52 protein-coding genes and 4 pseudogenes (2 of these 56 only partly in view) are annotated in these 57,671 nt (G+C 67.3%); 31 read left to right on the top strand and 25 right to left on the bottom strand.

All coding sequences use genetic code 11. The annotated features are described in order from the left end of the window. The 3 genes in view from CFI00_RS09035 to CFI00_RS09025 are tightly spaced (at most 2 nt apart) and all read right to left on the bottom strand, a layout consistent with a single transcriptional unit that may run on beyond the window. Positions 1-552: the 5' portion of an NADH-quinone oxidoreductase subunit J gene (locus CFI00_RS09035; protein ID WP_207084839.1), read on the bottom strand. 12 nt of this gene lie to the left of the window's left edge; only the first 552 of its 564 coding nucleotides appear in the window; it begins with the start codon at positions 550-552; its stop codon lies off the left edge, out of view. Between the two features lie 2 nt (positions 553-554). Then, complete coding sequence (locus CFI00_RS09030) at positions 555-1,520, bottom strand: complex I subunit 1 family protein (protein WP_207084838.1); 966 nt, start codon at positions 1,518-1,520, stop codon at positions 555-557. Next, positions 1,513-2,238, bottom strand: coding sequence for a hypothetical protein (locus CFI00_RS09025; RefSeq protein ID WP_207084837.1), 726 nt, complete (start codon positions 2,236-2,238; stop codon positions 1,513-1,515). Before CFI00_RS09025 ends, CFI00_RS09030 begins: the two co-directional genes overlap by 8 nt. Between CFI00_RS09025 and CFI00_RS09020 the strand changes: the two genes are divergently transcribed. Next, the gene (locus tag CFI00_RS09020; protein WP_207084836.1) at positions 2,212-2,631 is read left to right on the top strand and encodes a hypothetical protein; all 420 of its coding nucleotides are present in this window, start codon (positions 2,212-2,214) and stop codon (positions 2,629-2,631) included. The two genes, CFI00_RS09025 and CFI00_RS09020, sit on opposite strands and share 27 nt — an antisense overlap. 125 nt (positions 2,632-2,756) lie before the next feature. Here the strand turns inward: CFI00_RS09020 and CFI00_RS09015 are convergent, their stop codons facing one another. The 4 genes from CFI00_RS09015 to CFI00_RS09000 form a co-directional block, all read right to left on the bottom strand. After that, entirely contained in the window at positions 2,757-3,080 is a 324-nt protein-coding gene (locus CFI00_RS09015) for an NADH-quinone oxidoreductase subunit A (protein ID WP_277988376.1), read from the bottom strand. A 92-nt stretch (positions 3,081-3,172) separates the two neighbouring features. After that, on the bottom strand, positions 3,173-3,748 hold the full coding sequence (locus tag CFI00_RS09010; RefSeq protein WP_242532755.1) for a DUF305 domain-containing protein: 576 nt from the start codon (positions 3,746-3,748) through the stop codon (positions 3,173-3,175). A 710-nt stretch (positions 3,749-4,458) separates the two neighbouring features. Next, complete coding sequence (ccsA, locus tag CFI00_RS09005; RefSeq protein WP_207084834.1) at positions 4,459-5,370, bottom strand: cytochrome c biogenesis protein CcsA; 912 nt, start codon at positions 5,368-5,370, stop codon at positions 4,459-4,461. Next, entirely contained in the window at positions 5,367-6,845 is a 1,479-nt protein-coding gene (locus tag CFI00_RS09000) for a cytochrome c biogenesis protein ResB (RefSeq protein WP_207084833.1), read from the bottom strand. Before CFI00_RS09000 ends, ccsA begins: the two co-directional genes overlap by 4 nt. A gap of 265 nt (positions 6,846-7,110) precedes the next feature. Between CFI00_RS09000 and CFI00_RS08995 the strand changes: the two genes are divergently transcribed. From CFI00_RS08995 to CFI00_RS08980, 4 genes are all read left to right on the top strand, one after another. After that, positions 7,111-7,644: a DUF3093 domain-containing protein gene (locus tag CFI00_RS08995; RefSeq protein WP_277988364.1), complete on the top strand. Its 534-nt coding sequence runs from the start codon at positions 7,111-7,113 to the stop codon at positions 7,642-7,644. 597 nt (positions 7,645-8,241) lie between these two features. Further along, a complete protein-coding gene (locus tag CFI00_RS08990; protein WP_207084832.1) occupies positions 8,242-8,709 on the top strand; it encodes a DUF6153 family protein in 468 nt (155 codons plus the stop codon). Positions 8,710-8,795: 86 nt separating this feature from the next. After that, the gene (locus tag CFI00_RS08985) at positions 8,796-9,362 is read left to right on the top strand and encodes a DUF305 domain-containing protein (RefSeq protein WP_191281073.1); all 567 of its coding nucleotides are present in this window, start codon (positions 8,796-8,798) and stop codon (positions 9,360-9,362) included. A gap of 73 nt (positions 9,363-9,435) precedes the next feature. Further along, the gene (locus tag CFI00_RS08980; RefSeq protein WP_207084831.1) at positions 9,436-10,275 is read left to right on the top strand and encodes a F510_1955 family glycosylhydrolase; all 840 of its coding nucleotides are present in this window, start codon (positions 9,436-9,438) and stop codon (positions 10,273-10,275) included. A 109-nt stretch (positions 10,276-10,384) separates the two neighbouring features. Here CFI00_RS08980 and CFI00_RS08975 read toward each other — a convergent pair whose 3' ends face one another. The 9 genes from CFI00_RS08975 to CFI00_RS08935 all read right to left on the bottom strand — a co-directional run bounded on the left by CFI00_RS08975 (position 10,385) and on the right by CFI00_RS08935 (position 24,937). Next, positions 10,385-10,921 (bottom strand): DUF2269 domain-containing protein, encoded by a 537-nt coding sequence (locus CFI00_RS08975; protein WP_242532754.1) that lies wholly within the window; start codon positions 10,919-10,921, stop codon positions 10,385-10,387. A 698-nt stretch (positions 10,922-11,619) separates the two neighbouring features. Further along, positions 11,620-12,648, bottom strand: coding sequence for an acetate/propionate family kinase (locus CFI00_RS08970; RefSeq protein ID WP_242532753.1), 1,029 nt, complete (start codon positions 12,646-12,648; stop codon positions 11,620-11,622). Between the two features lie 77 nt (positions 12,649-12,725). Beyond that, entirely contained in the window at positions 12,726-13,205 is a 480-nt protein-coding gene (locus tag CFI00_RS08965) for a hypothetical protein (protein WP_242532752.1), read from the bottom strand. A gap of 666 nt (positions 13,206-13,871) precedes the next feature. Further along, a complete protein-coding gene (locus CFI00_RS08960) occupies positions 13,872-16,655 on the bottom strand; it encodes a heavy metal translocating P-type ATPase (protein ID WP_242532751.1) in 2,784 nt (927 codons plus the stop codon). Positions 16,656-16,840: 185 nt separating this feature from the next. Beyond that, entirely contained in the window at positions 16,841-20,041 is a 3,201-nt protein-coding gene (locus tag CFI00_RS08955; RefSeq protein WP_242532859.1) for a beta-phosphoglucomutase family hydrolase, read from the bottom strand. Between the two features lie 13 nt (positions 20,042-20,054). Next, a complete protein-coding gene (locus CFI00_RS08950) occupies positions 20,055-20,909 on the bottom strand; it encodes a DMT family transporter (RefSeq protein WP_242532750.1) in 855 nt (284 codons plus the stop codon). Between the two features lie 72 nt (positions 20,910-20,981). After that, a complete protein-coding gene (locus tag CFI00_RS08945) occupies positions 20,982-23,432 on the bottom strand; it encodes a heavy metal translocating P-type ATPase (RefSeq protein WP_207084825.1) in 2,451 nt (816 codons plus the stop codon). A 72-nt stretch (positions 23,433-23,504) separates the two neighbouring features. Beyond that, positions 23,505-24,572: a type II glyceraldehyde-3-phosphate dehydrogenase gene (locus CFI00_RS08940; protein ID WP_207084824.1), complete on the bottom strand. Its 1,068-nt coding sequence runs from the start codon at positions 24,570-24,572 to the stop codon at positions 23,505-23,507. Positions 24,573-24,655: 83 nt separating this feature from the next. Beyond that, a complete protein-coding gene (locus CFI00_RS08935) occupies positions 24,656-24,937 on the bottom strand; it encodes a metal-sensitive transcriptional regulator (protein ID WP_191281067.1) in 282 nt (93 codons plus the stop codon). A gap of 745 nt (positions 24,938-25,682) precedes the next feature. Between CFI00_RS08935 and CFI00_RS08930 the strand changes: the two genes are divergently transcribed. Further along, on the top strand, positions 25,683-26,318 hold the full coding sequence (locus CFI00_RS08930) for an RNA polymerase sigma factor (protein ID WP_207084823.1): 636 nt from the start codon (positions 25,683-25,685) through the stop codon (positions 26,316-26,318). Positions 26,319-27,123: 805 nt separating this feature from the next. Beyond that, positions 27,124-28,313 (top strand): IS3 family transposase gene (locus CFI00_RS08925; RefSeq protein ID WP_242532749.1). Its coding sequence is split into 2 segments (ribosomal slippage): positions 27,124-27,402 and positions 27,405-28,313, totalling 1,188 coding nucleotides; the frame shifts between segments, so codons are not numbered across the junction. A 428-nt stretch (positions 28,314-28,741) separates the two neighbouring features. Here CFI00_RS08925 and CFI00_RS08920 read toward each other — a convergent pair. Beyond that, a complete protein-coding gene (locus tag CFI00_RS08920; RefSeq protein WP_207084822.1) occupies positions 28,742-31,165 on the bottom strand; it encodes a phosphoketolase family protein in 2,424 nt (807 codons plus the stop codon). A 159-nt stretch (positions 31,166-31,324) separates the two neighbouring features. Between CFI00_RS08920 and CFI00_RS08915 the strand changes: the two genes are divergently transcribed. Next, complete coding sequence (locus CFI00_RS08915) at positions 31,325-32,224, top strand: SGNH/GDSL hydrolase family protein (protein ID WP_207084821.1); 900 nt, start codon at positions 31,325-31,327, stop codon at positions 32,222-32,224. A 125-nt stretch (positions 32,225-32,349) separates the two neighbouring features. Continuing rightward, positions 32,350-34,377, top strand: coding sequence for an NUDIX domain-containing protein (locus CFI00_RS08910; RefSeq protein ID WP_207084820.1), 2,028 nt, complete (start codon positions 32,350-32,352; stop codon positions 34,375-34,377). A gap of 256 nt (positions 34,378-34,633) precedes the next feature. Here the strand turns inward: CFI00_RS08910 and CFI00_RS08905 are convergent, their stop codons facing one another. Next, entirely contained in the window at positions 34,634-34,861 is a 228-nt protein-coding gene (locus CFI00_RS08905; protein WP_207084819.1) for a hypothetical protein, read from the bottom strand. Positions 34,862-35,237: 376 nt separating this feature from the next. Between CFI00_RS08905 and CFI00_RS08900 the strand changes: the two genes are divergently transcribed. The 8 genes and pseudogenes from CFI00_RS08900 to CFI00_RS23970 all read left to right on the top strand — a co-directional run. Then, complete coding sequence (locus CFI00_RS08900; protein WP_207084818.1) at positions 35,238-35,435, top strand: hypothetical protein; 198 nt, start codon at positions 35,238-35,240, stop codon at positions 35,433-35,435. Positions 35,436-35,472: 37 nt separating this feature from the next. Then, a complete protein-coding gene (locus CFI00_RS08895; protein ID WP_207084817.1) occupies positions 35,473-35,967 on the top strand; it encodes a YHS domain-containing protein in 495 nt (164 codons plus the stop codon). Positions 35,968-36,089: 122 nt separating this feature from the next. After that, positions 36,090-36,560, top strand: coding sequence for a hypothetical protein (locus CFI00_RS08890; protein WP_207084816.1), 471 nt, complete (start codon positions 36,090-36,092; stop codon positions 36,558-36,560). A gap of 148 nt (positions 36,561-36,708) precedes the next feature. Then, on the top strand, positions 36,709-37,638 hold the full coding sequence (locus tag CFI00_RS08885) for a cytochrome b N-terminal domain-containing protein (protein WP_207084815.1): 930 nt from the start codon (positions 36,709-36,711) through the stop codon (positions 37,636-37,638). Positions 37,639-38,337: 699 nt separating this feature from the next. Next, positions 38,338-38,571 carry a DUF2933 domain-containing protein gene (locus CFI00_RS08880; RefSeq protein WP_207084814.1) on the top strand — a complete coding sequence of 78 codons (234 nt, stop codon included), beginning with the start codon at positions 38,338-38,340 and terminating at the stop codon, positions 38,569-38,571. Positions 38,572-38,597: 26 nt separating this feature from the next. Then, complete coding sequence (locus CFI00_RS08875; protein ID WP_207084813.1) at positions 38,598-39,107, top strand: MBL fold metallo-hydrolase; 510 nt, start codon at positions 38,598-38,600, stop codon at positions 39,105-39,107. A 119-nt stretch (positions 39,108-39,226) separates the two neighbouring features. Continuing rightward, entirely contained in the window at positions 39,227-39,688 is a 462-nt protein-coding gene (locus CFI00_RS08870) for a hypothetical protein (RefSeq protein ID WP_207084812.1), read from the top strand. Then, positions 39,664-39,795 (top strand): annotated as a pseudogene (locus tag CFI00_RS23970) (MBL fold metallo-hydrolase RNA specificity domain-containing protein); the annotation flags it as partial. The gene CFI00_RS08870 and the pseudogene CFI00_RS23970, both read left to right, overlap by 25 nt. 324 nt (positions 39,796-40,119) lie before the next feature. On the opposite strand, the gene CFI00_RS23555 reads toward CFI00_RS23970, so the two are convergent. Continuing rightward, complete coding sequence (locus CFI00_RS23555; protein ID WP_242532748.1) at positions 40,120-40,380, bottom strand: hypothetical protein; 261 nt, start codon at positions 40,378-40,380, stop codon at positions 40,120-40,122. A gap of 264 nt (positions 40,381-40,644) precedes the next feature. On the opposite strand from CFI00_RS23555, the pseudogene CFI00_RS08860 reads away from it, so the two are divergent. From CFI00_RS08860 to CFI00_RS08835, 6 genes and pseudogenes are all read left to right on the top strand, one after another. After that, positions 40,645-41,618 (top strand): annotated as a pseudogene (locus CFI00_RS08860) (IS3 family transposase); the annotation flags it as partial. Between the two features lie 290 nt (positions 41,619-41,908). Next, on the top strand, positions 41,909-43,108 hold the full coding sequence (locus CFI00_RS08855) for an IS30 family transposase (protein WP_207082267.1): 1,200 nt from the start codon (positions 41,909-41,911) through the stop codon (positions 43,106-43,108). Between the two features lie 7 nt (positions 43,109-43,115). Then, positions 43,116-43,406, top strand: a pseudogene (locus tag CFI00_RS08850) (integrase core domain-containing protein); the annotation flags it as partial. A 790-nt stretch (positions 43,407-44,196) separates the two neighbouring features. Then, positions 44,197-44,304: pseudogene (locus CFI00_RS23550) on the top strand (transposase); the annotation flags it as partial. Positions 44,305-44,839: 535 nt separating this feature from the next. Next, entirely contained in the window at positions 44,840-45,475 is a 636-nt protein-coding gene (locus CFI00_RS08840; protein ID WP_347401901.1) for a DUF6629 family protein, read from the top strand. Between the two features lie 90 nt (positions 45,476-45,565). After that, positions 45,566-47,245: a CHAP domain-containing protein gene (locus CFI00_RS08835; protein ID WP_207084808.1), complete on the top strand. Its 1,680-nt coding sequence runs from the start codon at positions 45,566-45,568 to the stop codon at positions 47,243-47,245. A 215-nt stretch (positions 47,246-47,460) separates the two neighbouring features. Here the strand turns inward: CFI00_RS08835 and CFI00_RS08830 are convergent, their stop codons facing one another. Both CFI00_RS08830 and CFI00_RS08825 read right to left on the bottom strand, forming a co-directional pair. Next, a complete protein-coding gene (locus CFI00_RS08830; RefSeq protein ID WP_191281061.1) occupies positions 47,461-48,429 on the bottom strand; it encodes a M56 family metallopeptidase in 969 nt (322 codons plus the stop codon). Then, positions 48,426-48,803, bottom strand: coding sequence for a BlaI/MecI/CopY family transcriptional regulator (locus tag CFI00_RS08825; protein ID WP_191281060.1), 378 nt, complete (start codon positions 48,801-48,803; stop codon positions 48,426-48,428). Before CFI00_RS08825 ends, CFI00_RS08830 begins: the two co-directional genes overlap by 4 nt. 115 nt (positions 48,804-48,918) lie before the next feature. Between CFI00_RS08825 and CFI00_RS08820 the strand changes: the two genes are divergently transcribed. The 3 genes from CFI00_RS08820 (at position 48,919) to CFI00_RS08810 (ending at position 51,431) form a co-directional block, all read left to right on the top strand. Beyond that, positions 48,919-49,584, top strand: coding sequence for a GNAT family N-acetyltransferase (locus CFI00_RS08820; RefSeq protein ID WP_207084807.1), 666 nt, complete (start codon positions 48,919-48,921; stop codon positions 49,582-49,584). Between the two features lie 8 nt (positions 49,585-49,592). Next, on the top strand, positions 49,593-50,345 hold the full coding sequence (locus tag CFI00_RS08815) for a M15 family metallopeptidase (protein WP_242532747.1): 753 nt from the start codon (positions 49,593-49,595) through the stop codon (positions 50,343-50,345). Positions 50,346-50,987: 642 nt separating this feature from the next. Continuing rightward, positions 50,988-51,431 carry a M23 family metallopeptidase gene (locus CFI00_RS08810; protein WP_207084805.1) on the top strand — a complete coding sequence of 148 codons (444 nt, stop codon included), beginning with the start codon at positions 50,988-50,990 and terminating at the stop codon, positions 51,429-51,431. Between the two features lie 124 nt (positions 51,432-51,555). Here CFI00_RS08810 and CFI00_RS08805 read toward each other — a convergent pair whose 3' ends face one another. The 4 genes from CFI00_RS08805 to CFI00_RS08790 form a co-directional block, all read right to left on the bottom strand. Further along, positions 51,556-52,128, bottom strand: coding sequence for a class I SAM-dependent methyltransferase (locus tag CFI00_RS08805; RefSeq protein ID WP_277988363.1), 573 nt, complete (start codon positions 52,126-52,128; stop codon positions 51,556-51,558). A gap of 8 nt (positions 52,129-52,136) precedes the next feature. Beyond that, positions 52,137-52,283 (bottom strand): DUF305 domain-containing protein, encoded by a 147-nt coding sequence (locus tag CFI00_RS23545; RefSeq protein WP_229856819.1) that lies wholly within the window; start codon positions 52,281-52,283, stop codon positions 52,137-52,139. Between the two features lie 119 nt (positions 52,284-52,402). After that, positions 52,403-53,173: a cytochrome c biogenesis protein CcdA gene (locus CFI00_RS08795; RefSeq protein ID WP_242532745.1), complete on the bottom strand. Its 771-nt coding sequence runs from the start codon at positions 53,171-53,173 to the stop codon at positions 52,403-52,405. Continuing rightward, the gene (locus tag CFI00_RS08790) at positions 53,170-53,730 is read right to left on the bottom strand and encodes a TlpA disulfide reductase family protein (protein WP_191281055.1); all 561 of its coding nucleotides are present in this window, start codon (positions 53,728-53,730) and stop codon (positions 53,170-53,172) included. Before CFI00_RS08790 ends, CFI00_RS08795 begins: the two co-directional genes overlap by 4 nt. Positions 53,731-53,851: 121 nt before the next feature. On the opposite strand from CFI00_RS08790, the gene CFI00_RS08785 reads away from it, so the two are divergent. The 5 genes from CFI00_RS08785 to lgt all read left to right on the top strand — a co-directional run. Continuing rightward, positions 53,852-54,709: a hypothetical protein gene (locus CFI00_RS08785; RefSeq protein WP_191281054.1), complete on the top strand. Its 858-nt coding sequence runs from the start codon at positions 53,852-53,854 to the stop codon at positions 54,707-54,709. A gap of 25 nt (positions 54,710-54,734) precedes the next feature. Beyond that, positions 54,735-55,082 (top strand): BlaI/MecI/CopY family transcriptional regulator, encoded by a 348-nt coding sequence (locus tag CFI00_RS08780; RefSeq protein WP_191281053.1) that lies wholly within the window; start codon positions 54,735-54,737, stop codon positions 55,080-55,082. 91 nt (positions 55,083-55,173) lie between these two features. Beyond that, positions 55,174-56,025 (top strand): M56 family metallopeptidase, encoded by an 852-nt coding sequence (locus CFI00_RS08775; RefSeq protein WP_207084803.1) that lies wholly within the window; start codon positions 55,174-55,176, stop codon positions 56,023-56,025. A 116-nt stretch (positions 56,026-56,141) separates the two neighbouring features. Further along, the gene (locus tag CFI00_RS08770; protein WP_207084802.1) at positions 56,142-57,140 is read left to right on the top strand and encodes an IS481 family transposase; all 999 of its coding nucleotides are present in this window, start codon (positions 56,142-56,144) and stop codon (positions 57,138-57,140) included. 384 nt (positions 57,141-57,524) lie between these two features. Next, positions 57,525-57,671, top strand: the beginning of a protein-coding gene (gene lgt / locus CFI00_RS08765) for a prolipoprotein diacylglyceryl transferase (protein WP_191281051.1). 690 nt of this gene lie beyond the right edge of the window; 147 of the gene's 837 nt are visible here — the first part of the coding sequence; it begins with the start codon at positions 57,525-57,527; its stop codon lies beyond the right edge, outside the window.

The following is a 57,671-nucleotide window of genomic DNA, read 5'->3' as shown; positions in this document are numbered from 1 at the left end:
ACCTCCCGGCTGAGGATCGTCTGCCGGACGCTGCTTCAGGTCATCGCCCAACCGGTCGTAGCGCGTGCGGTGCGCGGCCAGCACGACGCCAGCCACGATCGTGGCGACCATGACCGGACTGATCACCGCCATCACCAGCATCTTCGGACCCATCAACGACTCCCCCAACGCCATCGTGACGTCCGACGGTGGGCTGCCCCGGCGGGCAGGCCAGTCCACCATCAGGATGCCTATCGCGAGCGCCAGGAACGTGGTCACTGCGACGGCGACGGCGGTCCTGTTGCCGTGCACCATGCTCATCGGCATCAGTGCCGGGTTCATCCCCATGAACATGACCATGTAGACGGCCATGATGGCCATCTCCATGACCATCATCAGGATCGTCACCACGCCGACGTAGTTCTGCTGCAGGAAGAGCACCTGCAGGCCGACCGCGACGAACGACAGGGCGAGGGCGTACGTCGCGCGCGCCATCGAGTCGACGTAGAAGACCGCAGCGCCGCCGAGCACCGCGACGAGCCCGATCCCCCAAAAGGCGATGTCAGTGAGCACGTTCAAGACCTCCCGACAGCGATGACGGCGACGACCAGATCCTGCACCAGCACGGCCGGAAGCAGCACCACCCAGCCCACCTCCATGAACTTGTCCGGCCGGAAGACCGGCAGCCGCCGCCGCAGCCAGACCAGAACCGCGAGAAGGGCAACGGTCTTCACCAACACCCAGGCCCAGTCCGGCAGCAGCGGGCCCGCACCGCCCCCGAGGAACATCGGCACCGCGAACGCCGCGCCGGCAGCCAGCAACGCGTAACGCCCCACCTCGAACACCAGCCGGTCCACGCCCGACAGCTCCGCTCGTGCCCCGCCGGCGACGTCCGTGCCGATGGCCGGGGAGAACGGTCCCCACACCGCGAAGGCGGCGACCCCGAGCAGGTAGACGAGGAACGCCACCGGCATCCAGACGGCAAACCAGAGTCCGTCCTGTGCCGCCGCGACCCTGCCGACGTTCAGGCTCTCGGCAGCGATCGCCGGAGCGACCAGGGCGAACATCAACGGAAGCTCGTAGCCCAGCCCGTGTGCCAGGAACCGGTAGCCGCCGACGAGCGAGTGCGCCGAGTTCGCGCCCCACCCGGTCAGCCACACCAGCGCCCAGACCATCACGTCCATGGCGTTGAACCACATGACGCCTACGTCGAGATCGAAGATGGTCCACTCCCCCAGCGGCACGACCGTCACCATCAGCGCCGCCGTCACCAGCAGCCCGGCCCCCCCGATGCGCCACAACAGCCCGTCGGCCTCGACGGTGGTACGACGTCGCTGACGCATCAGCCGGGCCGCCTCACCGAACGGCCGGACCAGCCCGCCCATCGTCCCGCCCGGCCCGCCCCCCGCACGCGCGGCGAGGGCGCCGTCCAACATGGCAGCGGTTAGGGCCAACACACCGAGAATGGCCAAGCCGACGATCGCCCAGCCGGGTGCCACGGTGGTGATCGGCGAGTCCGTCATCGGCATCGGGTCAGCCATGGGACACCTCGTGCTCCGCCTGTCCGGCGAGCAGCTCGTGGATGTCGAGGCTGGCGAGGACCAGACGTGCCGTGGCCAGATCCAAACCCATGACCAGATGTGCCAGGTGGTCGGTCGAGAGTGTCCGGCCGGCGTCGTTCGTCCGAGTGCCGGTGTTGCCGGCGGCGGTCGCGGCAACACCGGCGACCGCCCGGTCCAGCATGCCGATCAGCCGGTCGTAGGTGTCACCGACCGCGTCGGCCGGCAACCCCCGGGCGTGCGCGTCCTCGTCGCTCAGCCGCCTGACGCCTCGGAGCGACCAGCGCAACGTCCACGAACGACGGACGCTCCGGCGCAGACGCTCGAGTTCCGACCCCGCCGCTCCGTCCCCGGGCTCCAGAGCGGTGTCGCGGATCCTTCGGGCCTCTGCCGCGGCGTCGTCCCACCCCGCCAACGCCAAGAGCGAGGCGATGTTGTCGATGCCGCGCGCTGACCCGATGACGTCGTCCTCTTGGCGGGGAGGCCCGTCGACGACCTCGGCCTGTGCCTCGACGATGACATCGCCCTGCAGCGAGCAGCGCAACACCAGACCGGCCGGCCAGTGCGGCAGAACAGGCCCGAAACGCACCTGCAAGACGTCCATCTCGAGGCCGTCGCGGTCCTCACCGCCCTCCGCGAGCGGAATCCCTCCCGGGGACATCTCCATGTCGCCATGGCCTTCGTGGCCGCCGTGGTCCATGCCTTCGTGGCCGCCGTGGTCCATGCCTTCGTGGCCGCCGTGGTCCATGCCTTCGTGGCCGCCGTGGTCCATGCCTTCGTGGCCGCCGTGGTCCATGCCTTCGTGGCCGCCGTGGTCCATGCCTTCGTGGCCGCCATGACTCTCGGCTCCAGGTCCGGCCTGCTCGGCGAGGAGTTCGGAGGCGGTGGGTCGCTGCTGCGCGTCGCGGCGGTGGTGGTCGGTGTCGATCAGGCCGGTGTGTGCTTCGTCCAGTCGAGCACCCACCTCGTCGCCCCCGTGAACGTCCACGCGGACCCGTGGTCCTGGCATCTGGTGCCAGACGACCTCGATCGCCTTCGCGAGCCCCGGCCCGGGTTCGCCGCACACGACGAGTATGTCGGCGTCCGCGGGTGAGACGGCGAGACGCCATCCTCGCGCGAACAGGCTGCGCTCCGCCGCCATTCGCGTGCGCCACGAGCCCGGCACCTCGACGACCAGAGCGTGAGCGTGCCGAGAAGCGCTCCGTGCGATCGCGTCACTCAGACCCAACGCAGTGCCCCCTCCCGCCATGCCCAGAGCACGGCGACGAACAAGGCAGCCAGGAAGAGGAACATCTCGACGACCGCGGTCACGCCGACCTGTGCGACGACGACCGCCCAGGGGTACATGAACAGCATCTCGACGTCGAAGGCGAGGAAGATCAGCGTGGCGAGGTACCACCGCACGTGGTACCGCGACAGTGCGTGCTGCGCGGGGGCCCAGCCCGACTCGAACGGAAGCACGTTCAGCGAGTCTGGCGCTACGGCGGTGAGCCTGTGCAGCGCGTACAGCCCGAGTACGAGCGCCCCAACGGCGCCCGCCATGACGACAACCCCTGCGTACATGACTCTCCTCTCGGGTTCAGATCCTCACCACGGGCTGGTCACCTGTCGAGCAGTGAACAATGCGCGGTACCTCAGGGGCTGGCTTCGAAGTCCGGGACGGCGCGCTGCTTGGCCTCTTCCTCGGTGGTGGCGGCACCGTTCTTCTCGATGTCCTCGATCAGCCACTTCATCTCGGCGATCTCGATGCGCTGAGCCTTGATGATCTCGTCGGCCAGCTCGCGCACACGCACGTCTTCGATCTCGGACCGCTCGCTGGTGAGGATCGCGATCGAGTGGTGCGGGATCATGCCCTTCATGTAGGACTCGTCCTGCACAAACGTTTGCGACCGGGACAGCCACAACGCGGAGCCTCCCACGACGAGCGCGGCCACGATGATGGCGACGTTGACCTTGACGTTCTTGTACATCATCCCCCACATGAAGCCGAGCATGATGATCGCCATCGCCGACCCCATGAGGATCGCCATGTAGACCCGCTCCTCGCTGAACGTCATGTGCGACCAGGTGAACGCGTTGGTATAGGTGAGCATGAACATCGTCACCGTCGACGTGGTGATCATAGCCGCGAAGATGAGGTACATCTTGCGCTCGTGCTTCTTGTGCTCCTCGTGCTCGAAGGACTGGTTCTGATCAGACTTCGTGGTCATGCTGGGACTCCTCTCATCGGGGACACGTACGTACCCCCACCGACGGTTGTTACACCCGTCCTTGTCGGCGGCAACCCGCGCAGTGGTTCCGCCCGCGCCTATCGGCCGGCGTTGCGTCCGGATTTCGGCGTCTGCCCGCTCGGTCTGCGCCATCTCGATCGCGCCCTCGTGGTGCTGCCGTACGTGGTGCTAGCGGGGCTGATCGCCCAACGCTTCTGGTCCTACTGGTCCACCCTGCTATGAGAGGCCGAACATGATGGGCGGCGCGCAGAACGCCATCCTCGACGGGTGGATGTTGATCGCACCGCTCATTGCGTTCGCTGCTGGCATGTAGTCCTTCTTTCACGCCGTGTTCCTTGCCGCTGGTCCCCGGTTACTGTCGTACGTCGCCGGGATGGCCGGCACTGAATCAGAGGTCACTCGCGAGCTCGGCGAAGGCGCGCGAGCGCCCCGCTCCAAGTTGCGTGCTCTCACCACACTTCACCTCTACCGCGACCGTGCTCGGCGCGGGCCCATGGAATCGAAGAGCTCCAGCCGTAGCTCGCGTAGACCTCATCCAGCCAGACATTCTGGCCCGCGATCACAAAGCTGAGCGGTTTCCAGATCGAGCTCACCACTTCGCCTTGGACACCACGTAGAGCGCAACGCCGGTGCCGATGGTAGCGATCAGTCCGAGGATGATGGTGGAGAGGCCTGTGCCGTCCATCTCGTCACACTCCCGCGTATGAGTGAAGGCCGGGGATCCACAAGTTGACCCCGAAGAAGTTGAACAGGAATGCCGAGAAACCGGCGATGGCCAGCCAGCCAGCGCGTCGCCGCCAACCGACGGTCGAGAGCGCGTGTAGGTGCGCGGCGTAGAACACCCAGGTGATGAACGCCCACGTCTCTTTGGGGTCCCATCCCCAGTAGCGACCCCAGGCGTTCTCGGCCCACACAGCACCGGCGATGACGGCGAAGGTCCAGATCGGGAATGCCACCAGGTGCACCGTGTAAGCAAGGTCGGAGTAGTGATCGTCCTCCTCTTTGCCCCTGCGCTGGCGCACCAGGTGGGCGATGGTGGCCAACGCTCCGACGGTGAACAGAGCCCCTGCGGCGATCGCCGCCACCACGTGGATGACGAGCCATCGCGAGTTCAGGACAGGCACCAGGTCGTCCACGGGGGTGTACAGCGAGGTGACAGACACGCCCAGCAGCAACAGGACCAGTGCAACCGTCCAGGGCGAGAGGCTTCCTACGGACCGTTGACGGCCGTAGGCCAGGAAGGCCACGGCCACAGCCGCCGACCCGGTCAGTCCAAACTCGTACATGTTTCCCCACGGTGCCCGCCCCGCCGCGACTCCTCGCGCGACGACGGCCAGACACAGGAGGATGGTGCCGATCACCATCACGGCACCTCCTGCACGGCCCAGCTGGGCAGCGCCCCGGCGGGGCGCGGGACGTGCGCTCGCGTCGTCTCCCGGCGGGGCGAGCACGAGCCCCGGCCTGGACAGCGTCACAAGCGTGACGGGCCTGCTGCGCGACACGGCCGCAGCAATCGCGAATACGACGAGGGCGAGCATGAAGACGCCGAGTGCGGATGTCACGAGACCATCCGACAGGCGCGCTGCGTCGAACCACGTCATTCTTCCTCCTTGTGCTGACCGGCACCTGCCGGCGGCAGGCCGATGGTTGCCGCGAGGTCTTGCAGCAGGCCGGGCGGTACGGGGCGGCGCGACAGGGACCGTCCGGCGAGTTCGATGGTGCCGTCGTCGTTGCGGCGCACCCAGATCCGCCTGCGGGGGATCCCGAGCGATGCCGTGAGCCCGACCATCAGGAGGATGGCGGCGACCAGCGAGACCTCCTTGCCAGGGTCCCGGGCGATCTGGAAGTTGGCGAAACGAGAGAGCCCGTCGAACGTCACGGATCCGAGGCCGTCCGGCAGTCGTACGCTCTCCCCAGGGGCAAGCGACACGCGCCACGGCTTGCCGTCCGCGTCGCGCACCTGCTCGAGGTCGGTGAAGTCGAGCTCGTAAACCGACTGGGCGTTTCCGTCATCGAGCCCCAGGTCGCCGGTGTAGGCCACGAACTGCACGATCGGGTTCACCATGTCCGGATAGGCGGAGACCCCCATGCCGTTGGGGCCCTCGACGGCCGTGGGAAGGAACAACCCCCGCAGCGCCAAGGACGTTGGGCGTGCATCTGGCGCCTTCACGACACCGTCGGAGGTGAATGCCTGGTCCACTGGCAAGAAGATGATCGGCCCGGAGACCGCGACATCGCCGTTGCCGTCCCGCACCGTCACTTCTGGCGCGTACCCGTGGCCGGTGAGGAAGAACTTGGTCCCATTGATGTCGAGAGGCCGGTTGGGGCGGATCGTGAACGAGCCGTCGCCTTCTTCGACGCTGTCATAGGAGACCGCTGCCTCGAAGTTCCGCGGCTCCCCGAAGCGGACCCCCTCGGTCTCGAACTCCGCCGCGAAGTCTTCGAGTGTCAGCTCCAGAGGTTCCAGGCCGGCAAGGTCGGCCCACGGTGCTGGCGCCAGGGCGTCGTAGGAGGAAGTGACGTTGGCGAACGTGGTTCCCTCCACCAGGGCAACGCGACCCTCGTAGCCGAACAGCTTGCCGCCGGCGATGCCGAAGAGAAGTACCAGCAGCGAGAGATGGAACGCAAGGTTGCCGAGCTCCCGCAGGCGGCCCTTCTCTGCGCGCACCTCGTTCTGCGTGCGCGTCACGCGGAACCGCCGGTCACGAAGGTGGGCGACTGCGCTATCAAGGGCATCGTCCGGCCGCGCGACTGGACCATCGTGATGGCCAGCCTCTCGCGCCAAGTGACGCGGGCTCGGCGGCGGAGCAGCCCTGTACTCACGCCACAGTTGGGCCGACCGCGGCACGACACAGCCGGTCATGGACACCAGAAGGAGCACGTAGACGGCAGCGAACCAGGGAGCGCTGAAGACGTTGAACAGGAAGAGGCGGTCCAGCCACGGCGCTAGATCGGGGTACGCACGGTAGAAATTCGCCACCGCAGCCGGGTCACTGGCGACTCCGCGCTGCGGCAACAAGGAGCCGGGGACGGCGGTGAGGGCGAGGAGTACGAGCAGCACGATGGCGGTGCGCATCGAGGTGAGACGGCGCCACGCCCAGCGTCCCCAAGCCGACACCTCCGAGGGGCGCGGTCGGTCTGGCTCATTAGGCTCCCTCGGACGGGACCGGTGGGCCTCTTCCGATCCGAGCTCGTACTTAGCCGGCGCGACATCCACCGTGGAATACTATCCTGTTTAGTAGATCGGGTTCTCAGGGCCCGGGTGGTCATGCTCGCACCCCACCCACCCGGTCACAACCCGTCATCCCTTGAGGCGCCCATGGGACGGGAACGTCGGCACCGTGGCGACCAAGAGCAACCGAGGAGCAGCGTTGCGTTCCCTAGACAAGCATTCTGACGGCGAGCGCGACCGACCCCCCTATTCGGAGCGGTTGCGCGTCCCGATCCGGTGGTGGGTTCAGTGGTCCGTGATGGTCGCAAGCTTCTGGTTGGCCATGATCGTCGTCGTTCCCGAGCGTCTCGCGTGGATCGTGACAGCCGTGCTCACAGCCACCATGGCCACCCTTCTCAGCTCCTATGGGTCCCCCAGGATCGTCGTGACCGCTCGGTGGCCCTATGCCGGGCAAGCTCGGATTGAACGACGTCACCTGGGCCGGATCACAGCGTTGGACGCGAGCGAGATGCGATCGTGGGCTGGCCCAAAGGCAAGTGCATGCGCATACCTTCTGTTGCGTCCCTACATCTCGACCGGCGTTCGGATCGACATCAACGATCCGCAGGATCCCACGCCGTACTGGCTCGTGAGCTCTCGCCGGGCCTCGGCTCTCGCAGCAGTACTCGGGAGCGATGGAGGTCGAGTTCAGCAGCATCCCTGAGGCCCCGACGCGACTCCCAGACCGCCTATTGGTCCCGATAGTCTGACGCAGACGGTCCCCCACCGGGTGACTCAACCGAGGGGCACGTGAGCAGCGGCAAACAGAGAAAAGGCACGCCAGAAACTGGAGCGCGAGGAGCGGGATCGCGCGCAGGTGGGGCTGCCGTCAAGTCGAGGTCTCCGCGTTTACCGACTTCCTCAAGGCTGAATGACGCAAGAGCTCTGGTCGATCGACCCGCTCGAGCGGGCCCATCGTTCGAGCGGGTCAATTGAGGAGATCAGGCGCCACCGCCCTGTGGTGGTGGTAGGTGGGGAGGGGGGGCGGTGGTGGTGGTCATGTCGTTCCGAACCCCGACGACTGATCAGGCTCGTCGGTGCGGTCCTCATCGACAGGCACGACGAAGGGGTTGCGGGCACCGGCCGCCACGTATCCGAGGGGTCCATGGCGATGCTCAGCGAAACCATGCATACCAGTGATCGCGCCGCCATCGAGAGGCGCAAGTAGGGCACCGAGGATCACCTCAAAGCCCGCAGGCACCGTCGCAACAACTGAAGTGCCTGGGAACTCGTGACCAGGTGGCTGCCTAAGATGGTGCCCATGCTGGAGCTTCGAAGACCGGCCTCGGTCCGCGGCCCGAGTTACGCGCTCGCCGCGGTGGCCATCGCGCTGTTCGGCCTTCTGTCCATGCACGGCTGGGGTTCCCATACCGGCACTCACTCCATGAGAGCGATGCCCGAGAGCGCGAACGTCATGATCGCCGCGAGCGACCCCATCTGGCATGACCACTCCGGACGGGACGCCAGTGCCCCGGATATCTCCGAACAGATCGTCGCTGGTCACGTAGCGGGATGGGATTCCGGGGAGCCCGTCAGCGAGAGCGGAGTTGGGGCTTTTGGCCTCTGCCTAGCCGTGCTGGCCGGCCTGCTGTGGGGAATCGCCCTTCTGCTCGAACGTAGGGGCGTCCGCATCCCTCGCACCCTGCAGCCCACGTGGCAGTTCCCACTGTTCATCGGGCGCGACCGCGACCCGCCCGACCTCGGCATGCTGTGTGTGATCCGCTGCTGACAGGCCTCCGCCACGAGGCGCCCATCCTTTGAGCGGCTCGAGTTTCGCCTACCCAGACACCCGATCACACAGATGGAGAAACACTCATGCGCAAGTCGCTGATTACCGCCGTCCTGGCGGCGTCGTTGTTCATCCTCGCTGCCTGTGGCAACGAGGATGAGGCTGATACCGCCGGCGGGTACAACGACGCCGACGTCACATTCGCCCAGGAGATGATCCCCCACCACCAGCAGGCCATCGAGATGGCAGGACTCGCCGAGTCACGCGCGGAAAGCGAGGAGGTCAGGGAGCTCGCCGCCGACATCGAGGCAGCGCAGGGTCCTGAGATCGAGACACTGACCGGGTGGCTGGAGTCATGGGGCGAGGACGTCCCCGACGAGGGCATGTCGGGCATGGATCACGGCGACATGTCGTCCGACGACATGACTGGGATGATGACCGACGACGAGATGGCCGACCTTGAGGCGACATCCGGCGCCGAGTTCGACCAGATGTTCCTGACCATGATGATCGAGCACCACGAGGGTGCGATCGAGATGGCCCAGACCGAGCAGTCTGAGGGTGAGTTCCCCGAGGCGGTCGCCATGGCCGAGGAGATTGAAGCGACGCAGGCAGAAGAGATCCAGACAATGCAGGACCTGCTGAACTCCTGATCTCGTTCCTGGAGCCGGGCAGGGCGGAGCCAATCCGCCCGCCCGGCACCACATCTCCCCCGGAGCCGCCGTCATGAAACGACCCAACGCCGCCCTCACTGCCGTCCTCCTCGGCGCCGCTCTTCTAACGGGCGCCTGCGCTAAGGGCACCACAACGACAGCGCCCACCGCCGATGAGGACACGAGCGTCGGCCACATCCATGGTCTCGGCGTCGACCCGGCCGACGACAGCCTCTACGTCGCCACCCACTTCGGCCTCTTCCACATTGACGAGAGCGGTCGGCCGAGCCGCGTCGCCGACCGGTACCAGGACACGATGGCGTTTACCGTCGTCGGCCCCGGCCACTTCCTCGGAAGCGGGCACCCGGACCTCACTGAGGACCTGCCCGCTCATCTGGGCCTGATCGAGTCCACCGATGCCGGAGAGACCTGGACGCCGCTCGCCCTCCAAGGCGAGGCGGACTTCCACATCCTCGAGCCCGCCGGTGATGCCCTCTACGCATACGACGCCACCTCAGGCCGCCTGCTGCGAACGGAGGATCGGAAGAGCTTTGACGAGGTGTTCCAGGGCCCCCTGATCAGCGTCGCGGCCGTCGACGAGAGCGTCCCGCTGACCGCGACCAACGGCAACGGCCGACTCGTCAGCATCGACGCCGGGTCCGGCGAGACCCGTGAGCTCGGCGGACCGCCCATGATGTACCTCGACACCACTGCGGACGGGACCCTGGCCGGTATCGACCCCAACGGCGTCGTCCAGGTCAGCACCGACACCGGTCGAACCTGGCGAGAGGTCGGCTCGATCGATGGTCAACCGGCCGCGTTCACCATCAGCGACCAGGGCTGGTACGCCGCAACCGAGACGGCCGTCTACCAGTCAACTGATGACGGAGACGCCTGGTCCCGCGTGCTGTGAAAGGGTCGCGGGAGGACGAGGAAGCGCCAGGCGTCGCACCGTCGCGGTGCTCCCACCGCACGTCGCGGGTGCACCACGCGTGAAAGAGCTGCGGCGAAAGCCGCTCCGATCAGATGCTGGCCGCGGTCTGACGTCCCGGCGCGTGCGCCCGCTCCTTCCGCCAGCCGTAGCGGGTCAAACCCTTGGGTTTGTAGATGTTCAGCACCAAGATGCCGAGCAACAGCACCAGCCCAATGACGGCATGAGCGATGTCGCTGCTCATCATCAGCAGGTCCTCGTCGTCCGCGACGCGGGCGATGTCAGCTCGGGCGCTGACGTCGGGCATGTGAGAGACCAGCACCGCGGTCAACAAAGCCGTGCCGACCAGCGAGATCACCACCCAGTAGTGCCGAAGCAAGCCCCACTTCGTCACCGCTCCCATCACCACTCCGGTGAGCAGCGCGCCTGCCGCGAGCGGCACTACCGCGTACCAACCCACCAGGTCCATCGCGATCCACGCCGCACGGACTACCTCGGGGTCTTCTGTCGCGGGTACTGCGAACGCCAGCGCGAGGTACGCGCAGACGGCGCCAATCCAGCCGACCGAGCACCCCAGGTGCACCGCTAGCAGCAGGCGCCGGCAGGGCCGTGGGACGGTCACTGCCACGCCTGCAACCCAGCTATCCCAGCGGGTGCGGAATGCGACGCACCATGGCGGCCGGGCCCGTGCTCCCCACCCACCACGAGCATGGTCAGCACGGCAACGACGACCGCAGCGAGCAGTCCCAGAAGGAGGTACTTGACCCAGGACGGCATCTTCGGAGGTACGTCGTCGTCGTGAACCGTCCTCCCGCTTGGCCGCTTGTCGTCATCGGCGGCCATCAAGAACTCGTCCCTTGTTCACTCGAGATGGGGTCTTGGTCACATCCACATAATGTCAGTTGTTGCGACGAGGCGTATGGCCGAGCGGGGTCGGGCTGACACGATTTCAGCCCGCGACACTCACCAAGCACGCAGCGGAGTCGTGGGTTTTGATGCGGTAACTGGCGCCGACCTGCACGAATGCTGGCGGGCGATATTGCTCGGTCTTGCTCGCTGTCGGCCGCTCGGGCCCAAGGTGCGGAGTTGACGACTGAAGAGCGACCGCAGCTGGGTCACCGACCCAAGCCTGGGGACAAGCCAGTCTGCGTGGTCACCATGGCCTGTCCTCGTGTCGACGTTCACGTGGACACATCGGCCCGTCGCGGGGCGGGACAATGGGGGTTCATCGTTCTCCGGTTCTATGTTCTCGACCCCGGCATAAAGGCTGCCGTCCAGAACCGCACGAATGAAGTTCGCGGCAACACGCTTGGTGCGGTGCTCGGCTCAGACGCCTGCACCCAGAACTTCACGCACAAGCCGGGCGATCTCTACGTCCTCGGCGGCGGTCACGACTACCGTTGAGGCTGTTGAAGTCTCACCCCCAATGATCGCGTCTGCCCGCGCTGCGTCGTTCGCACCGGCGTCGAGCGCCACGCCGAGATGGCTGAGTCGCTCGGCAGCCGCGGCGCGGACCTGAGCGGAGTGCTCGCCCACACCGCCAGTGAAGACCAGGACGTCGAGCCCGCCGGCGCTCGCGGCCATCGCGCCGATCTCGCGCACCAGCGTGTGCACGTAGACGTCGAAGGCGAGGGCACAATCGGGATCGCCGCGAGCCCGGCCGCTGAGCACCTCACGCAGGTCGCCGGAGGTGCCGGACAGACCCCGCAGGCCCGACTCCTGCTCGAGCGCCGCGGTGAGCGTGTTCACGTCGAGGCTGCCACGCTCGAGGAGCCACGTCACCAAGCCGGGGTCGATCGAACCCGAACGGGTGGCCATCACCAGGCCGGCGAGCGGTGTGAAGCCCATCGTGGTGTCGACCGAGCGGCCGGCCCTCACCGCTGCCAGCGAGGCGCCGGCGCCCAGATGGCAGCTCACGATCCGCAGCTCGTCGAGGGGACGACCGACGAGGTTCGCGGCCCGACGGACCGCCCACGCGTGGGACAGCCCGTGGAAGCCGTAGCGTCGCAGATGCCACCGATGGTTCCACTCCCGGGGCAGAGCGTAGGTGCGCGCAGCGGGGCTTAGCGTGGCATGAAAGGCGGTGTCGAACGCGGCGACCTCTGGTACGTCGAGGAGCCGGGACACCTCGCGGATGCCGGCGACCGCTCGCGGCTGGTGAAGCGGGGCCAGGTCGGTGATCGAGGCCAGGTACTCAACCACTTCCGGATCGAGGACCACCGGCCCAGCGAACCGGGGACCACCGTGGACCACTCGATGGCCGACCGCGGAGATCTCCTCGCAACCCTCGAGGAAGTCGGCGATCGGCTCGACGTGGCCGGCGCCTTGCCAGCGTTCGACGGTCGTGCCTGCCACGCGATGATTGTGCCCGTCCAGCACGGCGAGCTTCAGGCTCGACGAGCCAGCGTTGACCACCAACACCCGGTCGGAGATCACCGTCCCTCAACCCTCGAAAACTTCGGTCTCGGCCTCGGTGTCACCATGACCGGGTGCTCCTCTGATAGCCACTGCCACTCGCGCATCCTTGGCAGGTCCTCGCCTTGCTCGCGGACGTGGCGCTTGTGCTCCATCAGCTTGTGGGGGTGCGCAGAGACGACACTCAGCCGCGGGACGCTGTCGGTCACGCGCTCGGGGCGGTAGCCGTGCGGTGACCGCAGCACAATCGTCGCCCACCGGGCACGCGCGGACGCCAACTCCGTGATTTCGCCGGGGTGAACTGCCCCCGGGACGTCACGGATCCCGCCCGGGCAGAGTTCGAGCGTCGCCGCTAACACCTGGTGCGCTTCGGCTGGGTTGTCGACGGACACAACGCGCGGGGTGTGCCAGCAGCCCCGCAGTAGCGCGTCGACGTCGTTGGGAAGTCGCTTAAGAATTGTGGGGTTGGCGATCTTGCAGCCGTTGAGGTGCAGCATCGGTAGCACCGCCTCAAAGCTGATGCGGGCACGGACCTCACTGTAGGTGTCCTGCAACCCGGCGCACGCCACCTGGCCCGCATTGCCGTGTCCGGCCCGATGACCTGCACCACTTCCATGTCCCGAGCTATGTCCGCCACATTGAGGTGAGCGTAGACAGCGTTCGTGCCCGGCGTCGTGCCGCAGTGGTTGAGCAGTCGTCGTTTGCCGTGCCCGGCGACGATCGGCTCGCAACTCGTCTCCCAGGGGTAGATCTGTCCGACGCTGAGGTCGTCGGCTGCCCGCCACCACGTGTCGATATGGCGCAGCTCGTCGCCGTCGAGCGGTCCGGTCCCGGTTTCAATAGTGGCGGTGGTGTGCGCCATTCGGTGCTCCTCTCGCTCCCCGCGGCGTCGCGTACCGCGCCTCAGCGAGGCTAGTCGCTACCACTGTGCCGCCGACAGGCACCAAGTCACTCGAAGAGAGGCATTAGCCCGCGGCGCCCTCGGCCGGCCTCGTTCAGCCGAGGATGGGCGGCGACGGCAGTCGGGACTCGGCTCCGGATCCCATGCTTCGACCGCGAGCAGGAATGGAGCAGGTTCGGTGGGAGACCGTCGGCTGCTCAGAGAAACGCTCCGTCGTGTTGCAGGCCCCACCCGGCCAAAGGTGGCGGGTCCGACTGCTTCCCTAGTTGGCGGCGGTGGCGTACGTGTCGGGCTCAGCGCGGAATTGGTCCGCGCAGTGGGTGGAGCAGAAGTAGAACGTGCGGCCGCCGTGCTCGGCGGACGCTGCCGCGGACGTCGGATCGATGCTCATCCCACAGACGGGGTCGGTGGCGCTCTCGGACATGGTGATCTCCTTTTCTTCGTCGCCTCCCACCTCCACCACCGGGTCGGTGGCTCGAATGTCGGCGACGTCGTGGACTGGTTGTGGGGTGAATCCGCGCAGCCGGTTGGCGTTGGCCACGACGGACAGCGAAGACAGCGCCATGGCCCCAGCCGCGATCATCGGGCTCAGTGTCCAGCCGAAGGTCGGGTACAGAGCCCCCGCGGCGATCGGGATCCCCAAGCCGTTGTAGAGGAATGCGAACACCAGGTTCTGCCGGATGTTGCGCATGGTGGCGCGCGAGAGGTCCACTGCCGTGACGAGCCCAGACAGGGCCCCGGAGATCAAGGTGATGTCGGAGGACTCGATCGCCACGTCGGTACCGGTGCCGATGGCGGAGCCGACGTCTGCCTGCGCCAATGCCGGGGCGTCGTTGATCCCGTCGCCGACCATGCCGACAATGCGGCCTTCTCCTTGGAGGCGCTTGACCTCCCGAGCCTTGTGCTCGGGCATGACCTCGGCCACCACCCGGTTGATTCCCACCTGACGGGCGATCGCGGCGGCTGTCGCGCGGTTGTCGCCGGTCATCATGACGACCTCGATGCCGCGCTGCACGAGCGCCGCCACCGCCGCTGCTGAGCCGTCCTTGAGCGTGTCCGCGACCCCGATTACACCCGCCGCGTCACCATCCACGGCCGCCAACATCGGGGTCTTGCCGTCGGCGGCGAGGAGCTGGACGTCGCGCTGGAGGGCTTGGATGTCGATGCCGGCCCCCGTGAGCAGGCGGTGGTTGCCGACCAGCACCTCGCGGCCCTCGACGAGCGCGCGCACGCCTTGCCCTGTCACCGAGTCGAAGGCTATGACTTCGGGAAGGTCCAGGTCCCGGGCGTGGGCGCCCGCGACGATGGCTGCGGCCAGTGGGTGCTCTGAGGAGCGCTCAACTGCAGCGACGAGAGCGAGGAGCTGGTCCTTCGTGTACCCACCTGTGGGGCGAACGTCGGTCAGCGCGGGTGTGCCCTTGGTGATCGTTCCGGTCTTGTCGAGCACGACCGTGTCGAGCTTGTGGGCGGTTTCCAAGGCCTCCGCGGATCGGATCAGGATCCCTGCGGTGGCCCCCTTGCCAGTGCCCACGGTGATCGACAGCGGTGTGGCCAGTCCGAGTGCGCACGGGCAGGCGATGATCAGGACGGAGACGGCGGCGACGAGGGCGAAGACGAAGGCGGGCGGCGGCCCAACGAGCGCCCAGATGACGAAGGTCCAGATCGCGATGCCGATGACGGCAGGGACGAAGTAGCTGGACACCCTGTCCACCAGACGCTGGATGGGCGCCTTGGACCCCTGGGCCTGGCGCACCAGGTTGATGATCTGAGCCAGCATGGTGTCGGCCCCGACCTTGGTGGCGTTGTACCGGAAGGTTCCGGTCTGATTGATCGTGGCCCCGATGACGGCGTCGCCGGGCTTCTTGGTGACCGGGATCGGTTCTCCGGTGACCATCGACTCGTCGACCGACGAGCTGCCCTCGAGGACCTCCCCGTCCACGGGCAGCTTCTCGCCCGGTCGAACCACCACGACGTCGGCGAGCCTGACGTCGTCGATGGCCACCTCCAGCTCCACGCCATCTCGGACGATCCGCGCGGTCCGCGGTTGCAGGCCGATCAGGGTCCTGATCGCCTCGCCGGTGCCGGCCTTGGCCTTGGTCTCCAGGAGCCTGCCGAGCAGGATCAGGGTGATGATGACCCCGACGGCCTCGTAGTAGACCTCGCGGACGTCCTGAGGCAGGACGCCGGGGACGAACGTCACCACGAGGCTGTATCCGAAGGCCGCGATGGTGCCCAGCGTGATCAGGGAGTTCATGTCGGCGCTGCGGTGCGCCAGTGCCAGCCAGCCTGTCTTGTGGATCGGCCAGCCGGTGTAACCCATCACCGGGCTGATGAGTGCCAGCTGGAGCCATGGGTTCATCAGCAGGTCCGGCACCCAGGTGACGTCGAAGAACTCGGTGAGCATGACCGCCAGCAGCACTGGAACAGTGAGAACCGCACCGAAGACCACCCGGCGACGCAGATCCGTGATCTCGGCTGCGCGCTCCCGCTCCTCAGCGTCCCCCTCCGACTCCGGCTGCGTCGACGACCCATGCATGGAGCCGACCGACCCGTCACCAGCTCGCGGAACTCCGGTCGCCGAAGTTGCCGGACCAACGGTGCTGACGGCTGGCTCGACACTATCGGCCGTTGGATCCGACCGGACCAGGACAGCCGTGACGCCCAAGGGGTCGGCGCTGGGAGAGGTGGCGCTCGACGCTGCCGCGACGCGGAGGCGGCCGTGCAGCATGTTCATGCCGCAGGCGAACTCGAAGTCACCAGGTTCGGTCGGCGTGAACTCCACTGCAGTGGTGGCGTAGGCGGGCAAGGTCTGGTTGATCTTGAAGTCCGCAAACACCACGCGGGAGGAGCAGTCGCCGCTCTCCTGCCGGTCGAAGAGTAGCCGCACCGGCGTTCCGGCCTGCACCTCGACCAAGCTGGGGCTGTAGCCGCCCTTCACGGTGACGGTGGCGACTTGTACGCCATCGCTGAGGTCTGCCCGTCGGCTGCTCTTCGGGCCGAAAAAGTACCAGCCGAGAAGGGCAGTCAACGCGGCTGCTGCCCCCACGACGAGCCAATCTTGCACGCTCATGACTTGTTCACACCTCCCGGCTGCCGCGGCAACCGCTCTCATACCCCGTGCGGGTAACTGGTATCCACTCAACAAGCGAGAGGTATAAACCCACTGGACGTTGGGTGAAGATCCCGTGAAGGTCGGCACGATCAGGTCGTGTTCGGACCCGACCATCGTGATCAGCGCATCCGGCCCGGCCGCGCACCTGTTCGCGGCGTCCACCGAAGCACCACGCGCTCCCCTGGGGCCACGGCCAGGTTCTCACCTCCAACCCGGATCCGGACCTCCGTTCTGGTGGCGCAGAGCTGGGCGTGCACCTCCAGCACGTCTGGGGTGACCACCACCCGCAGTCGTTGGCCCCGGTGCACGATGGTGAACCGAGCCGACCGCAATCCTTCTGGCAGGCGCGGCTCGAACACCACCACATCGTCCTCGCTGCGGATCCCGGCGAAGGCGCGGGTGATGATGTCGATGGTCCCGGCCATCGCCCCCAGGTGGATGCCTTCGCGGGTGGTTCCGCCCTGAGTGTCGTCCAGATCGGCGGCCAGCGCCTCCCGGAAGGTGCGCCACCCGCGCGCAGGGTCCATACGCGCGAGCACCGAGGCGTGCACGACGCGGCTCAGCGTCGAGCCGTGCGCGGTCCGTCCCAAGTAGTACTCCACGGTGTCCTCGACGAGGCCTGGGCGGTCGGGGTAGCCGAGGCGGCGCAGCATTTCGGCGAGTCCGTCGGGGCCGAGGAGGTAGATGAGCATGAGGACGTCGGCTTGCTTGGCGAGCTTGTACCGGTTGGTGGTGTCTCCCTCGGTCTCCAGGATCAGGTCGAGCCGCCCGATGTTGCCGTAGGTGGCCCGGTAGTGGTCCCAGTCCAGCTCGGCCAGGGACTCGTAGCCGGCGAACTGGCTGATCATCCCGTCGTGGAAGGGCACCGTGAGGCGGCGGCTCAGGTGCTCCCAGCGGGCCGGCTCGTCGGGCCCGATGTTGAGGCGCGAGTGCAGTGTGTCGCAGTCGTGTCCGGCCGTCAGGCCCAAGATGTCTACGGCGCGTTGGCAGACCCAGGCGGTGAGGACGTTGGTGTAGGCGTTGTCCCGCAGCCCCTCGCCGGAGGCCCCGGGGTAGCCGTCGTGGTACTCGTCGGGCCCCATCACCCCGACGATGTGGAACCGGTCCTCGCCGCCGTCGTAGGTGGCCAGGCTGGTGAACAGCCGGGCCACCTCGATGATCAGGTCGGCGCCACGGTGGGACAGCCAGTCGCCGTCACCGGTGGCCTGATAGTACTGCCAGGCGTTGTAGGCGACCGCGAGCCCGACGTGGCGTTGGCGCCGGGAGTTGTCGGCCACCCACCGACCCGACAGCAGGTTGTACAGCTGGCCGGGGGTCTCCTCGCGGCCGTCGCTGCCGCTCTGCCACGGGAACATTGCGCCGGCCAGACCTGCGGCGGTGGCAGCGCGGCGGGCTGCGTCGAGACGGAGGTGCCGGTAGTCGAGCAGCGCGCGGGTCACCGAGGGCAGGTGCGAGCTGAGCACCGGCAGCACGAACAGCTCGTCCCAGAACACGTGCCCCCGGTAGCCCTCCCCGTGCAGGCCTCGGGCCGGCACTCCGGCATCCAGGCCGGCTGTGTGCGGGGAGAGCGACTGCAGCAGGTGGAACAGGTGCAGGTTGAGCGTCAGCTGGGTCTGCCGGTCAGCATCCAGCTCGATGGCGAACCGGTCCCACAGCCGTTGCCATGCCGCCTCATGGGCGGGCAGCAGGTCACCGAGTCCGTTCGGTGCCCAGGCCAGCTCCGCGAGCGCCGCGAGCCGCGGCGAGGCGATCGCCCGGTCGCGAGAAGTGAACACCGCGACGGTCTTGTCCACCGTCACCGGTACCCCGTCTCTCAACGTCAGCTCGAAGCCGTGCCCCGCCCGCGACTCGTTCGTGGTGGTTGAGCCGACGGCACCGGTACGGGTCACTCCCGTCGTGGTCACGGTGGTGCGGGTTGCGGTGGCGATGCCGATCCGGCTCTGGATCGTCTCGACCTCCACCAGCAGGGTGCCCGGATCGACCTCCTCGTCGGAGACCGTGCGCAGGTGCTGATCGGCCAGAGGCCGGTACTCCGCTACGTTGCCGTTGCGTACCCCGCCGTCGATGCCACAGACGATGCTCACCGTGCCGCTCCAACCGTCGGCGACCAGGGTGGTCTCGAGGGCGGCCAGGTGGGGCCGGGCCATTGAGACCAACCGCCGCTGGGTCAACCGCAGTCGCCGACCGGCAGGGTCGGTGAGCACCGCGTGCCGGGTCAGCACCGCCCTTCGCAGGTCGAGCTCCCGGCGCTCGTCCGACACCGACAGGCCGCCCTGCGACCACCACGATCCTTCACCGGGACGAATGTCCAGGCACAGCCAGTTCGGGGCGTTGACCAGGTGCTCGTCCTCCACCTCCCGGCCGTGCACGGTGGAGGTGAGCCGGTTGTAGACCCCGGCCAGGTAGGTACCGGGGTAGTGCACGCCGTCCGCGGACCGCTCCGGGGCCGCACCCCGGGTTCCCATGTAGCCGTTGCCGAGCGTGGTCAGCGCTTCTCGGTGCCCCTCATGAGCCGGGTCGAACCCCTGGTAGACCAGCAGCCACGGGTCGACCCGTAGCGCGCCGAGGTCCAGCTGGGAGACGTCCTCCACCACCAGGTCCGCACCGGCGGCTTCCAGCGCCTCCCGATGCCCGGACCGGTCCACACCCACCACCAGCCCGAAACCGCCGAGGCGGGCCGCCTGCACCCCCGCCACGGCATCCTCGACCACCGCGGCCCTGTCTGGAGCCACGCCCAGGCGGCGCGCGGCCTCCAAGAAAGTGGCCGGGTCCGGTTTGCCCGGCAGCCCGGCCTCGATGGCCACCTCGCCGTCCACCACGACATCGAAGACCCCACCGAGGTCGGCCGCAGCGAGCAACGCCTCCGCGTTGCGGCTCGCGGTGACCAGGGCGACCGGCACACCCCCGGCCCGCAGCCGCTCCAGCAGCTCCACAGTGCCGGCGAACACCCTCACCCCGTGTTCGGCGAGGAGCTCGCGGTAGATCTCGTTCTTCGACGCGGCAAGCCCGTGCACGGTCCAGCCACCGGGCGGGTCCAGCGGTGACCCGGTCGGGATGTCGATACCGCGGGCGGCCAGGAAGGCCGCGACCCCGTCCTCCCGCGACCGTCCGTCCACGTAGCGGCGATAGTCGGCGTCGGCGTCGAAGGGCCGCGGCGTACCTCCGGCGCCTGCCTGCGCCCGGTCGTCGTTCAGCACCGCGTCGAACAGCCTCTTCCACGCCTGCGCGTGGACCGAAGCGGTGTCGGTGACCACCCCGTCCATGTCGAAGATCACCGCATCCTGGGGCGGCACGGCACCGGTGGGCGTCAGGTCCTTCATCACTTCTCCATCCTCACAGCGCCTCGTCGGCGTCGGCGGAACCGGCCGATTGCGGCCGCAGGATGATCCAGAGCGCGACCAGCACCGTGAACAGCCCGATCGCGGTCCAGCCGTCCGGCCTCTCCCCCAGCACCAGCGCAGCGAGGGCGATGCCGAACACGGGGGTCAGGAAGGTCCAGGCGCTCAGCTGGTCCAGCCTGGAACGCTGGACCTCGGTGAACCACACCACGAACGCGGCGGCTGTGCCGATCAGGGACAGGAATCCGAGCACCGCGACGAACCGCGGCGTCCACGCGATCAGCGGTGCACCCTCCACCGCGGCCGCGAGCGCCGCGCCGGCCACTCCCCCGATCACGAAGTGCCAACCGGTCGTCACGATCACGTCCAGCCCACCCAGTCGGCGGGACAGCAGCGTTCCGGCTGTGATCGCCGTCGCCGCAGTCAGTGACAACACCGCCCCTTCCCCACCCCCGCCGGGCACCGCGACCAGCACCAGGCCGGCGAACCCGAACACCATCGCCATCACGGTCCGCCGCGACAGCGCCTCCCCGTACAGCCACCACGCCGGGAGAAGGATGAGCAACGGCTGGGCGTTCGCCAGCACCGCGGCGGTGCCCGTGGCCAGTCCTGCGACACCGGCGAACATCGCGGCGAAGGCGATCGTGACGTTGACCAGGCCCAGCAGCGTGATCTGTCCCCAGACCCGGAGCCCCGGCGGCGCTGGGCGCCGCTGGGCGCCGGCGAGCAGCAACAGTGCCACGCCCGCCACGAGTCCGCGGAGTGCGGCGAACCAGAGCACCGGTGCGTCCCGCAGCCCCCACTCGATGGCCACGAAGCAGGCGCCCCATGCCGCGGTGACGAACAGCATCCGTCCCGGGCGGGGCCGCCCCGCACTGGGTAGCAAGGCGGGAAGATCCGTGGCACTCGAGGATGACATGCGTCAGGACGTGCCAGCCGGTGCCGGCACCCGCCGGCCCGGGGCGCCGGTCGCCGCGGCCGGCGGCGCCGAAGGCAGGTGAAGCCGCTTGAGATGCAGGGCGTTGACCGCGACGATGAACGAGGACCCCGACATCGACAGGGCCGCGAGCTCGGGGCTCAACGAGATCCCGAGGGAGGGCTCGAAGACTCCGGCCGCGATCGGCAGCGCGATCACGTTGTAGCCGATCGCCCAACCCAGATTCTGTCGCATCTTGCGAAGCGTGCCCTTGCCGATCCGCAGCGCGATCGGCACGTCGAGGGGATCCGAGCGCATCAACACCACGTCCGCGGTCTCGATCGCCACGTCCGTGCCCGCACCGATCGCGATCCCGATGTCTGCGGTGGCCAACGCCGGCGCGTCGTTGACGCCGTCGCCCACCATGGCCACCTTCTTGCCGGCCCTCTGGAGTTCGGCGACCTTGTCCGCCTTGTCCCCAGGCAGCACGTCGGCGATCACGGTGTCGATGCCGAGCTGGCCGGCGATCCGCTTGGCGGTGGCCTCGTTGTCGCCAGTGAGCATCACCACCTCAATGCCGGCCTCGTGCAGCGCCGCCACCGCCGGCGCTGCAGTGTCCCGGGCGGCATCGGCCAGGGCGATCACCGCGGCCGCGGTGCCGTCCACCGCCACCATCACCGCGGTCCGGCCGGTCGCCGCCAGCTCGTCACGGCGGGCCACCAGTGCGGCTATGTCGATGCCCTCGTCGACCATCAGCTTGCGGTTGCCCACCAGCACCCGGCGGCCCGCCACCTGCGCGCCGGCGCCGTGTCCGGGCACGTTGCGGAAACCAGCAACCTCCAGGCGCGGGACCTGTCGGGCCTCGGCGTACCTGACCACCGCAGCCGCCAGCGGGTGCTCCGACTCGCGCTCCACCGCGGCCGTCAGCGCGAGGACGTCGTCCTCGCTCAGCCCGTGGACCACCACGTCGGTGACCTCCGGCTCGCCCTTGGTCAGGGTGCCGGTCTTGTCCATCACGACCGTGTCGATCCGGGCCGAGGTCTCCAGGGCGGTCGCATTCTTGAAGAGAACACCGCGCTTGGCACCCAGCCCGGTGCCGACCATGATCGCGGTCGGGGTGGCCAGCCCGAGGGCGTCCGGGCAGGTGATCACCACCACGGTGATGGCATACAACACTGCGGTCGGCACGCTGGCCCCTGCCAGCCACCACACCAGAAACGTGCCGGTGCCGCCGATGAGGGCCACGAACACCAACCAGAACGCGGCCTTGTCGGCGAGCCGTTGGCCCGGCGCCTTGGAGTTCTGTGCCTCTTGGACCATGGCGACGATCTGGGCCAGCGCGGTGTCCGAACCGACCTTCGTCGCCCGGGCCCGCAGCGTGCCGGTGGTGTTGATCGACGCGCCGATGATCTCGTCGCCCGGCGCCTTGCTCACCGGCAGGCTCTCACCGGTGACCATCGACTCATCGACCTCGGACTCGCCGTCCTCGACGACGGCGTCCACGGGGATCTTCGAGCCCGGTCGCACCAGCAGCAGGTCGCCAACGACGACCTCGGCGGTGGGCACCTCCACCTCGGTCCCGTCGCGGAGCACCACCGCCATGGGCGGTGCCAGCTCCAACAGTGTGCGCACCGCCTCGTTCGCCCCGCCGCGGGCCCGCATCTCGAACCAGTGGCCGAGCAGCACGAAGCTGGTCAGGACCGTGGCTGCCTCGTAGAAGACCTCCCCACCGCCGGTCAACGTCACCGCCAGGCTGTACAACCAGCCGGTGCCGACCGCGACGGCGACCAGCACCATCATGTCCAGGGTCTTCGCCCGCAGCGCCCGGTAGGCGCCGTCGAAGAAGATCCACGCCGAGTAGAAGATCACCGGCAACGACAAGGTCAGCGTGAACACATCGTCGCGCAGCCCGAACGGGGCCGCCGCGGTGAACCCGAGGAGGTCCCGGCCGATCGGTGACCACATCGTGATCGGAATCGACAGCAGCGCAGCCAAGACGAAACGGTTGCGCATGTCCCTGGTCATGCCCTCCATCGACATGGCGCCGTGGTGCCCGCCGTGGCCCATGACCTCCTGCGCCGACCGTCCCTCGTGACCTTCATGCCCTGGCTGGTCGCCTACCTGCGGTTCGTCCACCAGTTGCGTCTCGTGGCCGGCGGGGTGGTGCTCGCGGGTCGGGTGGTGCGTGGGGTGGCTCCCGTCCGGTTCGTCCATGGGGTCGCACACGTGCTCCGGCACCGCACGGCCCGCGCAGTGGTAGCCGCAGTCGCGGACCCAGCCCGTGAGCTCGGCGAGCGAGGTTCGGGTCGGGTCGTAGGTGACGGTCGCGGTCTGACTGACCGCGTTCGCCTCCACTCCAAGCACGCCGGGGCGGCGCGCGAGCGCCTTCTCGACCACCGATTGTGAGGTGGCCCAGTGCAGTCCGCCGACTTCGAGGACGGTGGTCTGGCTGTTCATGTCGTCTCCTTCTGCGGCTCAGCCGCTGTGCCTGTCCCGGGGCGACCGATGGTCGCGCCGCCGTGCTGGTGATCAGCCGTCGGTGAGTGCCCGCACCGGCTGCGGGAGGAACTCTCTGCGCATGCCCAGGGCCTGGTCGGTCATCGCGATCGACGTCGCTCCGTCGGGCACGCTGCCGGTCAAGGCTCGGATCGCGTCGATCGTCTCTGGGATCACGATTGCCTCGTTGTAGACCTGGTAGGTCAAGAACGCCTCGTCATCCTGCACCGCCAGCACGTCCTCCCAGATCGCGACCTCCCACATGTCGCCGCGGGGACGGCCGAGGTCCCGCATGAGCTCGACGGTGGTGTTCAACCCGGTCAGTCCGTCCGCCATCTTGATGAAGGCGATCCGCGGGGCGGCTCGCAACGCCTCCAGCACCTCTTCCCGACTGGCGCGACGCGTCAGCTGCAGGGTCCAGTAGTGGTTGTGGGTCTGGGTATGCGCCGCCTTTGCGGCCATGGTCACCACGTCCAGGTCTGGTCGTACCGTGAGTGCGTCCGGGCCTTGGTGGGAAGGAATGGACGCCTCAGGCACGACGGTGTTCATCACCCCGCCCAGGTGGGACTCCCCCGGGTCGGTGGCACGCCGGATCAGCACGCCCCGGGCGCGTGCCAGCAGGCTGGCGTCCTGCAACGCGCCCAGCACCCGGACCACACTGGTGGTGTTGCACGACACGACCCGGGTCATGTCCCGCCCGACCGCGGTGGCGTAGTTGGCCTGCGCAACGAAGGAGTGCCCAGTGGTGGCATGAGCCTCACCACCCTGGAACACCGCCTTCACCCCAGCCGCCCGGTAGGCAGGCACGTTGGCCGTCGCGATCTTCTTCGGGGTGGTGTCCACCACCACATCGACCGTGGCAAGCAGGTCCTCCAGGCTCCCCGCCACCGGCACGCCGGCGGCACGCATCGCGGCGTCGGCCTGACCGGTCGCGGCGAAGACCGCGATGTTCTGCCCGACCGCGGCGCGAATGCGCCAGTCCCCGACTACATCGGCGACGCCGACCAGCTCCATGTCCGGCATGGCGCAGACCGCGTCCACGACCCGTTTGCCGATCACCCCGTAGCCGTTGACCGCCACGCGAATCACGTCCTGAGTCACGAGAGCTCTCCTTCGTTCTGATCGGTTGGTGTGCGTGGGCTGTTGGGCTTGGTGGAGCGGATCGTGCTCACGCCGGCGGTCCGCTAACTGCGAACGAGCCGGCCGATCGCTGCCGAGGCCTCCTTGAGCTTGTCGTCGCGCTCCGGGCCGCCTGCCCGTGCCGCGTCGATCAGGCAATGCTGCATGTGGTCCTCCAACAGCTGCAGGGCCACACACTGCAGGGCACGAGACGCCGCCGACACCTGGGTGAGGATGTCGATGCAGTACTTGTCCTCATCCACCATCCGCGAGATGCCCCGCACCTGACCCTCGATGCGGCTCAGCCGATTGATCAGCTCTCGCTGCACGCTGCTGCCGCTCGCCATGGCGGTTCTCCTCCCATCGGTGGGGGCAACCCGCATCCCGTCGGATACGTGGACCGTACCGGGGTGTGGTATGCCTTGGTGTCTTTCAGGTAACCGCGGCCCGATGAGGGTTCTGCATGGCACCGGTGAAGGTTCTATGAAGTTCCGTCGGGACTGTCCGTGAGGCCTGCCGGACGGTCCGGGTCAGCCCGCCGAGCTGACTGATCTCGTGCCTGGTCCAGTCCGGCCATCTGGTCCAGCCAGCTGCTGATCAGCGCCACGGAGAGATCGATGTTGCCGACGTGGCAGTGGGCCTGGGCGTTGTCGGCTCGGGTGAGGACATGACCGGTCACTGACCGGGCACCGGTCAGGGTGGCGAACTGCTGATGGAACTGGGTCAGGGGGGACATAGTGGTCCTCCGCCGCTGCCAACAGGAGGCAGTCGGCGGCTACGCGGGGAGAGTACGACGCGGTCTGGAAGCGTGTCGCCATCTTCAGGAACGCCGCTGGGTGAGTTTGTCAACCGCAACTGGCCCCGGTGTGACGGTCTGACTTGGCACCAGGGAGTTATCCCAAGGCCCCTTCAGTTGCGGCATTCCTGTGGGGTGGACCAGTGGCGCCGCCATGGAGGCCAGATTCGTCCAGCTCAAGATTGGAGGTGGGCCCCGCTACCGATGCGAGCATGAGCGCCTGCTTGACTGCCTGATCGCTTCAAGATCTGCGGCCGGTTTCTGGAACCCTTGCCGAGGCGCGGACACTAACTGATGTGACCGAGCGACAGATCGACGGGTGCGAACTGTGGTCCGGCGTGCGTGCTGGCGACGCGATTGCTTTCGAGACGCTCTACGCCGAGCTGTCTGATCCCGTGTTCGGGTTCTGTTTGAGACGCACCGGCGAGTGGGAAACGGCGCAAGACTGCACCTCGCTGGTGTTTCTTGAGGCTTGGCGGCTGCGCGCGACGCTGCGCGCCGAGTCCGCGGGTCTTGCATGGGTGTTCGGCATTGCGCACAACGTTGTTCGCAACACGACTAGGGCCAAGCGACGCCACCGCAGCCTGTTGCAACGTCTCCCGCTCGGCGTGCTCACCGACGATGTTGAGGGCGACGTGGCGGCAAGGGTCGACGCGAAGGCCGAGGCTGCCCGTGTGCTGGTTGCGGTGGATCGATTGCCCGAGAACGAGCGCGACGTCATCGCCCTGAGTTTGTCCTCTGAGCTGACCTACGAGCAGATCTCCATGGCCCTCAACGTCCCAGTCGGCACTGTGAAGTCGCGGCTGTCTCGGGCTCGCATGCGGCTCCGCGACGCCCTTCAAACCGAGCTCCCCGCTCCTGCGACTCCGCCCGGCGCCCCGGCCACGACACGGAAGCCGGCCACCAACCTCGGACCAGGAGAAGCACCATGAGACACGACATCCCCGGGCGGCTCCCGCCCCTACCCGCCGATCGCAAGCGCGCGGACATCGCCCGTCTTCGCCTCGCAATGGCACTGGAATCCAGTGCTTCCTCATCTGGCCACCAGCGTTGGTCCCGACGCACGGCTGTCGTTGCTGGAGCGGCTGTCCTGACCATTGGAGGTGGCGCCGCAGCCGCCACGACGATCATCGAGTATCTCAAGCCCGCAACTGTCACTACTTCCGGCCGCTGCTATTGGGAGGTCAGCCGGAACTTCGACAACGACTTCCCTGGCTCCACGGCAGCGAACGCGACCCGCAGTAGCGATGGATGGACACCCGATGTCGTGTCCAACTTGGTCGAGATGTGCGCAGCAGAGTGGCGTGCTGGCGCTCTTTGGCAGGACCGAGGCGATCCCACGCCCGAGCCCTCACCAACAGGCGAGTACCCCATCCCCGAGCTGGTTCCCTGCGTTCTGCCCAATGGGCAGGCAGCAGTCTTTCCAGGCGACTCCGCGACCTGCAACCAACTCGGGTTGCCCGGCCTCTTGGTGCTGGACTGAACCTCGACATCTCGTCACGGCCCGTCCGGGAGGCGGCATCTTTCGCGAAGCCACCTCCCGGCCAGGCGCAGACGAGGGACGTTCCGGGTCGGTCTGGCCCCCGCCCGGCTCGCAGCCCCGGGCTCAGTAGAAGCGCGCTGAACTCGCCTTGTCATTCATTGCACCAACATCGTTGCTGCTGGCATAGGGTCTGCCCCGAGTTCGGTTGACACCTGACCTCTGAGGTTTCGGCCTCAGGCGGAAGGATGTCCCCCGTGGCAAAGCCCTACCCCAAAGAGTTCCGCGACGACGTCGTGGCCGTGGCCCGCAAGGGCCAGGCGCCCCTGTCCCAGATCGCGAAGGACTTCGGCATCTCTGAAGGCTCGCTGGCGAACTGGATGAAGCGCGCCGATATCGAGGACGGCAAGCGTCCCGGTGTGAGCGACGACGACCGCAAGGAACTGCGCGAAGCGAACAAGCGGATCCGGCTCCTGGAGCAGGAGAATGAGGTCCTCCGCAGGGCGGCCGCCTACCTGTCGCAGGCGAACCTGCCGGGAAAATAGTCTTCCCGCTCGTCCATGAGATGGCCTCGGCCGGTGCCCTGATCAGGGTGCCGGTCGCGGTGGCGTGCAGGGTGCTGGGTCTGACGACTGCGGGGTACTACAAGTGGCTCAAAGATCCCGTGTGCCAGCGGGACTGGAACGACGCCCACGTTATCGACGTCCTCTACGACCTTCATGAGGACGACGCGACCCTGGGCTACAGGTTCCTCACCGACGAGCTCGAACTCGAGCACGGCATCAAGACCGGCGAGAACCGCGTGCACCGGCTCTGCCGCATCGCCGGGATCACCGCCAGCCACCACAAGAAGCGGTCCAAGGCCGGATCGACCGGGCCGGCGCCGCACGACGACCTCCTCGCAGTCGTCGACGAGCACGGCGTGGTCCGGCACGAGTTCGTCGCCGACGCGCCAAACAAGGTCTGGCTCTGGGACATCTCCGAGCACCCCACGCGGGAAGGGAAGCTCTACATCTGCGCGATCAAGGACGTGTTCAGCAACAAGATCGTCGGCTACTCCATCGACTCACGGATGAAGTCGAGTCTGGCTCGGGCAGCGATGCGTAACGCGATCGCGCTGCGCTCGCCGGATGGCACGATCTGCCACTCCGACAGGGGCGGTCAATTTCGAGCGAAGAAGACCCAGCGGCTGCTGGCGAACAACGACCTGGTCGGTTCGATGGGCCGCTCTTACGGCGCCGGGGACAACGCCAGCATGGAGAGCTTCTTCTCCCTGTTGCAGAAGAACGTGCTCGACACCCGCCGCTGGGACTCCCGCGAGGAGCTGCGGCTCGCGATCGTCACCTGGATCGAAACCAAGTACAACCGCCGCCGTCGCCAACGAGCCCTCGGCAAGCTCACCCCAGTCGAGTTTGAGATGATCTACGCGACCGCAGCAGCGGCCTGACTACTACAAACCGCGAGTGTCAACCAGATCCGGGGCAGACCCAAGAACTCGGCCGCCCGCACGTGAATGCGGCCCGGAGCAGGTCACCCTCGCCGTATGCAGTGTGGGCCAGCTCCAGGGACAGGCGCCGATTCGTCTCGTAGTCCGTGAGCTGCGGAGCGATCCTGCGGATGTCGCCCAGCGCGCGTCCCCCGGTCCAAGCAATCCACCGGTCGAGCTGGAAGTTGATCGAAGGGTCCGGGTGAAGCCGGTGGGTGCCCGTCGCCAGCTCACTGGGAGGGCGCGGTGAGATGGGCACGGAAGTATCTCCTCAGGTCAACCATCGGGGTGCTTTGGTCCTCAGCATGGCGCAACCCACCGTGTCCGCAGCAGAGTCGGACGACCCCACCACGCACGATGCGCGCACTTGGACGCTTCCGGCGCGCGCCTCAGCCTTGGTCTGCCCAGTCGCCCAGGACCCACTCGCGGATGTCGGGCATGTCCTCGAGGTGCTCTATGACGTAGGTCTCGTGCTCTGCCAGTCTCTGCTGGCACCATGCCTTGAGGTCGCTGGCTCCCGGAGGTGTGCGTCGGGCGTTGTTGAGGGCGTCCATCACGAGGTGGTAGCGCGATGCCCTGTTGCGCACGACCATGTCGAACGGTGTCGTGGTGGTGCCCTCCTCGATGAAGCCGCGGACGCGGAACCGGTCGGCATCCGGACGGCCGTGGACGAGCTGGTGCACGGCCCCGGGATATCCGTGGAAGGCGAAGACCACGTCCACGTGGTCGGTGAACAGCTCCTTGAAACGGGTCTCGTCCATCCCGTGTGGGTGGTCCTTTCGACGTGTCAGCGTCATGAGGTCGACCACGTTGACGACGCGGGTGCGGAAGTGCGGGAGGTGTTCTCGCAAGATCGCGGCGGCGGCGACGGTCTCCATGGTGACGACGTCGCCCGCGCAGGCCAGGACGATGTCGGGGTCGGCGCTCCCGTCGTCGGTGCCGGCCCACGACCAGACGCCGGCACCGCGGGCACAGTGGTCGATGGCCTGCTCGATCGGCAGCCATTGCAGCTGCGGTTGTTTGTCGATCACGACCAGGTTCAGGTACGAGCGGGACCGCAGGCAGTGGTCGGCCACGGACAGCAGACAGTTGGCGTCGGGTGGGAAGTAGACACGCCCCACGGTGCCGCGTTGGGTGATGACGTTCTGGATCAGTCCCGGGCCCTGGTGGCTGAAGCCGTTGTGGTCGTTGCGCCAGGCCGTGGAGGTCAGCAGGATGTTGAGGCTGGGTACCTTGGCACGCCACGGTATCTTCTCGGCCTCTTCCAGCCACTTGGCGTGCTGAACTGTCTGTGAGGCGCTGACCATGGCGAAGGCTTCGTAGGTGGCGAACCAGCCATGCCGCCCGGTTAGCGTGTACCCCTCGAGCCAGCCGTGGCAGTTGTGCTCCGAGAGCACTTCCATGACCCGTCCGTCACGAGAGATGCCGACATCGTCGGGATCGGTTCGCTCAGCGAAGCCGCGGTCGGAGGCCTCGAAGACCGCACCGAGCCGGTTGCTGTTGGTCTCGTCCGGACAGAACAGTCGGAACCGGTCGGGATTGGCCCGGTACAGGTCGCGCATCAGCTCGCCGAGCCTCCTGGTGGACTCGGCACGGCCAGCACCCGGGTGCGAGACGTCAACGGCGTAGTCGCGGAAATCGGGGACGTCGAGTTCCCGGGTCAACAGTCCCCCATTGGCGTGCAGGTTTGCGCTCATCCGCAGCGCACCGTCGGGGTTGGCGCTCCGTACGATCTCGGTCAAGGCGCCGTGGTCGTCGAACAGCTCCTCGGGGCGGTAGGACCGCAGCCAAGTCTCGAGCACCCGCAGATGCTCCTCGTTCTCCTTCACACCCGACAACGGAACCTGGTGAGAACGCCAGGTCCCGGTCACCCGTACCCCGTCCACGCTCTCCGGGCCGGTCCATCCCTTCGGGGTCCGCAGGACGATGAGTGGCCACCGCGGCCGCGATCCGTCCCACTCCCCGCCGCGCGCCGCTGCTTGGATCGTGCGGATCTTGCCCCATGCATGGGCGAGGGCCGCGGCGAACCGGTGGTGCATCCCCGGCAGATCATCACCCTCGACCTCGATCACCTCGTACCCGTGCCCAGTGAGCAACGCGCGAACCTCGCCCGGGTCCTTGCGCGCAAGCACCGTCGGCCCGGAAATCTTCGCGCCGTTGAGGTGCAGGATCGGGAGTACGGCGCCGTCACGCTCGGGGTTGAGGAACGAGATCCCCTTCCACGACCCCTCGAGCGGGGCGGTCTCCGCCTCACCGTCACCGACCACAGCCAGAGCGATCAAGTCCGGGTTGTCCATCACCGCCCCGAAGGCGTGGACGAGCACGTAACCGAGCTCACCGCCCTCGTGGATCGAACCTGGCGTCGTCACCGACACGTGGCTGGGGATCCCACCCGGGGCCGAGAACTGCCGGAACAGGTGACGTAGGCCCCGTTCGTCCTGACCGACCCGGGGATACACCTCGGAGTAGGTGCCCTCGAGATAACCAGCTGCGACCAGGGCGGGGCCTCCGTGCCCGGGCCCCGCAAGGTAGACCATCTCCTGGCCCGTGTGCTGGATCAGACGGCTAGCGTGGGTGTAGATGAACGACAGACCGGGGCTGGTGCCCCAATGGCCCAGCAAGCGGGGCTTGATGTGGTCAGAGGTCAGCGGTTCTCGCAGCAGCGGATTGTCCAGGAGGTAGATCTGTCCGATGGTCAGGTAGTTGTTGGCACGCCACCAGGCGTCCATCGACGCCACCTCACTGGGGACGGGACGGGCCAGCCGCTCCACCAGGTCAGCTGCAGGTCGCGCGCGGTCGAGGTCGGATGTCATCGACGCTCACCTTCTCGATCGATAGATTTCCCGGATCCGCTTCGACCCTAGACCCTGATCCATGGGCCTACAGGCGCCCAGGACGGCGGACCAACGATCTTCATGCGAACTTGACCTGAGCACACCAGAACCGCCATCTGCCAGCGCGACCGTGGACACATGAGCGACCAGCACCTCCATGCGTACGCACCCCATGAACACAGCGGTGCACGCCGGCCTGGTCCTCGTCCGGTGCTCGTCAGCGGTTCCGTGCTCCCCCTCGCAGGCATGGCCGCAGCAGCGGCCGCGGTGAGTGCGCTGCAGCTGCACGAGGCGCGCCGGCGCTACGGCAGTCAAGCAAGCCATCCGGGGACCATCGACCTCACTATTGCGCCGCCAGACCCCACCCTGGCCGACAGCAAGCCCCTCGAGCTGCTGGCACTCGGCGACTCCGGCATGGCCGGGGTCGGAGTCACACAGCCAGCCGCAGCCTTGCCGGCCCAGATCGCGCAACGGGTGGCGGCGCGCACGGGTCGACCCGTGCACGTGGTCAGCCACGCTCAACCCGGCGCGCGCACCTACGACGTGCTCGCCAAGCAACTGACGCCGGAACTCGGACTGCCCGATGTAGTCGTCCTCCTTGTCGGCGCGAACGATGTGACGCACCTGACGCGGACCCGTCAGCTCGCCGAGGACACGGCCAATCTGCTGGCACGACTGCACCGCCTCGGCGCGCCGGTGGTGATGAGCAGCCTGCCCGAGTTCGAGGCCATGCGATCAGTGCCGGCTGTTCTGCGGGCAGTCCTGCGGCTCCGAGCTGGCGTGGTCCGGAGAGTTCACGTGCGTGCGGTCCTCGACGCGGGAAGCGGTGTTGATCTCGTGGACGTGAGGGGGCTGGTGGGCCACGAGTTCCTGACCAATTCCGATCTGATGAGCCCCGACCGCTTCCACCCGTCCGAAGCCGGTTACTCCCGGATCGCCGAGGCGCTGGCACCAGCGGTCCTCGACGCCATCACACGGCGCACCGAATCTCCCACTATCAGCGATATGGGTCTGGTCAGCATCGGAGGCGTGGCGTGAACGCAGACGCGACACTGGGGCGGACGTCGAACCAGGAGGGAAACAAGGAGGGACAAGTCGGGGGCGACCTCCTTGGATTGTCGGACGCGCCATGTGCACCTGAAGGTGAAGCCTGTGCGCCATGCGTGGCGCAGCTGGCGGTACCGGCCGACCGGATGGCTGCGATGCTGGCCGCGGTCGCACACGAAACCGAGCCGGTCGTCACCCTGACCCACCTTCTACACCTGTGTCGCGACGAGCACCGGGTCCTGTGGGAGCGATCGGGCAATCCCCACAGCGCGGGCAGGGTCATGGCGCTGGTGAGCAAGGTGGCCGACAAGCTACCGCCCCCAGGGACGACCACAGTCCTCGAGCCGCCGGTCCGGGAAGTGCTGGTCGCTGCGCTGGAGCAGGCCGACGGCATCCCGCCGGTCCTCATCGCGCGAGCCCTCGCCGGGCTCATCGACGAACGCTACAGCCACACCTTCGCCCCCTGGTTTCGTCGCCGCAGCCCCTACCAACCCGCCGTCGGCGACCCCGTGCCACTCGACACCCCCGACCTGCGCCAGGTGACGGCGATGCGCTCCACCTCACCGCCCTGGCGGCTGGCCCACCGACTCGATGAGACCCGCCATGTCCGTCTCGCCGGTGAATGGGTCGTCCAGTTCCGGGTGGTATTCGACTACAGCCTCTTCGACACCCTGTCCGGGGCCATCAATGCGGACACCGTGATCGCCACCTGCCACCCCAACCGCGACCTCAGGGAGTTCAACCTGACCGGTGGCACCTCGGATCGCACCTTCCCAGTTCACCCGCGCGAGACGGGTCGGCAACGCACCGAGATCGACCACCTGATCGAGCAGGCGACGACCGCCGGGGCCTCGATCGTGGTACTTCCCGAGCTGAGCGTCACCGAGGAGCTGGCCGAGGGACTGCACGAGTGGGTACGACGACCCGACGGTCCCCGGGTCCTGGTCGCCGGCAGCTACCACCAAGAGACACGTGTCGACGACGCGTCCAGCCGGCGGCGCAACACCGCGATCGCGTGGGTCCGCGGCCACGACTACCCGCTGACCCACGACAAGTACTCGCCGGCCGATCGGCCAGTGGTCGAGGACATCCAACCCGACGGCTGGCCCGAGCTGCGCGTCTACGTCACCGCCGACGGCTGGCACCTGACCCTCGCGATCTGCCGCGACCTGCTCAACCCTCAGGCAGTCAACGCGCTCTCCGAAGCAGGCGCGAATCTTGTTCTCGTCCCCGCCATGAGTGAGACCCTGATGCCCTTCGGCGGCCCGGTCGCCCACCTGGTCGGGACCCGCCAGGCACTGGTCGCCGTCGCGAACAACCCCGGCGAATGGGCCGACGAGGCTCATGGCGTTTCCGGACGACCGGCGCGGGCGCTGTTCGGGCATCCCGGGCTGGGCCAGCAGAGCCGACTGGTGCAAACCCCCGACCCCGGCCCCGGCGTTGCACTTCTGACAGTGCGTTCCGCGGCGATCACGTGGCTACCCCGGACTCGTCCCACACGAATGCCGCCGGCCGCAGCTCCGCGTAGCAGTTCACCCACACCGGGCTCGCGACCCCCTTGGCTGGCCGCACTCGAGCGACGGACCCACATCCCGGGCGCACATCCCTCTGGATCCGGAGAGACCGTCCAACTCCGGCCCGCCGCGGTCCTTGTCCTGCTCACCGGCGGACCCAGCGGACCGGGTGTGCTCCTCACCGAGCGCGCAGCCGACCTGACCGACTACCCCAGCCAGCTCGTGTTTCCGGGCGGCGCAGTGGACGCCTGTGACAGCGGCCCGGTGGCTGCCGCCCTCCGCGAGGCCCACGAAGAGATCGGCCTCGACCCCCACAGCGTGGAGCTGATCGGACTCATGGAGCCCATGGCGCTGCCCCGCAGCGGCTTCCTCGTGTATCCCGTCCTGGCCTGGTCCACCGATCCCGTCCTGACCGGCTCGGTCAACCACGCCGAAGTAACCGCGCTCCACCACGTTCCGTTACTGAACTTCGCCGACTGGGGCGCCCTCGGCGACGTCTCGCGCTTCCACGGCTCGACACCCGCGGTCGATGGCGCAGAGCCGGCCTCGCTCGGCCGGATGACGGCGGCCGTGATGGACCAGCTGCGCGGCATCCTCTCTCACACGAAATCGACGGGTGGGAGGTCGTGACGACATCGTGGCGGTCAAGCACGTCGCCGATCAGCACCGCGCTAACTCCGATCGTGCAGTGGAGGCGACTCCAAGAGATCGCCACCGTGCTGTGGTCCTCCGGGTTCGGCCGGTGGGTCGACGCCCCGGGACTGCGTGGCTGCGTGTCGCTTCGGTGCCGCCTGATCTGCACCCTGGGAGTGCACGACTGTCCCCACCACGTCGCGATAGATCAACCACTCCCCGGAACGGCTCGTCGCGTCGGGCGCAGGTCAGATCACCGCGACGACGAGTCGTCCGTCCGGTGCTCGTGAGGTTGCCCGGGCGTCTGATCGGCCGGGGCCTGGTCGTGGTCACCCGAGTGCTGGTGACCCCCGCAACCGCCGTGGCCGGTGTGACCGGACTGTCCGCCGCCTCCGCCGTGGCCACCGTGGCCCAGATGCATGAACAGCATGCCTCCGATGAGCAGGATCCAGAGCCAGTTGTTGCTGAGGAACTCCAACATCGTCTTCCTCCTCCTGAATGTGGGGCATCTGGCGTGCCGCCTGTGCTCCCTCACGTTCAACACTGCGACGCCTCGGTGGAGAGCTGATGCGGTCCCGGTCAACGTTCCATGAAGGTTCGGACGACAGACCGCGGGCGGGAGAGTGTCGACTGGCAACGTCCCCCGTCGCTGCGATGGGCACGCCCCAGGGACCAGTCCGAGGGGGGCACAAGCGCGGCCACACGCCTGCTTATCCGATCCACAGGCGGGCGTCAGCGACGCCAGCCGCCCATACCGGTCTTCACAGGATCGAAGGGCGAGCTTCACGCGATCTACATCCCGTCCGGCCATCCTCGAAGTCACACCAATATCGACCAGAGCAACCGAGGAGAAGCCCATGTGCACCCCCCACACGAACGCCGACACCCGCACCAGCGAGCGTGGCGAAACACCCGCGAGCGCACACTGCGGACACTGCAATCATGACGACCTCACGATCGAGGAGCTCAAAGGTCGCCGCGCCCAGCTCGACCGGGACATTGCAGCCCGCGAGCTCGGCACCGCGGATAGCCCCGGCGCCCGCCACAACGCCTGAACGCCAGCCAGCCATCCTGCGGAAAGAGCCGTGCCCCATGCGTCTCTACGACGTGCACTCCCGGTTCGCGCGGATGCATCTGCGCACCCCCACGGAACGAGCCGTGTACTTCACGTTGGTGGCACAGCTCGCGGAGTCCTGGTCGGCAGCGGAGATCGCCACACTGAAGGACGTTGACGTCCGGACGGTCGAAGCGGTGCTGGATGGGTACGCGGACGCCGGGGTGGTCGACGGTGTCGATTCCAATGGCGGGTTGCGCTACCGGTGGCGCTCGGACATGAGTTACCTCTTCAATGCCGGCTCGAGCGGAATCACGATGATCGATCCAGTGTGCGGAATGACGACGGACGGTGCGACACCGCACCGGGTCAGTGACGGATCCGGAACTCTCCGACTGTTCTGCTCCTCCCTCTGCTTGGCGGCGTTCCGGGCCGATCCCCCGAGCTATGGGCGGCGCCGAAGACGCGGTGACACGAAGACGCGGCGGCAGCAAAGCGGCAGCGGCAGCGGGGCTCACCGTCACCCGCGCTGATCGAAGCGCACGGCGGATCGACGCGCTGGCCAGGACCCCGACGACGTCATTGCTGACCTCGAGGACGGGATGGCCGGCATGAGCTACTGGCAAACTTCGTAGTAGCCCGTCAAGATGGATCCATGGTGACCTTCCTGGGTCGGCTCCTGGCCGGCCTGGCACTGCTCGTCGGCGCGGCGCTCGTGACCGGCTCCCCCGCTTCGGCCGACGAACCGGGCGAGACCGACGTGGGCTACCTGCTGGTGCAGCAGGCACTCGGCCATCTCGCCCACGACACCAGCGCCGAGGGTCTCGAGGTGGCCATGGAGAAGATCTCCGACGCGCTGGAGACCGACGACCAAGAAGGGGTCGACGTACCCACGCTCGAGCAAGCCATGGCCGCGCTCGAGGCAGAAGACGTCGAAGGCGCTCGGCCACTCCTGCTGGACTCCATCGCCGAGGCACTGCACAACGGCCACCCGCCACGGGGATGGAGTCGGGCACCACCAGCGTTCGACCCGAGCTCGAGGGCAGGTCCGGACTGGCCGGCGAGGACTGGGGCTTCCTCGCCGCGGCACTCGTGGCGCTGCTCCTCGGCGCCTGGCTCGCACTGAGGTTCCGCCCCCACGACTCCATCCGTGACCTACGCACCCAGCTGGCCAGCGGTACAGGCGGCACGCCACAGGAGTCCGGCGGGAAGGACGTCCGGGCATGACCAGCGCTGATACACACGGTCGCAGTCCCTCCCGAGCACGTCGGGCGATGGATGTCGTCGACGAACGACTCGGCATCCGGGCACTCGAGTACCCCGTCCCGGAGCACGCCAACAACCTGGCCTGGAGCCTGGGTGGCATCACCGCCGCCTCGTTCGTCGTCCTGATCGGCACCGGGATCCTCCTTGCCCAGTTCTACTCGCCCGTCCCGGAGTCAGCCAACCAGTCGGTCCGCGACCTGGTCACCGACGTGTGGGGGATGCGCTTCGTGCGGGGCCTGCACTTCTGGGCAGCGCAGGCCATGTACGTCACCGCCGCCCTGCACCTGATCCGGGTGTTCTTCACCGGCTCGTACAAGCGGCCGCGGGAAGGGAACTGGCTGATCGGCGTCGCGATGTTCGGGCTGGTCATCTTCGCCCTGTTCGCCGGCACGGTGCTCAAGTGGGACCAGGAGGGTTACGAGGCGTTGGGCCACAACCTGGAGGTCGCCGAGCTTCTCGGCGGGGCCGGGCTCTGGTTCTCCGCCGGTTTCTCCAGCCGGGTCTCGATCCTGGTCCGGCTCTACGGCGCCCACGTGGTCGTCATCCCCGGCCTGATCCTGGTCCTGTTCACCTGGCATGCATTGTTGGTCAAGCGGCATCACATCTCCCCCCACCCCAGCCTCACCGCTGATGACGGGGCCGAGCAGGCACCGCCTGCTGAGCCGACCGAGCCGTTCACCCACCACCTGCGCCGCATCGCCGCGCTCGGCCTCGCCTTGACAGGCGTCTTGGCCATCCTCGCCGTTCTGATACCTCCCGCAGTCGGACCCGAGCCGGTCGAGGGCATCGAGGTCACCCGGCCTCCGTGGAACTTCTGGTGGATGTTCACCCTGGAGAACTGGTGGGGCCTGCCCTGGATCGCCTACGGCGGCGGCGCCCTGTTCCTCCTCCTCATCGCCCTCCCCTTCGTGGACCGCAACCCCCACCGCTCCTGGTGACACCGACCGGTCGCGATGGGGATCGCCCTGCTGGTCCTGCTCATCGTCGTGGTTCTCACCGTCCTGATGGCCTTCACCGAGCCGGTGACGCATCTCGGCGAGATGTGACCCCATGCCCAACGCGTCTGAGACCACACACAGCGCGCGCCGGCCATTGCGGTCGTTCTGGTTGCTCACTGTGGTCGCGATTGCCGCCGCGGGGTCCCTCGGCGCAGCGCTGGCCGCCCATCCTGGTGCCTTGACCGGCGTCAGGGTCGCTCTGAGCGGGCTGGTCCTTGCCGCAGCGGTCACGCTCGCCGCCCGGGTCATGGTCTTCCACGAACTCGCGCGCCGCCGCAGTCGAGGATGACGCCGGCTCATCATCCGATCTCGAGATTTCACTGCCGGTCGGGTCGCCTCCGGCAGGCCCGTAACGAAGGGTCGAGCCGGAGGGATGAGTCAGCGCACCCGACCCGGGAGACGTGTGCTGCCACGGTGCACCACCGCGGCAGCCACGGGTCCACGCCGGCTCACGCGGCGCAGCGAGGAGCACGACTGAGGGCGGCCGCGGTGTGGCACCTCAGTTCAGGTCTTCGTCAAACCTTCACAGCGGCGAACCGCAAACCTTCATCGCCACTGCGGAGAGTGGACAGCAACGGGAACTGCAGTCAATCCGGGCCATCCGACCCGGCGTGCAGCCCAGGAAGAAGGAAGACCGTCATGACCGGCATGAGTCACCTCAAGTACATGCTCGTGGGCGGCGGAGCACTCTTCGTCGTGCTGCTGGCCCTCGGGGTCGCCCCGCAAGGCGCAGTGTTCATCGCCATCGCGCTGGCCTGCCCGCTGATGATGGTGTTCATGATGGGCGGCCACTCCGGCCACGACACCCAGTCCCGCGGTCAGAACGTCCGTAGCGACCAGGACGTCACCTCGCCCGGTCACCGGCACCACTGACACGCCCGCGACCGACAGGAGACGTCATGCTCACGCTCACCTCCCTTGGTGCTGCGGGCACCGTCACGGGCTCCAAGCACCTTCTGGAGTTCGAGGGCCGCCGCATTCTGGTCGACTGCGGACTCTTCCAAGGAGTGAAGACCCTTCGTGAGCTCAACTGGGAGCCGCTGCCCGTCGAGGCGTCAAGCCTTGACGCGGTGATCCTGACTCACGCCCACCTCGACCACACCGGCTACCTGCCGCGCCTGGTGCGCCAAGGGTTCCGAGGCCCGATCTACGCCACCGCTGGGACCCGCGACGTCGCGGAGATCATCTTGATGGACAGTGCTCGGCTCCAGGAACAGGACGCCGCGTACCTGAACAAGGTCAAGGCCAGCAAGCACTCCCCGGCCCTGCCGCTCTACGGTGTCGATGACGCCGAGCTGGCCCTTCAGCAGTTCGTGACGCGGCCGTTCGGCGAACCTTTCGCGGTCGAAGACGGCGCGAAGATCACCTTCCGGCGCGCGGGCCACATACGGAGACCCGATCATGTTTGACCCCGAGCCGGCAGGCGCGGCCGACTTTGTCGTGGTCGAGTCGACCTACGGCGATCGCGTGCATGAGCTGGTCGATCCCGCCGAAGCACTCGGTGAGGTAGTACGGCGAACGATCGGCCGTGGCGGGACCCTTGCTCATTCCCGCGTTCGCAGTCGGGCGTGCGCAATCACTGCTGTACTACCTGTGGCGGCTGCGTGACGCCGGCCAGATTCCCGAGGTGCCGGTCTTCCTGGACAGCCCGATGGCGATCAACGCCAGCGACCTGCTCCACGCCCACCGAGCCAATCACCGGCTCCCACCGTCGGTGTGCGATCAGGTGTGTCGGGTAGCGACGTACACCCGGGATGCTGAGGCGTCCAAACGGATCTCGGCCAATCGTGCTCCGAAGATCGTAGTCTCCTCCAGCGGTATGGCCACCGGAGGTCGCGTCCTGCATCACCTCAAAGCATTCGCTCACGATGCCCGCAACACCGTGCTCCTCACCGGGTTCCAAGCGGCTGGCACTCGCGGCCGGGCCCTCCTCCAAGGCAGTCGGGAACTAAAGATCCACGGACAATGGATCACGTCGGTGCCGAGGTAGAAAGCCTCTCCATGCTCTCGGCACACGCTGACGCCGATGAGCTGATCCGCTGGCTCCAAGGCTTCGGTGACGGCAGCGGCGCCGGGCCGCGTCGGGTGTTCGTGGTCCACGGTGAGGCACAAGGCTCGGAGGCCCTGCGGTCGCGCATCAACCGCACCTTTGGATGGGCCAGCGGCGAGGCGGGCATCGACGGGCTGCACCCCGACGAGTGCGGCCGTCGTTCCGCGACAGAACCAGGTTCACCAGCTGTAGATGGATGGTCGCCGAGAAGAATGGCCGCGGCCGCCCCGGGCCCGTTTGTCGAGAGCGTTGCCGACGTGGGGGTTGAGCAAGCAACAACTCACCATGTGCAGCGCCACTGGCCTGTGCAGGGATCGAGGACGCCGCGAAGGACCCGAGGAGTCCGGCAACCAGGTCAATGGGAATCCCCGTCACCTGCAGGGGCGATGCCGGCGGCCGGGACGCTGCCGGCCAAGCCAACTAGAAAATCGTTCGGGATCCTCGGCCTCCATCTCGTCGAGAATGGCGGCGCGCAGGATCGCCCACTGGAGCTTGCGCTTCACAGAGGGTTCGAAGGCCAGCGCCAGATTGCTGACACGCCACCAGCGGGCTAGATCGCGCCAAGACTGTCCGCTCAACAGCGTCGTCGCCACTTCGCTGTAGAAGCCCCGGGTCCGGATCTCGGCGAGCACACGCGCGGTGGTGGGAGGCCGACCAACCGAAGTCCCCGAGGGCACTTCGTGCTGACCCGGTTGCCAAGTCCGGCCCTCTGAACGGTCGTCCGGCCACCCGCGCAACCAACTGTGCATCCACATGGCGAACCTCTTCCGCTCCCGACCCTGCAACACAGCGTCCGTGGGTTCCCATGATCCCTTGGTGGCAGGGGGCCTGACCCCGGTTCTTGGACACGCTGAATCCAGCATCTGGTGCTGGGGAAGCGAGATGATCCGAGAATCATGGCCAGGAAGAACTACTCCGAGGAGTTCCGTCGTCAGGCCGTCGACTTGTACGAGTCCACCCCGGGCGCCACGGTCCGCGGCATCGCCGATGACCTCGGCATCGTGCGCGGCACGCTGCGGCACTGGCTCGAGGCCTACGGGACCGGCAAGAAGACCGCCGCTGACGGGACGCTGACCTCCAGCCCACTGCAGTCCAAGAGCTCGTCCAGGAGCCCGTCGGCGGCGCCCGAGGAGACACCGGAACAGAAGATCGCCCGGCTTCAGGCCCGGGTGAACGAGCTCGAGGTCGAGACAACCAAGCTCACCACCGAGCGCGAGATCCTCCAACGGGCGGCCAAATATTTCGCCGGGGAGACGCGCTGGTGAGTCGCTTCCAGTTCGTCGCCGACAACTCCACCACCTTCGAGGTGAAGCGACTGTGCGAGCTCGTCGAGATCGAGCGCTCGTCCTACTACGCCTGGCTCAAGGCGGCCCCAGCACGCGAGGAGCGCACCCGAGCCGATGCCGAGCTCGCGGAACGGATCAGAGCGGTGCATGCCGAGGACAGCACCCAGGGTGCGCCACGGATCACCGCTGAGCTCAACGACGGCGCACCTGCCGGCGACCGCGTGAACCACAAGCGCGTCGCCCGGGTGATGCGCCTTGAGGGCATCCGTGGCTATGTGAAGAAGCGTCGAGTGCGGACCACGATCCCCGAGCCATCGGGGCAGAAGTACCCCGACCTGCTCAACCGGGACTTCACCGCCGAAGCCCCGAACGAACGCTACGTCGGGGACATCACCTACCTGCCGTTGGCCGACGGGACGAACCTGTACCTGGCGACCGTCATCGACTGCTACTCACGTCGCCTCGCCGGCTGGGCCGTCGCCGACCACATGCGCACCGAGCTCGTCGAGGACGCCTTGAAGGCTGCTGCCGGAACCCGCGGCACCCTCAAGGGCGCGATCTTCCACAGCGACCACGGGTCGGTCGGCGAAATCAACCGGTCGTCGCAACACCTTGAGTTCGGAGGTGTTCGAGCATGGCGACAGCGGACTGGAGCAAGAAGACCAGCGACGCGCCAGAGGAGCTTCGCCGGCAGTGGCGTGCTGACCGGGCGTTGCGGCCAGCGATGCGCTCGCCCGGGCGTCCTGACCCGTCCCGAGCGGTGCAACGGCAGTTCTGGCGGCTGATCGCCACGGGCATCACGTCGGCAGAAGCGGCGCTGGCGGTCGGTGTGTCAGTGCCGGTTGGGACCCGCTGGTTTCGCCACGCTGGCGGCATGCCGCCCATTTCGCTGGCCGAGCCCACCGGCCGCTATCTGAGCTTCGAGGAACGTGAGGAGATCGCCATCCTGCACGCCCAGGACAAGGGCGTTCGCGAGATCGCCCGCGCGATCGGGCGTGATCCCGGAACGGTCTCACGCGAGTTGCGCCGCAACGCTGCGACTCGTGGGGGGAAGCAGGAGTACCGGGCCACCGTGGCGCAGTGGAAGGCACAGCAGGCGGCCAAGCGCCCCAAGACCGCGAAGCTGCTCGAGAACCCGAAACTGCGGGAGTACGTCCAAGATCGGCTCGCCGGCAACGTTCGCCGGCCCGACGGCACGATCGTCACTGGCCCCACACCGGCCCCCTGGAAGGGGCTGAACAAGCCGCACCGTGCCGACCGGCGTTGGTCGCTGGCCTGGAGCCCGGAGCAGATCGCACAGCGGTTGAAGGTCGACTTCCCCGATGATGAGTCCATGCGCATCAGCCACGAGGCGATCTACCAGTCGCTGTTCATTGAGGGGCGTGGTGCGCTCAAGCGCGAGCTGGTCACGTGTCTGCGCACCGGACGTGCGCTACGGCAGCCGAGGGCCCGATCGCAGAACAAGCCCGGTGGGCATGTCACGGCCGATGTGGTTCTCAGCGAGCGCCCCGCTGAAGCCGAAGACCGCGCCGTCCCGGGTCACTGGGAGGGCGACCTGATCATCGGCACTGGCCGGTCGGCGATCGGGACGATCGTTGAGCGCAGCAGCCGCTCAACGATCCTGGTCCACCTGCCACGCATGGAGGGCTGGGGCGAGAAGCCCTACGTGAAGAACGGTCCATCGCTCGGCGGCTACGGGGCCGTCGCGATGAACGCGGCGCTGAGTGCGTCGATCACCAAGCTGCCCGAGCAGCTGCGCAAGACCCTGACCTGGGATCGCGGCAAGGAGCTCTCGGGTCACGCGCAGTTCGCGTTGGAGACCGGCACGAAGGTGTTCTTCGCCGACCCCCACTCGCCGTGGCAGCGGCCGAGCAACGAGAACACCAACGGCCTGCTGCGCCAGTACTTCCCCAAAGGCACGGACCTGTCGCGTTGGTCCGCCGAGGACCTCGAGGCCGTCGCTCACGCGCTCAACAACCGGCCCCGCAAGATCCTTGGGTGGAAGACACCTGCCGAGGTGTTCGATGAGCAACTACGCTCGCTTCAACAACCCAGTGTTGCATCGACTGGTTGAACCCAAGGTCTACTGCTCGAAGGACTACGCCAAGCTCTGCAAGAGGCTCGGCGTCACCCAGTCGATGGGTGCGGTCGGCTCCTCGGCCGACAACGCGTTGGCGGAGTCGTTCAACGCCACGATGAAGCGCGAGGTCCTCCAAGACGCCGCCTGCTGGAGCGACGAGGCGACGTGTCGCCGGCAGGTCTTCAAGTGGCTCGTGCGCTACAACACCCGCCGACGCCATTCCTGGTGCCGCTACCTGTCCCCGTCCACCTACGAGTCCAACTACGCCGCTACGCTGCAACCCGCTGCGTAATCACACCCTGTGTCCAAGATCCGGGGGCAGGGCCCGGGTCGAGCACCAGGGCCCAACATCCCATCGCGGCCGGGCTAGAGTCCGGATCTCCTCGCCGTGGCGCCCTGACGCAACGCGATCGGCCACTCCCTGAGCACATCAGGTCCTGGATCGGGCAGCTGCCCGGTCCGGGGGCGGTGGCCTATGAGGCCGGCCCGACGGGTTTCGTCCTGTCGCGGTCGTTGAATGGGTCCGGGATCCGGTGCGAGGTGGTGGCACCGTCCAAGCTGCAGCGGCCCTCTGGTGATCGGGTCAAGACCCACGCCAAGGACGCAGTCCACCTGGCCCGCTTGCTGCGGCTGGACGAGATCACCCCGGTCGTGGTCCCCACCGTCGAGCAGGAAGCGGCCCGTGACCTGGTCCGGGCACGCGAGGACGCTCGCGGTGACCTGATGCGGGCACGGCACCGGCTCTCCAAGCTGCTGTTGCCGCCAGGGACTGGTGTACTCCGGCGGCCACGCCTGGACCGCCAAGCACGATGCCTGGCTGCGTCAGGTCGGCCGGGACCGACTCGGGCTCGGCCCCGCGACGACCCGGATGACCTTCGAGTCTGACTACGATTCGGTCCTGCAGGTCCAGGCTCGACGCGACCGGTTGGATGCACAGATCACCGTCATGGCCGCCGAGTCCGAGTTCACCCCGATCGTGCGCCGGTTGGGCTGCCTGCGCGGCATCGGCACCCTGACCGCGTTCGCGTTCGCGCTCGCGGTCGCGGTCGGCGATTGGCACCGGCAAGACCATCGGCTGCTTCGTCGGCTTGGTCCCCTCCGAGCATTCTTCGGGAGCCTCCCGGGTGCAGGGTCCGATCACCAAGACTGGCAACAGCCACCTGCGCCGGCTGCTGGTCGAGGCGGCCTGGCACCACAGCGCCCGTCATGTCGTCGGGGCCACCATGCGACAACGGTGGGAACTAGCCGGGCCGAGCAGCCGGGCCCGCGGCGACCAAGGCAATCGACGCCTCCACCACCGGTGGATCACGATGCGCGCCCGCCACAAGCGCAGCGTGATCGCCAACGTCGCGATCGCTCGCGAGCTGACCGGCTGGTGCTGGTCGCTGGCCGTCCTCGAGGAGTAACTGCCCAAGACGCTTCAAGGACGCCACCGGTAGCAGCGCCCGGAGCGAACCGCGCTTGAGCTATGAGCAGCCCCCACCAACGATGGGGTGACGCTCGACCTAGACAAGTGGCCCGCTCCAGCCGAACACCCCGCCCTGCGGTACCCAACCCGCGTATATCAGCCTGACCGCGCGTCGCCAACGACACGCTCCCAACGGCACCCCGCGACGAAGCACGAGGCACCCGCCCACCCCGGCGGGTGCCTCACCCTGCCCTTGACAGCAGGTCACTCCATATCAGCTCAGGTCACTTCGACGACGTGGACCTCTTCAGTGACACATAGCCCAGCGCAACCCCGAGGCCGGCCACGAGCGGACCGAGCGCGGCCATAATCCGCCCGTTGGATGCCACTCCCTCGAGCCACCCGAGCTCGGGCCACCCGAGCCACTGCGCGGTCCACTCGACGCCGAGGGCTCTTTCCGTGGGCTCTACCTGCTCTTCTTCATTGTCCTGTTCCCGGTTACGGCCAGCGTGAGGGGCGACAGCATCGCCTATGACTCCCCGCACTTCTACCTCACGGTTGTGCTGGAGGGCTACCTGCTGGCAACCTGCATCAGCGGGCTGTTCTCAAGCCACTGGTGCATCAAGGTGTTCGGGATGCTGGCGTTCATCTTGGCCATCGCGGCTGCGGTGGTCTCGCTCACCACCTTCGTCTCCGTGTGGTGGTGCTTCTACGCCGCTATCCTGAGCCTATTGGTGTACGTCCATTTCAGCGGCCCGAATGTAAGCCTGTCGACACCTGATGCCGCCGCCCGCCCACGGCAATGCATCCCCCGACACGCTCACGAATACACACGATGGAAGAACGGGCCGATGACCATGCGGCATCGCGCGAGTCAGGTGACGGCAACGGGCACGCGTGCTGAAGTCTGGCCCCCGCGAAGCACCGTCCGGCTCGAGCGCCGGTCCAGTTGACGTACGCAGGGTAACGCCAATCGAATTACACAATTGTTCTTCTACCATCAGCGTGGCGCGCTTGACAGGAGCCTTCTACTATCTTCCATCGTGGAACAACAGCACCAGTGGTCACTCCTGTCACACACGCCGCCAGTCCGCCCGATGACGCTGCGGAGCGCCCTATGGCGCGCCAGCCGAACGGCACGCTTGCTCACCGTGCTGGTTGCTCTGTTCGGGCTGGCGATGCCGAACTCCGCCGGCGCGTTTCGACTGACTACCTCTACATACTTGTGCACCGGCTACGCGAGTTGCCAAGCCGCTGGCTACGGGAATGGCGGATACCGGTCGGCTGCATCCACGTCTTACTGGCGGATGTTCACGGGGTACAACTGCACCAATTACATGGCGTACCGGCTCATCCGGAACGGCATGCCCGATACCCGCCCTTGGGAGGGCAGCGGCAACGCCTCGAACTGGGGAGTCGAGATGGCGTCGATCACCGACCAGACCCCCCGCGTCGGTGCTGCGGCTTGGTACAAGCCCCACGTCACTCCCGCAGGTTCGGCCGGACACGTCGCGTACGTGGAAGAGGTGGTCTCTGACACCGAGATCATTGTTTCGGAGGCCTATTGGGGCGGGGACTTCCACTGGCGCCGGATAACCAAGACCGGGGGCGGCTGGCCGAGCGGCTTCATCCACTTCAATGATGCTGCGATCGAGCCCACGACACCTCCCGTTATCTCCGGCACTCCCGCGGTGGGCTCCGCGCTGGAGGTCGGAGTAGGGGCGTGGACTCCCACCCCCACGAGCGTGACCGTCCGCTGGCTGGCCGACGGTGTCGCCATCCCCGGTGCCACTACCGCTGGTTACGTGCCCACCCCCGAGGTCAAGGGCAAGACCCTCACCGCGGAGGTCACGGCTGAGCGAGACAACTACACCCCCGGCCGGGCGGCTCTCGCCACCGCACCGGTGGCGCCCGGAACCCTCCAAGCCACCGCGCCGCCGACCATCCAAGGCACCCCGGAGGTCGGCCAGACCCTGACGCTCAGCGACGCCACGTGGTCGCCGCAACCCTCGAGGACGACCACGCAGTGGTACGCCGACGGCGTACCGATCGACGGAGCGACAGGCACGACCCTCGTGCTCGGCCGAGACCACATCGACAGGCGCATCAGTGCACGCATCACCGGCAGCGCGAAGGCCTACCGCAAGCTCACAGCATCAGCGCCGGACACCGAACCCGTCCTCGCCAAGGCCATCAGGGTCACACGATCCTTCGCGATCCAGGGCCGACCCCGCCTGGCAAGCGTCCTCGTTGCCAAGGCGGGCGACGTCCGGCCGAGCAACGCCTCGGCGGCCTACACGTGGCTGCGTGACGGCAAGCCCATCGCCAAGGCGACCAACCAGGCCTACACCGTCCGGCGGAAGGACATCGGCCGCAGCCTGTCTGTCCAGGTCACGCTGACCCACACCAACTTCCGCGACGTCACCGAGACCGTTCCGGTGGCGGGCCCGGTCACCAGTGTCGCGACCATGAGAGTCCGCACCGAAGCCGCCCGGGGGCGCGTTGCGGTGGAGGTCAGGGTGAAGGCACCCGGAGTGCCCGCCCCGACGGGCGGCATCACCGTCACGGTCGGCAACCGAACCGTTGAGGGCCAGCTCATCGACGGGCTCGCACGACTGGTCGTCCGGAATCTCAGGCCCGGCACCGAGCCGTTGATCGTGCGCTACGCGGGCACCGACCTGGTCCCGCCCTCCGCCTCGCGCTCACGCGTTGAAATCCGGTGACACGACCGCCTCTCATCGTTTCACCATCGGACTCGAACACTGCGCGCACGCACGCGCAGGCCATCAGCCGGGTCGAACGGGTGCGCGAGCCGTTCCCTGGAGAACCGCCGAGTCCGAGGGTGCATAGATTGAGACTATGATGCATAGTAGTCACCGGGCGGGCGCCCGATTTTCCCCCGGATCCGGCGCCCGCCCCCCGATCCCGACGACGTGGGTCAGTGCGCCGTCCCGGCCACAAGCAGGCCTGGCAGCAGCAATGCGACGACCGGCGACGCAGCCATCGTGACGACCAGCGACTGCGCGAGCTGGCGCTGCCACCACGCGAGTTGACGCTCACCCACCAGCGGATCGAAAACCAGCCGGTGCACGCGCGGCCCAACAGATCCCGCCATCAACAGGATGGCACCGCGCGGAACGGGGACCGACCCACCCGGGCTCGACACTGCGAGCAGCGCTCGCATGACGGCCTTTCGACCGTGCCTACCCACGGCCACGTCGTCGGCCTCGAGCTCGACGAGGAGTCGGACCTGCGCACGCATGTTACGCAGCAAACCAACACGGACTGCCAGCCTGCCAGCGACGTCTGCGCCAAAGATGTAGCGGTGATGGCGGCGCTCCAGATGAGCGGACTCGTGTGCAATGAGCGCATCAAGAGCAGCGCCGGGTAGTGAAGTCGCAGCACTCTCAGTGACATACACCGCGCGGTAACGCCCCGGACAGCACCACGCCGCCGGGCGCGGACCAGGCACCACCAAGAGCGGCGCACCCGAGCAGCCGGCGTGGTCAATCTCTCGCGCCGTCGGTGCGCCGCGCAGGGCCCGCCGGTCGCGAACCACTCGTGCTTGTTCCGTCACCACTACGCCCATGACCACCGTCGCCAGACCCACTGCCACGAGGGCGGTTCCGTTCCAAGCAACACTGACTGCACCACTGGCGTACTGACTGTGGAGTTGTTCCTTGTCCGCGTGCAAGGCCCACATGAGGGCGCGCTCAAGGACGTCGTGCGCGAGGACGAGCAGGGCAGCGGGGACGGCGAGATAGCACGTGAGAGCGAGTCCCATCCAGGCGCGAAGGGCAAGCCCCGGATGCCGCACTGCCCACTCGACGGACGCGAGAAAGCGGTCTCCACCCAGACCGGCTGCCAGCAGAAGCACCAGGAGCGCGGCAGCGATGACGAGACTCATAGGCTACCTCGGTTCGATTCGTCCATCCCGTGCAGAGCGGTCCGGAGCGCCTCAACCTCGGCCTCGTTCAAAGTCCCGGTGAACATGAGCAGCGCAGCCGAGCGGTCGGAGGTGGTGTCGAGAGCCTGCTCCATGAGCCAGGCGGTGTACTGAGCCTCGTCGCGGGTTGCTCCGTAAAGGAATGACCGCCCCTTGCGTTCGCGATCAAGCCATCCCTTCGCCCTGAGGCGCTCGATGACGGTGATGGCGGTGGTGTACGCCACTTCGTGATGTGCGGCGGCCAATGCGTCGACGACCTGTTGGACAGTGAGTGGCTCATCGGCGCGCCAGATGGCGTCCATGATCCTGGCTTCGAGGTCCCCGAAAGATCGCATACCTTCTTCTACCACGCGTCGTGGACACGCCAACACATCCCATGCTGGACGCAGGCACGTCCGTGAAACGGCGAGGCGTCTACATTATTTCTACATTGCGTCGTAACGTAGAGGAATGAGCACCTCAACCGCCCTCCCCGCCAGCCAGGTACTGATCAGACGTATGGGCCTGGCCGATCTCGAGTTCGTCGTTGACGAGCACCTCGCACACTTTCCTGACAACGTGTTCGGCCAGATGGGGCGCCGCTTCCTCACCGAGTACTACCGAACCTTCCTCGACGGGCCGCACGCGGAAGCGGTGGTCACCGTGGCGGAAGGTTCACGAGTGGGCTACCTGGTCGGCATCCTGGACGTTCGGGAGCATCGTCGCCTGGTGCGCAAGTTCCACTCCCGCCGCCTCGCATGGCACGCCACCGCCGCACTCGCACGACGGCCGCGCATGGCAGCCGGTCTTGTGCGCAGGCGAATCTCGGTGCGACTCACCGCGTTGCGGAGCCGCGCGGGAGCGAACGGTAATGGTTCGGAAGCCATAGCCGTGCTCTCGCATGTGGCCGTAAGGGCCGAGGCCCGTGGGCTCGGCCTAGGCACCTCAATGATCCTGCAATTCGTAGAACGGGCACAGAATTCAGGGGCACAGACCGTCTCGGTGGCCACCCGCGCCGGCACAGCAGGGGCCGGGGAGTTGTATCGGCAGCTGGGATGGAAGCTCACCCGCGAACGAGACACTTTTGACGGCAGGCGCATCGAATTGTACGACCTCGACGTAACCGCGGTTCGATGAGGGCGCGGGTGGTCGCAGCCCTCCTTCTCGTCGTTGCTCTGACTGCTGCCTGTACGGGTTCTGCGCAGCGCACAGATGTCGAACCGGATGCCCCGACCGTTCAAGGCTCTCCGGACGAGACCGCCGCCGAACCGGTACAGCCGAGCGCAGATCCGACCATCAGCCCGGTGCCCCCCGACCAATGGGACGCAATGGTTTCGGTGGGGATGGTGCGACCAGGGTGTCCGGTCCAGCGGCGGGGCCAGCTGCGACGCATCGACATCGGCTTCATCGACTTCGACGGCACCGCTCAGCGCGGGCACCTGATCGTGAACCGGGACACGGCACGGTCCTTCGTGCGCATCTTCACGGCCCTCTTTGACGCACGGTTCCCCATCGCCTCGATGACCGGCGTGGAGTCGTTCGGCGGGGACACAAACGCAAGCCTGAGAGCAAACAACACCTCGGCGTACAACTGCCGGCGGTTGGACCAGATCAACGCCCCGCCCCTGGAATCACCCCACGCGAACGGCAGGTCCGTCGACATCAACCCGGTGCAGAACCCGTGGATGGACCTGCGCTGTGACTGCTGGGTGCCGGGCAAGCGCAACAGCGCCCGTACGCCAGGCCCCGGCAAGATCCTTCCGGGCGACGAGGTAGTGCGACTGTTTGAGGCCGAGGGCTGGATCTGGCAGAACATCAAGGTCCCCGACTACATGCACTTCGACACCGGCTACCCATCCGTGCCCTACGAGCGCCCGGCCCGGACTACGACGCCCTAGTCGATCGCGGCCCAAGCCGGACCGAGCCGCGGAACCGGCCAGCATCGGACCATTCATGCGACTTGCTAAGACGCTGGCAACTATGTTGAATAGTAGTTCTTCGGGGACAAGCCTCCGGTGGTTCGCGGTCACGCCCAGCCATGGGCGTGACCCGAACAGCGGGAGCATCAACACGGGGACCTGTCGTCTACCCCAAGGAAGTCATGCCTGCACGAGCATCGGACCAGCTGCATGGGTAGCCATCGGGGAAGTCGCAGGCGACCGGCGAAGGCGCCGGCGCCACAGGCGAACCGACACCGTGCGATCACACCGACCGCCGGCAGGCGGCGATCCACTCCCCCGCGAGCATCTCGCACGGGCTACCGATTCCTCAGTCTCGCCCTCCGCCCTGCGGCAATGGGTGTCATAGCTCTCACCGCCTCTTCAGTGGGTGTCCTCTACGGGATAGACGCCGATGTCGCGCCGACTGGCCACTCGACATTCGACGCCGCGGGCCCAGAACCTTCCACCGACATGCCGGCTGCCCCGACCGGGCGTCGGCCCGTCGTGAGTCGCAGCTCACGTCGCCTCCGCGGCGACGCTCCAGCCTCGAACTCGTTGCTCGCTGCTGCCGAGCAGCAGTCCCTCGAGCGTGCAAGGACCTTGAAGACGTACGCCATCCAAGCCGCTGCGCAATCGGCGAGGATTGAGCGCGATCAGTGGACATTGCCCACCGCCTACGTCGCCCTCACAGCTCGCTTCGGCGACTCTGGATTATGGGCGAACCTCCACACCGGTCTCGACTTCAACGGCGATGAGGGCGATCCGATCTACTCAGTGGCCAACGGTACGGTCACCGCGGTCGGGTACGACGGCTCCTACGGCAACAAGACGGTCGTCACGCTCGAGGACGGCACCGAAATCTGGTACGGCCACCAGAGCGCGGTCTTTGTCGGCCTGGGCGAAGCGGTGCGTGGCGGAGAACAGATCGGGACGATCGGCTCGACCGGCAACGTGACCGGCTCCCACCTCCATCTGGAGGTCCGGCCCGGCGGCGGCGATCCGGTTGATCCATTCACCGTCTTCGCGGCGAAGGGCCTTCTCTAGCTCGACGGAGGTTCGGACGTGCTCGGCTCTTGATCAGCCCTCCGCCTTCTGGAGGGTTGAACGGCCGTCTACCGAAGTCGGCAGCCTCTTCACCTGGATTGGGACGGTGTCGTGACTGAGGGTCCTACTTCGCTGCGCTGAAGCGCATCACGTGGCCCTGCGCCGAAACGCGCACCGCCACGTCCTTCAAGCCGGCAGCATCCAAACCCTGCGTCAGCTCGACTGGCGAGATGATTCGGTGCGGTGAGCCGTCAAGCCGGTGCACGAGCCGAGCGAGCGCTGTGCTGGTGAGGTCGTAGCCGACAAGCAGGCCACCTTGCCGGAGCGTCCGAGCGGCCTCCACCAAGGCCTTCTCCCAGTCTATGACGTGGTGAAGCATGAGGTATGACGTCACAACGTCGAACGACGCCGAGTCGTACGGAAGGCCCGTCACATCAGCGCGTTCGACTCTCACGTTGGACATCCCACGCAGCAGCTGCGAGGCGGACCTCACCATGACGTCATCCACGTCGGTGACGATGATCGTTGCCTCCGGGAACCCGCGCGCCATGGCTTGGGCCATTGCACCGCTCCCGCCACCGATCTCGAGAACGCGGCCCGTGGGTCGAACGCCGTCCAATGCCCACGGAAGCACGTAGCGCTCCGCTACCCACCGCCACGGACCGCTCCGGCAAAATGCGCGCTCGATGGACGACATGACGGGCATCAGTCGAACAGCCCTTGCATTGTGGCGATCTCCTTGGTCTGCGCAGTCTCGGTGTCCCCGGCGAGAGCGACGGCGTCGGGATAGTGCCCAGCCTGTTGCTCCGCCTTGGCCATCTCTACGGCTCTGCAGTGGTGCTCGATCATCATGGCAAGAACATCTGGTCGAAGTCAGCAACCGGGGCGATCATGAGCCCCACCTCGCCGACGCTCAACGACGCGGGCGAGCGACATCTCGGGTCCGGTGCAGCCCGCGCACCCCGTGGCATTCACAGCGGGACTTGCCAGGTGCCGATGAGAGTGCTCATCCTGGCCAACCAGTCTCCCCACACTCCGGTCACCTGCAAGATCCCGAGCAGGACCAAGAGCGCACCGCCCCCCCGCGTGACAACTGCGGCATGTCGGCGGGCGAACGCGAAGGCCCTGAAGACGTGAGAGACACCGAAGGCGGCGAGCACGAACGGGACGCCAAGTCCCAGGCTGTAGGCAAAGGACAACAGCGCGCCCCGTCCTGCCGTTCCACTCGTGGTGGCGAGCGACAGCACGGCCGCCAGCGTCGGCCCGATGCACGGAGTCCAGCCGATACCGAACATCACCCCTAGCAGCGGCGCACCCGCGATCCCCACCTGAGGTTGGTAGCCAAGGCGAAACGTCCGAGCTGTCCCGGGGATGAAGCCGAGCACACCGGCGAAGACGAGCCCAAGCATGATCGTGACGACCCCCAACGCGCGCACGATCGCGTCCTGGTACTGGATCAAGGTCGAGCCAGCGGCGCCGAACAGCGTCCCGTAGCTGGTGAACACGGCCGAGAATCCGAGCACGAACATCACTGAGCCGATGATCGTGAGCGAGCGTCCTTGCCTGCCGGACCCTGCTGCCACGTCGGCACCTGATGCTCCGCTGACGTAGGCGAGGTAGCCCGGGACGAGGGGAAGGCAGCACGGGCTTGCGAAGGAGACGAGCCCCGCCACCATTGCGATCGGAATGGCAAGCAGCAGCGGACCGTAGGCGACAGCCTCTCCGAGAGACGCGAGAGTCACTGGATCTTCTCCGTGTCCGCGATCAACGAGCGCAACGTGGATCGATCGACACGACCGATCACCCGTGCGCGGACCACGCCGGCTTCGTCGACCACCAGCGTCGACGGAACCGCGCTGACCGGAACTATTCCGTTGAATTTGGCGAGCAGAGATCCGTCCCGGTCGTCGAAGCTGGGATAGGTGATCCCGTAGGTGCGCTCGAACTTGATCGCGGCAGCCGGCTCGTCGCGCACGTCGATGCCCAGGAAACGCACGCCCCGCCGCGCCGTCTCCTGCGAGATCGCGGCCAAGTCCGGGGCCTCGGCTCGACAGGGGCCGCACCACGATCCCCACACATTGATGACCAGGACATGTCCGAGCTGATCGGCCACGGAGAGAGTGGTGTCCTCCCCCAGGGTCGGCCCCTCGAGCTTCGGCAGCGGGATTCCTCGTTCACCGGGATAGAGCGTCGTGCCCGTCCCGAAGCTCGGGGAACCTGCTCGCGAAGACGCACCGCTGAGCTGACTGGCCTGCCACAGCGCGAGCGACACCAGGCCGACCACGATCACCGCCACCATGGGCCCCCTTGACGACCTCGCGCGCCCAGCCACAGCATCACCCATCTACTATCGTTAGTAGTTGATACTAGACCGATAGCCTCCGTCTTTCGAAACCCGGAGGCAGTGAAGGACGTGCCTCATGCCCACTCAGCCGCGTGATCGCGTACTTGGCCTGTCCGCCAAGGCGCGCCGGCTCGTCTACCCCCTGCTGGCAGTTACCGTGGTCGTGATCGTTGTGGGCACGCTCGCGACGCGTGGGAGCGCAGCGGAGGACGGGCCCCGCGTCGGCGGTGACCTCCACGCCGTGGGCGAGGTGGGCGATCGGCTGTTTGCCGCCGGCCACAACGGTGCCGGTTACCGTGCAACGAGCGGCGCGTGGACGCAGATCGATGCCCTGGACGACAAAGACGTCATGGCGTGGGCGCAGGCAGGCGCGTCGCTTCTGGCCGGCGCTCATGGTGGGCTCTACCGCTCTCTCGACAACGGGTCGACGTTCGATGTGGTCCAGGACCTCCCCGGGAGCGACGTCCACGCGGTCGGAGCAGTCGGCGAGCGCGTGTACGTCACGTCACCGGAGTTCGGTGTCGTCGTGTCGGATGACGGCGGAACGACCTTCGAGTCGGCCAGCGCCGCCGGCCTGGACTTCATGGGGACCATATGGGTCGATCCGTCCAACCCCGACGTGGCCGTTGCCCCGTCCATGCAATCTGGCGTGGTGAAGACCACCGACGGCGGTGCCACGTGGGCGTCGATGGGCACGTCCTCGGGCTCGATGGCGGCAGCTGTCGACGCCTCCGGCCAGCGGATGGTGACGATTGGCATGGATGGGTCTGAGTCCAGCAACGACAGCGGAGCCACCTGGACACTGCTCGAAGTACCCGCTGGGGCCAGCGCTGCCACCTACACTTCGGACGGCGAGCTCGTCGTGGCGGTACTGTCTGGCGAACGCGCGCAGCTCTACACGTCTGTGAACGGGGAATGGGATCTCCTCACCTGAGGTCTTACACGTAGGAGGGGTCGGTATGCGTCCACTGGGCGAACTCGAAGCCGTCGTCATGGAGCATGTCTGGTCCGCCGACCGACCCTTAGCGGTCCGCGACGTCCTGGAACGCATGGATCGCGAGCCGCCACTGGCCTACACCACAGTGCTCACCGTCCTGGACAACTTGCACCGCAAGGGCTTCCTGGCCAGGGACAAGGCGGGGCGCGCCTACCTCTACCGACCGACCAAAGGTCGAGCGGAACACACCGCGGATCTCATGCATGAGCTTCTCAGCGACAGTGGGGACAGCTCGGTCACCCTGTTGCGATTCCTGGACCGGATGTCGCCCGCCGAGGTCGAGCGCTTGAAACGGGCCATCGGTGACTAGCGCTCTGGTCCTCGTTGCCTTCGCAGTAACCGCGGGTACATGGGGAGTTTCGGCGCTGACTCAGGCACGATGGACCGCACGAGCCCCACGGTTGGCGATCGCAGCGTGGCAGGCGCTGGCGACTTCGGTGCTGTTGAGCATCGCCGCCGCCGGCGCCGCTCTGGCGATCGGTTTCCAGCATGTTCGCGGCGACCTGGCGCAGCTCTTCAACGTGTGCGTCGAAAACCTCAAGCACGGTTACGCCTCTCCCGGGGGCACGGTTGTTGCGACCCTCGGGCTGGCCAGCCTGAGCATCCTGGCGACGCGTACCCTGTGGTGCACCCTCTCGATCTGGCGTCAGGATGCAAACGAGCGTCGGGCTCGCGTCGCCATGCTCGACCTGGTTGGCCACGCCGGCATCGTTCCTGGGGTGCTCGTTCTTGACCATCACGCTCCCTATGCGTTCTGCATCGGCGGTCGGCGGCACCGAGTTGTCGTGACAAGTGCGCTCCTGGACTCACTCGACCCGTGCGAGCTCGATGCCGTCGTCGCCCATGAGGCAGCTCACCTGCGCCAGCGCCACCACGCGGCCCTCATGATCTGTCGCATCACTTTCGGGACGCTCGCGCCCTTCTTCCCTGCGTTCCGAACCGCGTTGCCACACGTACGGCTCTTCGCAGAGCTTTCCGCCGATGACTCCGCTCGGAAGCGCGTCGGAGTCGCACCTCTGCGGTCGGCGCTCCTCCACCTCGCCCGCATTCCTGCTCCGTCGGGGACGCTCGCCGCGAGCGCCAGTGACGTCGAGACCCGCCTCGTACGCCTGACCGATCAGAAGGCCGGCTTGCCGCGACACCGCGCGGTTGTCGCCGGTGTGACCATCGCAGGGCTCGTCGTCGTGCCACTCGCCCTGGTCGCCGCGCCTGTCGTTGCGATGGCGTGGGAAGGCATGTGCCTCATCGGTTAGCTGTGATGTCCAGGGAGGTTGTACCGCCCGGAATCGGTGAGCCTGCCTGACAGGTGAAGGCCCCCGGTTGTGAAGTGGAGCTGTCTAGTTCAACGCTTCACCGACCGGAGGCCCTCGTGTCCCACGCTAACGCTGCCCTAACCCCGCGAGCCCGTCTGAGGCTTGCCCAGCTCGTTGTCGACCGCGGTTGGACCCATGCCGCAGCAGCCAAGATGTTCATGGTCGCCCCGCGTACCGCCAAGAAGTGGGCTGATCGCTACCGGAACGAGGGGCCGGCCGGGATGGTCGATCGCAGCTCGCGGCCGAAGACCAGCCCGACCCGGACCAGCCCGGAGGTGGTGCGTCAGATCGTGCGACTGCGGTGGCGTCACCGACTGGGGCCGGTCCAGATCGCCGGCAGGCTCGGCATGCAGGCCTCCACCGTGCACGCGGTGCTGGTGCGGTGTCGGATCAACCGTCTGTCCCGCATCGACCGTGTCACCGGTGAGCCCTTGCGCCGCTACGAGCACCCGTACCCCGGTTCGCTGATCCACGTCGACGTCACCAAGTTCGGCAACATCCCTGACGGCGGCGGCTGGCGGTACGTGGGACGCACCCAGGGGCGCCACAACGCCGAAGCCACCGCCCGCAGGACCGGGGAGCGCGGCAAGCGGTACCGGCCGCTCATCGGAACCGCCTACGTACACACCGTGATCGACGACCACTCCCGCTTGGCCTACGCCGAGATCTGCACCGACGAGCGGGCCGCGACTGCGATCGGTGTCATGCAACGCGCGGTCGCGTGGTTCGCCGACCACGGCGTGAGCGTCGAGCGTGTGTTGTCCGACAACGGCTCGGCCTACAAGTCCCACGCCTGGCGCGACGCATGCGCCGAGCTCGGGATCACACCGAAACGGACTCGCCCCTACCGCCCGCAGACCAACAGCAAGATCGAGAGATTTCACCGCACCCTGGCCGACGGCTGGGCTTATGCCCGCTTCTACGAATCAACCGAGCAACGCAACACCGCGTTGCCGACCTGGCTGCACTTCTACAATCACCACCGCGCCCACTCCGCCATCGGAGGCCGGCCGCCGATCACCCGACTGAACAACGTGCCTGGACATCACAGTTAGCCAGTCCCCGCGACAACACGCATCAGCACGACCGCCAGGATTCTGAATCGACCGGGATCGTCCGCGCCCTTTGACGTCCATCTACTATCCTCCCTAGGAGACGCCGAGGATAGGACCAAGATGGCACGTATGAGGTGGCGAGCGCAGAAGAGCGCGGCCGACAGACAGTTGTCGAACTGGACGCGACGGCGGGTGCTTTCGTGGTCGTTGTTCGTGCTTGCTGGGGTCATCGCGGTCCAGCACGTGGTCGCCCATGGCGGGTTCCAGCCACTCCCCTTGTCGATGGGCTGGCAGGATCTCCTGGTGGGCTACCCGATGGCGGCCGTTCTCGCCGTGGCAGGTGCCATCGCCCTGGACCCCAACCCGAGGATCTGAGGGCCCCAGGTGCTTCCTCTGTCGTTGCCAAGTCCTGCGCAAGGCGTCTGGTACCTCGGTCCTCTGCCCCTGCGCGCGTACGCGCTCTGCATCATCATCGGCATCATCGCTGCCATCTGGCTCGCCGAGCGTCGCTGGGTATCACGAGGAGGCGAG

The organism is Nocardioides sp. S5, assembly GCF_017310035.1.
Taxonomy (GTDB): Bacteria; Actinomycetota; Actinomycetes; order Propionibacteriales; family Nocardioidaceae; genus Nocardioides.
This window is presented reverse-complemented; position numbering and strand designations above follow the sequence as displayed.

Excerpts from the sequence above, each read along its gene's own strand:
- CFI00_RS08965 (WP_242532752.1), bottom strand. The coding sequence starts at position 13,205 with ATGCTGCACCTCAACGGCTGCAAGATCGCCAACCCCACAATTCTTAAG.
- CFI00_RS08950 (WP_242532750.1), bottom strand. The coding sequence starts at position 20,909 with ATGCTGTTCGTCACCGCGGCATGGGGCGCCTGCTTCGTGGCCATCGAG.
- CFI00_RS08825 (WP_191281060.1), bottom strand. The coding sequence starts at position 48,803 with ATGCGATCTTTCGGGGACCTCGAAGCCAGGATCATGGACGCCATCTGG.
- CFI00_RS08905 (WP_207084819.1), bottom strand. The coding sequence starts at position 34,861 with ATGTTGGAGTTCCTCAGCAACAACTGGCTCTGGATCCTGCTCATCGGA.
- CFI00_RS08785 (WP_191281054.1), top strand. The coding sequence starts at position 53,852 with ATGCCCACTCAGCCGCGTGATCGCGTACTTGGCCTGTCCGCCAAGGCG.
- CFI00_RS08980 (WP_207084831.1), top strand. The coding sequence starts at position 9,436 with ATGAAACGACCCAACGCCGCCCTCACTGCCGTCCTCCTCGGCGCCGCT.
- CFI00_RS09020 (WP_207084836.1), top strand. The coding sequence starts at position 2,212 with ATGGCCTTCGTGGCCGCCGTGGTCCATGCCTTCGTGGCCGCCGTGGTC.
- CFI00_RS08920 (WP_207084822.1), bottom strand. The coding sequence starts at position 31,165 with ATGACATCCGACCTCGACCGCGCGCGACCTGCAGCTGACCTGGTGGAG.
- CFI00_RS08880 (WP_207084814.1), top strand. The coding sequence starts at position 38,338 with ATGACCGGCATGAGTCACCTCAAGTACATGCTCGTGGGCGGCGGAGCA.
- CFI00_RS08955 (WP_242532859.1), bottom strand. The coding sequence starts at position 20,041 with ATGAAGGACCTGACGCCCACCGGTGCCGTGCCGCCCCAGGATGCGGTG.
- CFI00_RS09010 (WP_242532755.1), bottom strand. The coding sequence starts at position 3,748 with ATGACCACGAAGTCTGATCAGAACCAGTCCTTCGAGCACGAGGAGCAC.
- CFI00_RS08985 (WP_191281073.1), top strand. The coding sequence starts at position 8,796 with ATGCGCAAGTCGCTGATTACCGCCGTCCTGGCGGCGTCGTTGTTCATC.
- CFI00_RS08830 (WP_191281061.1), bottom strand. The coding sequence starts at position 48,429 with ATGAGTCTCGTCATCGCTGCCGCGCTCCTGGTGCTTCTGCTGGCAGCC.
- CFI00_RS08945 (WP_207084825.1), bottom strand. The coding sequence starts at position 23,432 with ATGAACAGCCAGACCACCGTCCTCGAAGTCGGCGGACTGCACTGGGCC.
- CFI00_RS08855 (WP_207082267.1), top strand. The coding sequence starts at position 41,909 with ATGCCGCCCATTTCGCTGGCCGAGCCCACCGGCCGCTATCTGAGCTTC.
- CFI00_RS08990 (WP_207084832.1), top strand. The coding sequence starts at position 8,242 with ATGCTGGAGCTTCGAAGACCGGCCTCGGTCCGCGGCCCGAGTTACGCG.
- CFI00_RS08890 (WP_207084816.1), top strand. The coding sequence starts at position 36,090 with ATGGTGACCTTCCTGGGTCGGCTCCTGGCCGGCCTGGCACTGCTCGTC.
- CFI00_RS23545 (WP_229856819.1), bottom strand. The coding sequence starts at position 52,283 with ATGATGATCGAGCACCACTGCAGAGCCGTAGAGATGGCCAAGGCGGAG.
- CFI00_RS09015 (WP_277988376.1), bottom strand. The coding sequence starts at position 3,080 with ATGGCGGGCGCCGTTGGGGCGCTCGTACTCGGGCTGTACGCGCTGCAC.
- CFI00_RS08895 (WP_207084817.1), top strand. The coding sequence starts at position 35,473 with ATGCGTCTCTACGACGTGCACTCCCGGTTCGCGCGGATGCATCTGCGC.
- CFI00_RS08885 (WP_207084815.1), top strand. The coding sequence starts at position 36,709 with ATGGATGTCGTCGACGAACGACTCGGCATCCGGGCACTCGAGTACCCC.
- CFI00_RS08805 (WP_277988363.1), bottom strand. The coding sequence starts at position 52,128 with ATGTCGTCCATCGAGCGCGCATTTTGCCGGAGCGGTCCGTGGCGGTGG.
- CFI00_RS09025 (WP_207084837.1), bottom strand. The coding sequence starts at position 2,238 with ATGGACCACGGCGGCCACGAAGGCCATGGCGACATGGAGATGTCCCCG.
- CFI00_RS08915 (WP_207084821.1), top strand. The coding sequence starts at position 31,325 with ATGAGCGACCAGCACCTCCATGCGTACGCACCCCATGAACACAGCGGT.
- CFI00_RS08790 (WP_191281055.1), bottom strand. The coding sequence starts at position 53,730 with ATGGTGGCGGTGATCGTGGTCGGCCTGGTGTCGCTCGCGCTGTGGCAG.
- CFI00_RS08780 (WP_191281053.1), top strand. The coding sequence starts at position 54,735 with ATGCGTCCACTGGGCGAACTCGAAGCCGTCGTCATGGAGCATGTCTGG.
- CFI00_RS09030 (WP_207084838.1), bottom strand. The coding sequence starts at position 1,520 with ATGGCTGACCCGATGCCGATGACGGACTCGCCGATCACCACCGTGGCA.
- CFI00_RS08935 (WP_191281067.1), bottom strand. The coding sequence starts at position 24,937 with ATGGCGAGCGGCAGCAGCGTGCAGCGAGAGCTGATCAATCGGCTGAGC.
- ccsA (WP_207084834.1), bottom strand. The coding sequence starts at position 5,370 with ATGACGTGGTTCGACGCAGCGCGCCTGTCGGATGGTCTCGTGACATCC.
- CFI00_RS09000 (WP_207084833.1), bottom strand. The coding sequence starts at position 6,845 with ATGCGCACCGCCATCGTGCTGCTCGTACTCCTCGCCCTCACCGCCGTC.
- CFI00_RS08875 (WP_207084813.1), top strand. The coding sequence starts at position 38,598 with ATGCTCACGCTCACCTCCCTTGGTGCTGCGGGCACCGTCACGGGCTCC.
- CFI00_RS08820 (WP_207084807.1), top strand. The coding sequence starts at position 48,919 with ATGAGCACCTCAACCGCCCTCCCCGCCAGCCAGGTACTGATCAGACGT.
- CFI00_RS08900 (WP_207084818.1), top strand. The coding sequence starts at position 35,238 with ATGTGCACCCCCCACACGAACGCCGACACCCGCACCAGCGAGCGTGGC.